Annotated in this window: 37 protein-coding genes and 1 tRNA gene; 21 read left to right on the top strand and 17 right to left on the bottom strand. The window is 63.7% G+C overall.

The annotated features are described in order from the left end of the window. Positions 1-99: 99 nt before the first annotated feature. The gene (locus LB529_RS27835) at positions 100-1,596 is read right to left on the bottom strand and encodes an FAD-linked oxidase C-terminal domain-containing protein (RefSeq protein ID WP_224712876.1); all 1,497 of its coding nucleotides are present in this window, start codon (positions 1,594-1,596) and stop codon (positions 100-102) included. A gap of 158 nt (positions 1,597-1,754) precedes the next feature. After that, positions 1,755-3,077, bottom strand: a complete 1,323-nt coding sequence (locus tag LB529_RS27840; protein ID WP_224544227.1) for a DUF3422 family protein — start codon at positions 3,075-3,077, stop codon at positions 1,755-1,757. 209 nt (positions 3,078-3,286) lie between these two features. Here LB529_RS27840 and LB529_RS27845 point away from each other — a divergent pair, with 209 nt between their 5' ends. From LB529_RS27845 to LB529_RS27855, 3 genes are read left to right on the top strand one after another with little or no spacing between them, the layout of a single operon-like run. Then, entirely contained in the window at positions 3,287-4,090 is an 804-nt protein-coding gene (locus LB529_RS27845; protein WP_224712877.1) for an FCD domain-containing protein, read from the top strand. A 15-nt stretch (positions 4,091-4,105) separates the two neighbouring features. Beyond that, positions 4,106-5,242 (top strand): alpha-hydroxy acid oxidase, encoded by a 1,137-nt coding sequence (locus LB529_RS27850; protein WP_224712878.1) that lies wholly within the window; start codon positions 4,106-4,108, stop codon positions 5,240-5,242. Between the two features lie 60 nt (positions 5,243-5,302). Beyond that, on the top strand, positions 5,303-6,070 hold the full coding sequence (locus tag LB529_RS27855) for a metallophosphoesterase (protein WP_224707211.1): 768 nt from the start codon (positions 5,303-5,305) through the stop codon (positions 6,068-6,070). Between the two features lie 42 nt (positions 6,071-6,112). Here LB529_RS27855 and LB529_RS29105 read toward each other — a convergent pair whose 3' ends face one another. Continuing rightward, positions 6,113-6,244 (bottom strand): hypothetical protein, encoded by a 132-nt coding sequence (locus LB529_RS29105; protein ID WP_263497419.1) that lies wholly within the window; start codon positions 6,242-6,244, stop codon positions 6,113-6,115. A 292-nt stretch (positions 6,245-6,536) separates the two neighbouring features. Beyond that, positions 6,537-7,235, bottom strand: a complete 699-nt coding sequence (locus LB529_RS27860; protein ID WP_224712879.1) for a type 1 glutamine amidotransferase — start codon at positions 7,233-7,235, stop codon at positions 6,537-6,539. Positions 7,236-7,320: 85 nt separating this feature from the next. On the opposite strand from LB529_RS27860, the gene LB529_RS27865 reads away from it, so the two are divergent. The 6 genes from LB529_RS27865 to LB529_RS27890 all read left to right on the top strand — a co-directional run bounded on the left by LB529_RS27865 (position 7,321) and on the right by LB529_RS27890 (position 12,073). Beyond that, positions 7,321-7,968 carry a hypothetical protein gene (locus LB529_RS27865; RefSeq protein ID WP_224712880.1) on the top strand — a complete coding sequence of 216 codons (648 nt, stop codon included), beginning with the start codon at positions 7,321-7,323 and terminating at the stop codon, positions 7,966-7,968. Between the two features lie 133 nt (positions 7,969-8,101). Continuing rightward, a complete protein-coding gene (locus LB529_RS27870) occupies positions 8,102-8,836 on the top strand; it encodes a 16S rRNA (uracil(1498)-N(3))-methyltransferase (RefSeq protein ID WP_224712881.1) in 735 nt (244 codons plus the stop codon). A gap of 274 nt (positions 8,837-9,110) precedes the next feature. Next, positions 9,111-10,484, top strand: coding sequence for a glutamate--cysteine ligase (locus tag LB529_RS27875; RefSeq protein WP_224605846.1), 1,374 nt, complete (start codon positions 9,111-9,113; stop codon positions 10,482-10,484). A gap of 102 nt (positions 10,485-10,586) precedes the next feature. Then, on the top strand, positions 10,587-11,585 hold the full coding sequence (locus LB529_RS27880; protein WP_224712882.1) for a DUF937 domain-containing protein: 999 nt from the start codon (positions 10,587-10,589) through the stop codon (positions 11,583-11,585). A 28-nt stretch (positions 11,586-11,613) separates the two neighbouring features. Next, a complete protein-coding gene (locus LB529_RS27885; protein WP_095769959.1) occupies positions 11,614-11,865 on the top strand; it encodes a hypothetical protein in 252 nt (83 codons plus the stop codon). Continuing rightward, positions 11,849-12,073 (top strand): type II toxin-antitoxin system HicB family antitoxin, encoded by a 225-nt coding sequence (locus LB529_RS27890; protein ID WP_095819825.1) that lies wholly within the window; start codon positions 11,849-11,851, stop codon positions 12,071-12,073. The genes LB529_RS27885 and LB529_RS27890 overlap by 17 nt, the downstream gene beginning before the upstream one ends. Before the next feature lie 148 nt (positions 12,074-12,221). Here LB529_RS27890 and LB529_RS27895 read toward each other — a convergent pair whose 3' ends face one another. Next, complete coding sequence (locus LB529_RS27895) at positions 12,222-12,542, bottom strand: DUF1127 domain-containing protein (RefSeq protein ID WP_224712883.1); 321 nt, start codon at positions 12,540-12,542, stop codon at positions 12,222-12,224. Between the two features lie 182 nt (positions 12,543-12,724). Between LB529_RS27895 and LB529_RS27900 the strand changes: the two genes are divergently transcribed. Beyond that, positions 12,725-13,681, top strand: a complete 957-nt coding sequence (locus LB529_RS27900) for a LysR substrate-binding domain-containing protein (protein WP_140839452.1) — start codon at positions 12,725-12,727, stop codon at positions 13,679-13,681. 2 nt (positions 13,682-13,683) lie between these two features. Here LB529_RS27900 and LB529_RS27905 read toward each other — a convergent pair whose 3' ends face one another. After that, complete coding sequence (locus tag LB529_RS27905) at positions 13,684-15,894, bottom strand: EAL domain-containing protein (RefSeq protein ID WP_224712884.1); 2,211 nt, start codon at positions 15,892-15,894, stop codon at positions 13,684-13,686. A 118-nt stretch (positions 15,895-16,012) separates the two neighbouring features. Between LB529_RS27905 and xseA the strand changes: the two genes are divergently transcribed. Beyond that, positions 16,013-17,578: an exodeoxyribonuclease VII large subunit gene (xseA, locus tag LB529_RS27910; protein WP_224712885.1), complete on the top strand. Its 1,566-nt coding sequence runs from the start codon at positions 16,013-16,015 to the stop codon at positions 17,576-17,578. Positions 17,579-17,585: 7 nt separating this feature from the next. Then, on the top strand, positions 17,586-18,704 hold the full coding sequence (locus tag LB529_RS27915; protein WP_224712886.1) for a P1 family peptidase: 1,119 nt from the start codon (positions 17,586-17,588) through the stop codon (positions 18,702-18,704). Between the two features lie 34 nt (positions 18,705-18,738). On the opposite strand, the gene LB529_RS27920 is transcribed toward LB529_RS27915, so the two are convergent. The 3 genes from LB529_RS27920 to LB529_RS27930 form a co-directional block, all read right to left on the bottom strand. After that, positions 18,739-18,990: a DUF768 domain-containing protein gene (locus LB529_RS27920; RefSeq protein ID WP_095769952.1), complete on the bottom strand. Its 252-nt coding sequence runs from the start codon at positions 18,988-18,990 to the stop codon at positions 18,739-18,741. A 218-nt stretch (positions 18,991-19,208) separates the two neighbouring features. Further along, positions 19,209-19,285: transfer RNA gene (locus LB529_RS27925), tRNA-His, on the bottom strand. A gap of 342 nt (positions 19,286-19,627) precedes the next feature. Beyond that, on the bottom strand, positions 19,628-20,092 hold the full coding sequence (locus LB529_RS27930; RefSeq protein WP_095769951.1) for a phasin: 465 nt from the start codon (positions 20,090-20,092) through the stop codon (positions 19,628-19,630). A gap of 262 nt (positions 20,093-20,354) precedes the next feature. Here LB529_RS27930 and LB529_RS27935 point away from each other — a divergent pair, with 262 nt between their 5' ends. Continuing rightward, positions 20,355-24,377 carry a PAS domain S-box protein gene (locus LB529_RS27935; RefSeq protein ID WP_224712887.1) on the top strand — a complete coding sequence of 1,341 codons (4,023 nt, stop codon included), beginning with the start codon at positions 20,355-20,357 and terminating at the stop codon, positions 24,375-24,377. A 249-nt stretch (positions 24,378-24,626) separates the two neighbouring features. Here the strand turns inward: LB529_RS27935 and LB529_RS27940 are convergent, their stop codons facing one another. Next, the gene (locus tag LB529_RS27940) at positions 24,627-26,585 is read right to left on the bottom strand and encodes an acetoacetate--CoA ligase (protein ID WP_224712888.1); all 1,959 of its coding nucleotides are present in this window, start codon (positions 26,583-26,585) and stop codon (positions 24,627-24,629) included. 262 nt (positions 26,586-26,847) lie between these two features. On the opposite strand from LB529_RS27940, the gene LB529_RS27945 reads away from it, so the two are divergent. Then, positions 26,848-28,728 (top strand): AsmA-like C-terminal region-containing protein, encoded by a 1,881-nt coding sequence (locus LB529_RS27945; protein ID WP_224712889.1) that lies wholly within the window; start codon positions 26,848-26,850, stop codon positions 28,726-28,728. 38 nt (positions 28,729-28,766) lie between these two features. Here the strand turns inward: LB529_RS27945 and LB529_RS27950 are convergent, their stop codons facing one another. From LB529_RS27950 to LB529_RS27975, 6 genes are all read right to left on the bottom strand, one after another. Beyond that, entirely contained in the window at positions 28,767-29,585 is an 819-nt protein-coding gene (locus LB529_RS27950; RefSeq protein WP_140543466.1) for an ABC transporter permease, read from the bottom strand. Beyond that, complete coding sequence (locus LB529_RS27955; RefSeq protein ID WP_224712890.1) at positions 29,582-30,544, bottom strand: ABC transporter permease subunit; 963 nt, start codon at positions 30,542-30,544, stop codon at positions 29,582-29,584. Before LB529_RS27955 ends, LB529_RS27950 begins: the two co-directional genes overlap by 4 nt. A gap of 9 nt (positions 30,545-30,553) precedes the next feature. Further along, positions 30,554-31,693, bottom strand: coding sequence for an ABC transporter ATP-binding protein (locus tag LB529_RS27960; protein ID WP_095769945.1), 1,140 nt, complete (start codon positions 31,691-31,693; stop codon positions 30,554-30,556). A gap of 80 nt (positions 31,694-31,773) precedes the next feature. After that, a complete protein-coding gene (locus LB529_RS27965) occupies positions 31,774-32,871 on the bottom strand; it encodes a polyamine ABC transporter substrate-binding protein (protein WP_224712891.1) in 1,098 nt (365 codons plus the stop codon). 441 nt (positions 32,872-33,312) lie between these two features. After that, a complete protein-coding gene (locus tag LB529_RS27970; RefSeq protein ID WP_224712892.1) occupies positions 33,313-34,278 on the bottom strand; it encodes a DMT family transporter in 966 nt (321 codons plus the stop codon). 137 nt (positions 34,279-34,415) lie between these two features. Then, complete coding sequence (locus LB529_RS27975) at positions 34,416-35,858, bottom strand: short-chain fatty acyl-CoA regulator family protein (RefSeq protein WP_224712893.1); 1,443 nt, start codon at positions 35,856-35,858, stop codon at positions 34,416-34,418. A gap of 251 nt (positions 35,859-36,109) precedes the next feature. Here LB529_RS27975 and aceA point away from each other — a divergent pair, with 251 nt between their 5' ends. The 3 genes from aceA to LB529_RS27990 all read left to right on the top strand — a co-directional run bounded on the left by aceA (position 36,110) and on the right by LB529_RS27990 (position 38,371). Next, entirely contained in the window at positions 36,110-37,399 is a 1,290-nt protein-coding gene (gene aceA, locus LB529_RS27980) for an isocitrate lyase (RefSeq protein WP_224712894.1), read from the top strand. 54 nt (positions 37,400-37,453) lie between these two features. Then, positions 37,454-37,696 (top strand): hypothetical protein, encoded by a 243-nt coding sequence (locus LB529_RS27985; RefSeq protein ID WP_027168360.1) that lies wholly within the window; start codon positions 37,454-37,456, stop codon positions 37,694-37,696. A gap of 225 nt (positions 37,697-37,921) precedes the next feature. After that, positions 37,922-38,371, top strand: coding sequence for a response regulator (locus LB529_RS27990; RefSeq protein WP_140839547.1), 450 nt, complete (start codon positions 37,922-37,924; stop codon positions 38,369-38,371). 11 nt (positions 38,372-38,382) lie between these two features. Here the strand turns inward: LB529_RS27990 and LB529_RS27995 are convergent, their stop codons facing one another. Beyond that, on the bottom strand, positions 38,383-39,090 hold the full coding sequence (locus tag LB529_RS27995) for an HAD family hydrolase (protein WP_176477188.1): 708 nt from the start codon (positions 39,088-39,090) through the stop codon (positions 38,383-38,385). Between the two features lie 87 nt (positions 39,091-39,177). Here LB529_RS27995 and LB529_RS28000 point away from each other — a divergent pair, with 87 nt between their 5' ends. The 4 genes from LB529_RS28000 (at position 39,178) to LB529_RS28015 (ending at position 42,889) form a co-directional block, all read left to right on the top strand. After that, positions 39,178-39,990, top strand: coding sequence for a class I SAM-dependent methyltransferase (locus LB529_RS28000; RefSeq protein WP_224707189.1), 813 nt, complete (start codon positions 39,178-39,180; stop codon positions 39,988-39,990). Beyond that, positions 39,984-40,976, top strand: a complete 993-nt coding sequence (locus tag LB529_RS28005; protein ID WP_224707188.1) for an ATP-grasp fold amidoligase family protein — start codon at positions 39,984-39,986, stop codon at positions 40,974-40,976. The genes LB529_RS28000 and LB529_RS28005 overlap by 7 nt, the downstream gene beginning before the upstream one ends. Before the next feature lie 78 nt (positions 40,977-41,054). Then, positions 41,055-42,491: a glutamine synthetase family protein gene (locus LB529_RS28010; protein WP_411909068.1), complete on the top strand. Its 1,437-nt coding sequence runs from the start codon at positions 41,055-41,057 to the stop codon at positions 42,489-42,491. A gap of 29 nt (positions 42,492-42,520) precedes the next feature. After that, on the top strand, positions 42,521-42,889 hold the full coding sequence (locus LB529_RS28015) for a four helix bundle protein (RefSeq protein ID WP_224544205.1): 369 nt from the start codon (positions 42,521-42,523) through the stop codon (positions 42,887-42,889). The last annotated feature ends 36 nt before the right edge of the window (positions 42,890-42,925 follow it).

The raw sequence follows: 42,925 nt of genomic DNA on the forward strand, positions 1-42,925 counted from the left end.
GGGGCGAGGAAACACCGACCGCCGACGTTGCGACCTTGGAAAGCTTGGGTTCCTCTCCCCCGCTTTGCGGGGGCGAGGAACTTTGATCCTGAGTCTTCATCAAAACCTCGGAATATCCGGAAACGCCACCTGCCCGCGATGCACATGCATCCTCCCAAGCTCCGCGCAGCGGCGCAGCTGCGGAAACACCTTGCCGGGGTTGAGCAGGTGGTTGGGGTCGAAGGCGCATTTCACCCGCATCTGCTGGTCGAGGTCGACCTGGTTGAACATTTCCGGCATCAGGTCGCGCTTCTCGACGCCGACGCCATGCTCGCCGGTCAAGACGCCGCCGACCTGGACGCAAAGGCGCAAAATGTCGGCGCCGAAGCTCTCGGCCTTGTCCAGCTCGCCCGGCACGTTGGCGTCGTAGAGGATCAACGGGTGCAGGTTGCCGTCGCCGGCGTGGAAGACATTGGCGACGCCCAGCCCGTATTTCTGCGAAAGGTTGCGCATGCCGGCGAGCACGCGCGGCAGTTCCTTGCGCGGGATGGTGCCGTCCATGCAGTAATAATCCGGCGAGATACGGCCGACCGCCGGGAAAGCCGCCTTGCGGCCGGCCCAAAAACTCAGCCGCTCCTGCTCCGATTGCGAGATGCGGCAGGTGGTCGAGCCATTCCTGTAGGCGATGGCCTCGACGAGGCCGATCAGGTGGTCGACCTCGACACTCGGCCCGTCGAGCTCGACGATGAGCAGCGCCTCGACATCGAGCGGATAGCCGGCCTGGACAAAATCCTCGGCCGCGTGGATCGCCGGACGGTCCATCATCTCCATGCCGCCGGGGATGATGCCGGCACCGATGATGTCGGCGACGCACTGGCCGCCCTGTTCGCTGGTCGGGAAGCCGATCAAGAGTGCGCGCGCCGTCTCCGGCTTCTTCAGGATGCGCACCGTCACCTCGGTGACGACGCCGAGGAGGCCTTCCGAGCCGGTCATCACGCCGAGCAGATCATAGCCTTCCTGATCGAGATGGCTGCCGCCGAGGCGCACCACCTCGCCGTTCATCAGCACCATCTCGATGCCCAGCACATTGTTGGCGGTGAGCCCGTATTTCAGGCAGTGCACACCGCCGGAATTTTCCGCGACATTGCCGCCGATCGAGCAGGCGATCTGGGAGGATGGATCGGGGGCGTAATAAAAGCCCTCCTGCTCGACGGCGGTGGTGATGCCGAGATTGGTGACGCCCGGTTGGGCCACGACAACGCGATTAGGATAGTCGATTTGAAGAATGCGGTTGAAGCGGCTCATCACCAGCAGCACCGCATCCTCGAGCGGCAGCGCGCCGCCGGACAGCGAGGTGCCGGAGCCGCGCGGCACGACGCGGATGTTGCGCTCGTTGCAGTATTTCAGCACGCGCGAGACCTGGGCGACCGTTTGCGGCAACACCACGACCAGCGGCAGCTGCCGGTAGGCGGTCAGGCCGTCGCTCTCGAAGGCGCGCATTTCATTGGCCGCGTCGACGACGCCCTCGCCCGGCACGATGATGCGCATGTCGGCGACGATCTCGGCGCGCCGGCGCATCGTTTCGGCATCTGGCTTGGGCATGGCTAAGCCGGACATCGGGCAGCCTCCGCTCTTGACTGGTCAAAATCCTTTACCAGCCTGACGGTTTTGTTGCAAATGCTGCTTTGCTTGCATTTGGCGGCGAGCGTGACGCCAAGCTTCCGCAGCGGCAATCTGCCGCTGCGGACAGACTCGCGCATGAAGATGGTTGTCCGCTACTCGCCCGGATGCTTTGCCGGCTCGGAATGCATCTTCCGCACCCGGCGCACGCCCCACCAGACGAGCAGGATGGCGACCGGCACGGAGGCCGCGGTGACCACTTCGGGCGCGAAAGCGTGACCGAAGACCGAGGCGCCCTTGGCCACATAGCCGATAAGGCCGACGACATAATAGGATACGGCGGCGACCGACAGGCCTTCGACGGTCTGCTGCAGGCGCAGTTGCAGCCGGGCGCGGTTGTTCATCGAGGCCAGCAAGTCGCGGTTCTGCTTCTCCACATCGACATCGACCCAGGTGCGCAGCAGCGTCGTGGCGCGGGTGAGTTTTCGCGACAGGTTGGCCTGGCGCTCCTCGACCGAGCGGCAGGTACGCATGGCGGGCGCCATGCGCCGCAAGAGAAAGCCCGCCCAGGTGTCGTAGCCTTGCACCGGCTCTTCATCCAGCGCTTCCAGCCTCGCGGTGACGATGCCGTCATAGGCGCGGCTGGCGCCGAAGCGATAGAGGCTGGACGCGGCGTCGGCCTCGAGCTCGGCGGCGAGTTCGGTGAGGTCGGCGAGCAAGGTCTGGCTGTCGCGGGTCTCGACCGCCTTCATTTCCAGTGTGGTCTGCGCCAGGCGGTCCTCGATGCGACGGGCGCGGCCTGACAGCGTCAATGCCATCGGCAGGCCAAGCATGGCCAGCGTCCGATAGGTCTCGATGTCGATCAGCCGCTGCGACAGGGCGCCGGTGCTGGCCGGCGTCAGGCCGCGATCGAGCACCAGCATGCGGGTCAGGCCGTCGCCGTCCTGGCGGAAATCGGTGACGATGGCGGCAGCGCCCCGCTCGACCAGCGAATAGCACAGGCTGGTCGGGTCGAAGCCGGCGATCAGCCTTTCGCTCGCCTGCGTCCATTTGCGGATTTCCAGACGGATGCCGGAAATCACGGTGCCGGGCGGCGAGAAGCCATTGCCGAAGGGCGAATCCTCTTGCCCCCGGCCGTTTTCGGCCAGCGGCCCTTCCCAGAGATAGGTCGAGAATTCCGTATGGCGCTCCCAGCGCAGCGTGCCCTTGCCCCATTTCATCGCATGATGGCGGGCATTGCGCTCGGGCGCGGCGATGCCCAGCCGCCGCGACAGTTCCGACAGCACGGCATGATCGACCGCGGTGCCGCCCTCGGTCATGAAGGAGAGCTGGACCAGCACGCGTGGTTTCTCGATCAGCGGATGCGGGCGGGCATGGACCTCGCCCAGCGCGCCGGGCCGTCCCTCATGCGCCGGAAAGCCCATCACGCTGCCTTGGGCGCGCGGTTGGAATTCGAGACTGGACATCTCGTCGGACACGGTTGGTCCCCCTGGTTTCGACCTTCGTGCGAACCCTTCCGTCTTGCGTCAATCGGCGGGACGCGTAAACAGCAAATATCTCCGTCCAGGCCGGTTAGCACGCGGCCGGCAATGCGACGGGCTGGACGAATTGGATAAATAATTTGACCAGTTGGCGACAGAGGCTTTAATCTGCACCACATCCGTCCCGCTTCCCAGGCACCCTTCCGTTGAGCGACATCTTCTCCAGGATCGAGCATTCGCGCACCGCCGACGAGGTGGTGCAGCAGATCGAGAGCCTGATCCTCGAAGGCGTGCTGCGCACCGGCGACCGGTTGCCCGGCGAGCGCGAGCTGGCGCGCCAGTTCGACGTGTCGCGGCCGATCCTGCGCGACGCGCTGAAGGCGCTGGAAGGCCGCGGGCTGCTGACGACCAAGGCCGGCGGCGGCACGCATGTCGCCGACGTCATCGGCCAGCTCTTCACCAAGCCGGTGACCGATCTCATTTCCACGCACCGCAAGGCGGTGAGCGACTATCTGGAATACCGGCGCGAGATCGAGGCTGTGGCGGCCGAATACGCGGCGCGCCGCGCCACGCCGGAGGACCTCGCCCTGCTCGACCGCATCATGGCACGCATGGACGAGGCGCACCGGACCGGCGATTTCGACGATGAGGCGGAAATCGACGTCGAGTTCCACCACGCCGTCTGCGAATGCGCGCACAACATCATCCTTTTGCACACGCTGCGTTCCTGCTACCGGCTGCTGTCGGAAGGCGTGTTCCAGAACAGGCTTCTGGTGTTCGGCGTGCCCGGCGCGCGCGAGGCGCTGCTCGAGCAGCACAGGGCGATCCACGCCGCGATCAAAGCGGCAGACCCAATCGCGGCGCGCAAGGCTGCGATGGACCACATCACCTATGTCGAGCGCTCGATGGCTGAAGCCGAGCGCAGTGGCGACTGGCAGCGCGTATCCAGGCTGCGCCTCAGACAGCGCTCGGACGCCGGCGACATCGAACCCACACGAAAACGCTCCTAAGCAGCGGGGACAACCATGAGCGAAATCCTCACCATCGCCGACCTCAAGGACCTGGCACGCCGCAAGGTGCCGAAGATGTTCTTCGACTATGCCGATTCCGGCGCATGGACGGAAAGCACCTACCGGGCCAACGAAGAGGATTTCGGCAAGATAAAGTTCCGCCAGCGCGTGCTGGTCGACATGAGCAACCGTTCGCTGGAATCGACCATGGTCGGTGAAAAGGTGGCGATGCCGGTGGCGCTCGCGCCGACCGGGCTGACCGGCATGCAACATGCCGACGGCGAGATGCTGGCGGCGCAGGCGGCGGAAGCGTTCGGCGTGCCGTTCACGCTGTCCACCATGAGCATCTGCTCGATCGAAGATGTCGCCTCGGTGACCAAAAAGCCGTTCTGGTTCCAGCTCTATGTGCTGCGGGACAAGGACTTCGTGCTTAATCTGATCGACAGGGCCAAGGCGGCGAAATGCTCGGCGCTGGTGCTGACGCTCGATCTGCAGGTCCTGGGTCAGCGCCACAAGGATGTGCGCAACGGTCTCTCGGCGCCACCCAAGATGACGCTCGCCAACATCGTCGACCTTGCACTGAAGCCGCGCTGGTGTCTGGGGATCGCGGGTACCAAGCGCCGCACCTTCCGCAACATCGTCGGCCACGCCAAGGGTGTCGGCGACGTCTCTTCGCTGTCGTCCTGGACGAACGAGCAGTTCGATCCGCATCTGTCGTGGAAGGACGTCGCCTGGATCAAGGAGCGCTGGGGCGGCAAGCTCATCCTGAAAGGCATCCTCGACAAGGAGGACGCGCTGATGGCGGCTGAGACTGGCGCCGATGCGATCGTGGTCTCCAATCACGGCGGACGGCAGCTCGACGGCGCACCGTCCTCGATCTCGGTGCTGGAAGAAATCGCCGATGCGGTCGGCGACAGGATCGAAATCCATATGGATGGCGGCATCCGCTCCGGCCAGGACGTGCTCAAGGCGCTCTGCCTCGGCGCCAAGGGCACCTATATCGGCCGACCCTTCCTCTACGGCCTCGGTGCGATGGGCAAGGACGGCGTCACCAAGGCGCTCGAAATCATCCGCAAGGAAATGGACATCACGCTGGCGCTGTGCGGTAAGCGTTTGGTAACCGACATGGGCAAGGACCAGTTGCGGCGCTAGGCCTTATTCACCGATCCGCCCTAGTTTCCCGTGGTGGACCACACGGGAAAGACGTACGCCTTGACTGAGACCGGCATCCACTATCTCGACGCGCGCGGTCCGGACGGCATGCGTCTCTATGCGATCGGCGACGTGCACGGACGCCACGACCTGCTCGCCGCCATGCATCGCCACATCGAGAGCGAACTGGAATATGCGCCCGGGTCGGACTGGCGCATCATTCATCTCGGCGACTATGTCGACCGCGGACCGGATTCCAGAAGCGTCATCGATTTTCTGATCGAGACGCGCAAGCGCGATCCGCGCAACATCATGCTCGCCGGCAACCACGACATCGGCATGCTCGAATTCCTGGCCGAGGCAGAGCCGGACGGCCTGTTCGTGAATTACGGCGGCGTGCAGACGGCGCAGTCCTATGGCGTCGATCTTCTTGGCGACGGCCACTGGTACGGCAAGGCGCAAGCCATCGCCCGGGGACATATGGCCCTGGTGAAAGCGGTGCCGCACAGCCATATCGATTTCCTGCAATCGCTGACGCTTTCGGCGACCTTCGGCGACTTCTTCTTCTGCCACGCCGGGATAAGACCGGGTGTGCCGCTCGACCGTCAGAACCAGCAGGATCTGATCTGGATCCGTGACGCCTTCCATGACCATCCAGGGCTTTTTTCCAAGGTGATCGTGCACGGGCACACGCCCGTCCCGGAAGCCGAGGTGAAGGCCAACCGCGTCAATGTCGACACGCTCGCCTGGAAATCCGGAACGCTAAGCGCGCTGGCCGTCAATGGCGGCGACAAACGCATCCTCGCCATGCAGGGGAAAGCGTTTTAGGCGCGATCCCGGCGCAGGCCTGCTTGCGATTTTTGACTGGGCCTAGTTCAGCGAGGCGGTGACGCCATAGCCGTCGACGACGCGGTGGTTGGTCGCTGCGTCGGCGGCATAAATGCCCAGGCCGCAGAGCACGATGGCAGACAGCATGACAAAAGACAGGAGAGCTGCTTTCACGGACGTCATCTCTGGTTAAGCTTTCCGCATCTGGGCACGAGGCGGTTACCAATGCGTTGAAACGATAAAATGCGTCTCAATGTTTCGACGATTTCGCGCTTCTAAGCAGATTCTGTTTCGCCGGTGTGTCGGCTGGATCACACAAAAGGTTCATGGCGGTTGCATCGACGATACAAAGCGCGCCCTCTTAGAAGAGCGGCCGGACACAAACCAAGAAAGAAGAATGTTGTCCCCAGACGGAAGCGCTGAGGCGTGCCAATTATGCCACGCTTCGCCCGATCGGGGTGGATGTTCAGATCGTCGCAACCCAGGCGCGGGCTATCGCCAGTCCGGCGCTATCGGCGTCGGCGCCATTGCGGGCCAGTTCGTCGTCGAGACGATCGTTCCAGTCGGGATGACGCTCGGCGATCATAGCGGCGAAGGAGGTGCTCCAGTCGCGCACCATCGGCGTATCCGCCTCGAAGTGGAACTGGAAGCCATAGACGGCGCGGCCGAGGCGGAAGGCCTGGTTTTCGGCGACCGCGCTGCCGGCCAGCCGCACGGCGTTTTCCGGCAGGCCGAACGTGTCGTCATGCCATTCGAAGATCGGGAATTTCTCGGGCAGCGCCGCCATAACCGGATCCGATTTGGCGGCCGGCGTCAGCGACACCCTATGCCAGCCGAACTCGGTGGCGCCGCCGATCTGGTTGGTGCCGCCGAAAGCCCGCGCCAGAAGTTGACCGCCGAGGCAGATGCCGAGAACCGAGCGATCCTTGTCGGCGAAATCGCGTGCCAGGTCGAGCAATGCGGGGAAATAGGGACAGATCTCGTCGTCGAGCGCGTTCTGGGCGCCGCCAAGCACCACGATGGCATCGTGCCCGGTGCTGTCGCCGGGCAGCGTATCGCCGCGATAGGGCTTGCGCAGGTCGATATTGGCGCCGGCTTCCACAAGGGCAGCGCCAATCTGGCCAAGGCCCTCATTGTCGAAATTCTGGACGACCAAAACCCGCATCGAAAACCTGCTGACATGAAAACGCTGGGGCGAGCGATATCATGCGGCTCGTGTTTCAGCCAAGATGCGTGCCGGAGAGAAAGCTATGCCACTGCAGAACCGGGTCGACCCTTTCGGCGCCATTCACGCCGTGCCGGAACGCGGCCTGTTCACCGGCAATCGCGGCATCATCCACGATCCCGAGACGAAGACGCTGCTGAGGAAGCGCTGGGCCTTGCCGGCCTGGATCATCTGCGTTTGCGAATTCGGCTACGTGCGGCGCGAGCCGATGGGCCGCAACAGGCCAGGAGGAAAAGCCGGCTGGACCGAATTGTTCTTCCTCGACGAGGTGACGGCTTTGGCCGCCGGCCACCGGCCCTGCTTCTTCTGCCGGCGTGAACGGGCGACCGACTTCATCAGCCGTTTCGGCAAGGCGTTCGGGATTGAAGAACCGCGCGCGCCGATGGTCGACAAACGGCTGCACAAGGAGCGGCTGGCTTCCGGCGGACGGCCGCCTCTCGTGACCGCGCCGGAGCTTAGCGGCTTGCCGGATGGAACCATGATCGCGTACGGCGACACCGCCTATGCGCTGCGCGGCGGCAAGGCACGCAAATGGTCGTTCGCGGGCTATTCGAGTCCCATCGCCTTCGATCGCCTCACCGGCGGGTCGCTGCGCCTGCTGACGCCGGCGACCACCATCGCGGTGCTGCAGCAAGGCTTTGCACCGGTCTGGCATCCAACCGCCGATGCTTGACGCCGCAGCCGGCCTCGCTCATCGCCAAGCAGATATCCGTGGGATGTCCCACGATTATCTGCTTAGATTCCCTTGTTTTTCGCAGGTTCTGATCGCAAAACCGCGGGACACTTTTGCGGAACCTGTTTGAGCCATGCGCGCCAACTACAAAATGCAGCGGCTGTTCGTGCCTGACGATCTCGGACCCGGCCTCGAATTCGACGCCGGACAGCAGCAGAGCCATTATCTCGCCCATGTGCTGCGGCTCGGCGAAGGCGCCGAAATCCTGCTTTTCAACGGCCGCGACGGCGAATGGTCGGCGTCGATCGCCGCGAGGTCCAAGAAGGCGGTCCGGTTGAAGGTGCTCGCGCTGCAGCGGCCGCAGCCGCCGCTGCCCGATCTCCTCTATTGCTTTGCACCGCTGAAGCAGGGCCGGCTCGACTACCTCGTGCAGAAAGCTGTCGAGATGGGCGCCGGCATACTGCAGCCGGTCATCACCCAGCACACGCAGGTGGCGAAGCCCGGCATCGATCGGCTGCGCGCCAATGTCGTCGAGGCGGCCGAGCAATGCGGCATACTGGCGGTGCCGGAAATGCGCGAAGCGGAGAAGCTGGAGCGGTTGCTCGCCGGTTGGGACAAGGAGCGGCGGCTGATCTTCTGCGACGAGGATGCCTCGACCAACAATCCGCTGCCGGCCCTGCAAGCGGTCAGTGAGAAGAAACTTGCGCTTCTGGTCGGTCCGGAGGGCGGATTTTCCGAGGACGAGCGCAAGATGCTGAGGGCCTTGCCTTTCGTCACCGCCATCCCGCTCGGGCCGCGCATCCTGCGCGCCGACACCGCGGCGGTGGCGGCATTGGCCGTGATCCAGGTGACGATCGGCGACTGGTAGGATTTGCCTTCTTCCCTTTTGCGAGAAAGTGTCGCCGAAGGCGACTGATGAGGGGTGTTCCAGAAGACACCCGCCTCTCACTCCGCTGGAACACCCCTCATCCGTCTCGGCGCTACGCGCCGATCCACCTTCTCCCACAAGGGGGAGAAGGGAAGGTAAGCCATGCAGATCAAATCCAGTTGAGCTGTGGCTCAGGATTTTTCGCTTGATCGGCTACTGACATTTCGTCCATCTAGCGCCCGGCGGCCAGCTGATGGCTGCGGAGGGCTTTCTAATGGCGCGCGACACAACCGATACCCAGCTCATCGAAGGCGTCGACGAACTTGTCGGCTATCTGGCCGACGGCAACAAGCCGCGCGACAAATGGCGCATCGGCACCGAGCATGAGAAGTTCCCCTTCTATGTCGACGGCAACGCGCCGGTGCCCTATGGCGGCGAGCGCGGCATCCGCGCCATCCTCGAGGGAATGCGCGAAAAACTCGGCTGGGATCCGATCATGGATGCCGGCCGTATCATCGGCCTGGTCGAGCCGACCGGCCAGGGCGCGATCTCGCTAGAGCCCGGCGGCCAGTTCGAGCTTTCCGGTGCGCCGTTGGAATCGATCCACCAGACCTGCCGCGAGGGCAATGCGCATCTGGCGCAGGTGCGCGAGATCGCCGAGCCGCTCGGCATCCGCTTCCTCGGCCTCGGCGGCAGCCCGAAATGGTCGCTGGCCGATACGCCGAAAATGCCAAAGTCGCGCTACGAGATCATGACGCGCTACATGCCGAAGGTCGGCACCAAGGGCCTAGACATGATGTACCGCACCTGCACGATCCAGGTGAATCTCGACTTCGAGAGCGAAGCCGACATGCGCCGCAAGATGCAGGTGTCGCTGAAGCTGCAGCCGCTGTCGACAGCGCTGTTTGCCAACTCGCCCTTCACCGAGAGCCGGCCGAACGGCCTGCAGAGCTGGCGCGGCGACATCTGGCGCGACACCGACAACCAGCGCTCCGGCATGCTCGAATTCTGCTTCTCGCCCGATTTCGGCTTCGCCGACTATGTCGAATGGGCACTCGACGTGCCGATGTATTTCGTCATCCGCGACGGCCACTATCACGACATGACGCGCTATACGTTCCGACAGTTCATGGCGGGCGCTGCCCGCAATGAACTCCCTGACGGCCTGCCGACGATGGGCGACTGGGCAAATCATCTCTCGACCCTGTTCCCCGACGTGCGCCTGAAGCGTTTCCTCGAAATGCGCGGCGCCGACGGCGGGCCATGGCGGCGCATCTGCGCCCTGCCCGCCTTCTGGGTCGGGCTGCTTTACGACGAGCAGGCGCTTGACGCCGCCGAGACGCTGACCGCGAGCTGGACCTACGAGGAAGCGCTGGCGATGCGCAACGCCGTGCCGGAGCAAGGCATCGCGGCGCCGTTCCGCAACGCCACCTTGCGCGACGTCGCCCGCGACGTGCTCGCCATCTCGCGCATGGGCCTGAAGAATCGCGGCAAGAAGAACCGCGACGGCTATGACGAGACGTCGTTCCTCAACACGCTCGACGAAGTGGTCGCGCGCGGCACCACCAGCGCCGAGGAGATGCTGTCGGCCTACCACACGCGCTGGGGCGGCTCGATCGAGCCGGTGTTCATGGAATATGCGTATTAACCGTCCGGCATGCGCCGAGCGGTTGGGCGCCAAAAGCCGCTTCAATCGGTGATGGAAACGAACTAGGCTCTCCGATGAGGATATTCTCGGAGGAGAACCCAAATGCCTTCCCTGTTCGACATTTTCGCCCAGGCCCAGAACGGCGCCGGCATGCAGGCGCTGGCACAGCAATATGGGCTTTCGATGCAGCAGGCGCAGGCCGCGGTGCAGGCGCTGCTGCCGGCATTCTCGCAAGGGCTGCAGCGCAACACCGCCGATCCCTACGGGATGGGTGCGTTCATGACCGCGATGGCGAGCGGCCAGCACGCCAAGTATTTCGAGGACGCCACGAGGGCCTTTTCGCCGCAAGGCATCGATGAGGGCAACGGCATACTCGGCCATCTGTTCGGCTCGAAGGATTTGTCGCGCGCCGTGGCAGCCCAAGCCGCGCAGGCGACGGGTTTGAGCCAGCAGGTGCTGCAGCAGATGCTGCCGGCCATGGCCTCGATGATGATGGGCGGGCTGTTCAAGCAAACCAACAATCAATTGAGTGGGGGGCAGATGCAGGCCGCTGGCTTCGGCGGCAGCGGCAATCCGCTCGGCGAGATCATCGAGCAGATGATGCGCCAAGGCGGCCTCGCGCCGGCGCCGCAGCCGGCGCCCTATGGCGAGAACCCGCTCGGCAAGGTGCTGCAGGACATGTTCGGCGGCGGCACGCAGCAGTCGCAAAACCAGCCCCAGCAGGCCCCCAGTCCGTACGGCGAAAACCCGCTCGGGAAGGTGCTGCAGGATATGTTCGGCGGCGGCGCGACGCAGCAGCCGCAGCAGACTCAACCACAGCAGACGCAAAGCCCCTATGGCGATAACCCGCTGGGCAAGATCTTCGAGGAGATGCTGCGCCAGGGCGGCGGCGGTTTCGGCATGCCTGGGGGACAACCGGCGCCGCAGCCGCAGCAGAGCGCGCCGCAACAGCCGCAAACCAATCCGAGCGGCCGGCCGCGAAACCCGTTCGACGATATCTTCGGCAAGATGTTCGAGACCGGTGCCCAGCAGCGCGACGAATATGAGAAGAGCGTCGGGACGATTTTCGATCAGTTCAAGCGCGACATGGACCGGCGGTGAGTTATCGAACGCCCCCGGAACGACTTTCGTGAGCAAGAGACTCGAACAAATGCGCCGCAATCCCCGCGGCGACTGGTCGATGCGAGATGTTAAGGCAGTTTGCGACGAGGCCGGCATTCAATGCGTGCCGCCGAGATCGGGCGGTTCGCATTACAAAATCTACCACACGGCAATGGCTGACATTTTGACGGTGCCTTTCAAACGCCCGATCAAGCCCGTATATATTCGAAAACTCGTGTCCTTTATCGACGAGGCAAAAAAGCATGACGGACAAGCTTGAATATCCTGTCGTCATCGCACCACTCTCGATTGAGGACGGTGGCGGGTTCTCCGCTTATGTCCCGGATCTTCCCGGCTGCATGAGCGATGGCGAAACCCCCGAAGAGGCCATCGCGAATGTTCAGGATGCCATCGCGGCTTGGATAGAAGCTGCGCATGAACTTGGCCGATCAGTGCCAAGACCGTCGAGAAAATTGGCTTTCGCCTGATCCCCTCAGACGCCTTCCAGAAGAGGCGCGGTCAAAAAAATGCCCGGTCCTGGAGGAGAACCGGGCAATGTGCAGGCTGGCCGGCGGGGAACCGGCAGGGAGTGTGGGAGCCTGCATGAAGCTTGGTCGCGCTTGGCCGTGAAAAGGTTCAAGGCGACCGGAAATCCAGGCAATGCGCCCGTCCAGGCACCTGACGAGCGAGATCGATTGTGTCGGCGCGCTCACTGGCGATGGCGCGCAGCTTCACTGTCGGATCGCGGCCGAAGGGCACGGCGACGGCGACATGGAGGTCGGCGCGGGTCAGGCCGATATCGGCAAGCTCGGCGTCCGACATGTCGCCCAGGCGATAGAAGGCGCGGCGGTTTTTCCAGGCGACATAGGCGTTGGCGAGAGCATTGAGCACGCGCGTCGCAACGGCCGGACGCGTGGTGATGCGCGGGGTCTCGGAAGCGAATTCAATCGTGGTCATGTCAGTCTCTCCTTCCAGGAGTCGAGCGGACGAAACCAGGCGATCGGCGCCTTGGGAGAAGCGCCGTTCCGGTTTCCATTCACATGCTGTCATGTGGACAATGCCAATTTGCCATCGCGAGATTGATTAATCCAACGAATGTTTTTAATCTGTAGCATCAACATCAATGATGGGTTTGACCGATGAAAGCGCCGCTCGACCTCGATCAGTTGCAAACCTTCATCTCGATCGCCGACACCGGCAGCTTCACCCGCGCGGCCGAGGAGGTGCACCGGACACAGTCGGCAGTGTCGATGCAGATGCGGCGGCTGGAGGAGCGGATCGGCAAGCCGTTGTTCGAAAAGGACGGCCGCACCAACAAGCTGACCGAGGAGGGCGAAAGGCTGCTTGCCTACGCGCGGCGGCTGATCCATCTCAACCGAGAGACTTTGGCCGCCTTCGACGACCAGCGGCTGGAAGGCACGATCCGCATCGGCACGCCGGACGATTATGCCGACCGCTTCCTGCCCGAGATCATGGCGCGCTTCTCGCGCTCCAACCCGCGCGTCGAACTGACGGTCGTCTGCGAACCGACGCCGGGGCTGGTCGAGCACATCAAGCGCGGCAATCTCGACCTGGCGCTGGTGACGCATAACGATACGCGCGGCCAGTCGGAAGTGGTGCGGCGCGAGCCGCTTTTGTGGGTGACGTCCGCCAACCATGCCACACATGAGCAGGAAACCCTGCCTATGGCGTTCGGCCGGCCGAACTGCATCTGGCGGCGCGCGGCGGTCGACGTGCTCGACCGGCAGAACCGCGAGTATCGCGTGCTGTTCTCCAGCTTCTCGGCCACGGTGATCACCGCGGCCGTGCTTTCCGGCCTGGCGGTCTCGGTGCTGCCGGAATGCGCGCTTCGGCCCGGCATGCGCGTGCTCGGCGAGGCCGACGGCTTCGGCCAGTTGCCGGACTGCCGCATCGGCATCATGCGCGGCCAGACATCGCAACCGGAGATCGTCGACGCTTTGGCCCGTCACATCGCCGAAAGCCTCGACAACATTTCCGTGCCGCTCGGCGAGGAGGCGGGAAGCTTCGACTTCGCCGCCCTCGCCTTCGCCAAGATGAAGCGGGTCAAGGCGAACCAGATCATGCCTGGCTGGTAGAGTCAGGCGCGAGCGGCGGAACGTTCCCGGTCGGCAGGTGAAACACCCGGCAGCGCAAGCAATTGGCCGGGCTCCAGCGGCGGCGACAGCAGATAGCCCTGCAACTGGCGGCAGCCCATGCCGACCAGCAAGGCCTTTTGTGCATCGGTCTCGACGCCTTCGGCGGTCACCTCGACCTTGAGCGCCTGCGCCAGCTCGATCAGTGTCTTGACGATTGCGCGCGCGCTTTCGTCCTCGTCGAGCAGATGCACGAAAGAGCGGTCGATCTTCAACTTGTCGATCGCCTGACGGCGCAGATAGCTCAGCGAGGAATAGCCGGTGCCGAAATCGTCGAGCACGATGCAGATGCCGGATTGGCGCAGCGCGGCAATCACCGTGCCGATCGTATCATTGTGCTCGAGCAGCACGCTTTCGGTGGTCTCAAGCTGCAGGCGACAGGGATCGAGCCCGGTTTCGCTCAGGATATCGGCGACCTGCCCGGCAAAGCCGATGTCACGCAGCTGCATCGGGGAGATGTTGACCGCGATCCAGGGCAATTCCGTCCCGGCGGCAAAGCGGCAGGCTTCGCCCAGCGCCCATTTGCCCAAATCGCCGATGAGGCCGCGCTCTTCGGCGATGGCGATGAATTGCGCCGCCGGCAAAGCGCCGTGCACTTCATGGCCCCAGCGGATCAGCGCTTCGGCCCCCAGTATCGCGCGGCCGTCGGCCGCGAAAACCGGCTGATAGGCGAGCTTGATGCCACCTTCGCCCTCAAGCGCCTTGCGGAGTTCCGATTCGACCTTGCGCTTGCGCAGCAAGAGATCGTCCATGTCGCCGGCAAACAGCTCGTAACGGCCACGACCGTTCTTCTTGGCCTCGTAAAGCGCGATGTCGGCCTTGCGCAACAGCTCGTCCGCGTCGATGTCCGATCCAGACGACAGCGCGATGCCGACGCTCGCGCTGACGAAGACCTGGTCGTCGATCAGCCGGAACGGCTCACGCAGCTTCAAGAGCAGCCTTTCGGCGATGTCCTCGGCGCTTCCGACGTCGGGAACGTCAAGCAGGATGACGGCGAATTCGTCACCGCCGAGCCGCGCGACGGTATCGACTTCGCGGATCGTATGCTTGAGCCGCGCCGCCGTCTGGCGCACGAGCTCGTCACCGGCCGGATGGCCGAGCGTGTCGTTGATATGCTTGAAGCGGTCGAGGTCGAGGTAGAGCAGCGCGACGCGCGTCTTGTCCCTGCTGGCGAACAGCAGCGTGCGCCGCAAGCGGTCCTCGAACAGCGCCCGGTTGGGCAGGCCGGTGAGCGTGTCGTGGAAGGCGAGATATTGCGCCTGGTCCTGGCTGGTCTGCAGCGCCGTCGAGGCCCGACGCAACCTGCTCAACAGGAATACCAGCACGCCGCCCGCCAACAGCAGCGCGATCGCCAAGGCAGGAGCGATCTCGCGCACCAGAGCAAGGCCGGGCCGCAGTTGGTCCCAGCCGATATAGCCGAGGATGACGCCGCGCGAATCAACCAGCGGCACGGCGGCTGGGCCAGCCGGCTGTGACAAAGGCACCAGCCGCGCGCCATCAAGCAGGTACTTTCCGGCGATCTTGCCGATCACCGCGTCATTGATGAATTCGACCGACACATGCAGATATTCGGTGCCTTGCGCCTGGCTGATCCTGTCCGAGCTCGGCAGGAGCGGCGCGACGCTGACGATCGCTGGCGCGCCATCGAGGGACACCAGATCCTCGGCCACCATCTTCGGAGGTTGGCCGTACGCATCGGTCTGCGGCGGCCCAGCCAGCATGCGACGCAGTTTTTCGATGATTGGAAGAAGCGTGCGCTGGTCCTCGCCATAGGCGGAAGCGTCGACCACCTTGCCCTCGCGCATGGCGTGGATCGCATGATTGGCGGCGTCGAGAATATAGACCCGGTTGTGACCATAATAGGTGTACATCCAGACACTGAGATTCTCTTCGATCCAGGTCTGGTTGCCTGCCCTCACATTGATGATCGCGTCATCCCAGACCGAAACGCTTTCCTGCTCCCGCTGAACAGACGCAATCTGGTCCTTCAAACCATCGGCGATGAACATCTTTTGTCGTACGAGCGAGGCATCGTCGGCCTTGCTGGCCGCGTAGAAGCCGAAGCCCACGACAATGGCTAAAGCGAAAGTGGCGAGCGTCAGCACGGTCAGCGTGACCTGACGGGTCAACGGGCTGCTGTTTTGGCGTACGCTCATCGGTCCCCGGCCGGCTCTTCTGGGCCTGTCAAAGCAAATCGGGCTTAAGATCGCGTTATGATATTAGCGCGGTTTCGCCGCGCTTGACGCGGGCCGATAAGCGTTCCCCAATCGCGCAATGAGTGAAACAGCAACCGAATCACGCAGCAACGCCACCGAATATACGGTGAGCGAGATTTCCGGCGCGCTGAAGCGCACTGTCGAGGACGCCTTCGGCAATGTGCGGGTGCGTGGCGAGATTTCCGGCTATCGCGGCCCGCATTCGTCCGGCCACGCTTACTTCGCGTTGAAGGACGACCGCGCGCGGATCGATGCGGTGGTCTGGAAGACCACCATGGCGCGGCTGAAGTTCCGCCCCGAGGAAGGCATGGAGGTGATCGCCAGTGGCAAGCTGACCACCTATCCCGGCAAATCCAACTACCAGATCGTTATCGACAATCTGGAGCCGGCGGGCGCCGGCGCGCTGATGGCGCTGCTCGAAGAGCGCAAGCGCCGGCTGCAGGCCGAAGGCCTGTTCGATGCCGGCCGCAAGCGTCGGCTGCCTTTCATGCCCAAAGTCATCGGCGTCGTCACCTCGCCGACCGGCTCGGTGATCCGCGACATCATCCACCGCATCAAGGACCGGTTTCCGCTTCATGTGCTGGTGTGGCCGGTGAGGGTCCAGGGCGACACGACGGCCAAGGAGGTGACCGCGGCCGTCAACGGCTTCAATGCGCTGACATGGGACGGACCCATCCGCCAACCCGATCTGTTGATCGTGGCACGCGGCGGCGGCAGCCTTGAGGACCTCTGGGGCTTCAACGACGAAGGGCTGGCGCGTGCCGTTGCGGCGTCCTCCATCCCGGTGATCTCGGCCGTCGGCCATGAGACTGATACGACGCTGATCGACTTCGTCGCCGACATGCGCGCGCCGACGCCGACGGGCGCGGCCGAGATCGCCGTGCCGGTCAGGGCGGATCTGGAGGCTACCTTGGCCAGTCTTGCCGCGCGGCTCAACGCCTGCGCCTCGCGGCATTTGGAACGCAAGCGCCAGGCCGTGCGCGCCGCGGCGCGCGCGCTCCCCTCGCCCGACCAGTTGCTAGCGCTGCCGCGCCGCCGTTTCGACGATGCGACCAGCCGCCTCGGTCGCGGGCTGACGGTGAATATCGAACGCAAGCGGGCGACGCTGGAGCGGCAAAGGCTGACGCCGGCAACCCTGTCGCGGCGCCTCAATGAAGCGCGCACGCTGACCGGCCGCGATATTGCGCGGGCGCGAGCCGCGTTCTTCGCCATCGTGCGCGAAAGGCGCACGCGGTTCAAACGCACGGCGGCAAGGCTGTCGCCGGCGCCGATCGTGCGGCGCCAGAAGCAACAGGCCGACACGCTGGCAGCGCTGTCGCGCAGGCAAGATCAGGCGACGGCGCGGCGCCTCGACCGGCTGCGCGCGGCTCTTACCCAGGCGGACCGGCTGCTTTCAACATTGTCGCACAAGGCCGTGCTGGCGCGCGGCTTCGCGCTGGTCAAGGATGCCGAAGGCGCCGTCATCAAGCGGGTCGCGGAGCTGGCGCCGGGCGCGGCGCTGCAGCTGGAATTCGCCGACGGCACTGCCGAGGCCATCGCAACCTCCGGCGGGGCGCGGCCGAAGCTGGCCGGAAAATCGCCCGCCAAGGCCAAGGAGCCGGGCAATCAGGGTTCGTTGTTCTGAGGTCTGAATGAGCGACCACGACCCGCATCTTCGCACCCCGTCGGGCAAGCCGCGCCTGCGCTCGTTCGGTATCGCGCTCGATGGCACGCCGGGCCTTTTCAACGCCATCACCGACGTGCCGGGCGTGTCGGTGGGCTACACGACGCTCATTTCAGGCGACGGCCCGCTGCAGGTCGGAAACGGTCCGGTGCGCACCGGCGTGACCGCGATCCTGCCAAGGCCAGCTCAGGAACTCGCGACGCCGGTGTTCGCCGGCGTGTTCAGCCAGAACGGTAATGGCGAGTTGACCGGAACGCATATCATCGAGGAAACCGGCGCCTTCAATTTCCCGGTCACCATCACCAACACGCATTCCTGCGGCGTGACCCGCGATGCCACCTTGCGCTGGATGCATCGCGTCTTGCCGGCTGCGCTCGATAGCGGCTGGGGCCTGCCGGTGGCGGCAGAGACCTATGACGGCTTCCTCAACGACATCAACGGCCATCATGTGAGCGTCGACCATGTGACCGCAGCACTCGACAGCGCCAGCGGCGGCGCCATCGAGGAAGGCAGCGTCGGTGGCGGAACCGGCATGATAAGCTTCGGCTTCAAGGCCGGATCCGGCACCGCCTCGCGCATCGTCGGATGGCGGGACCGGCGCTACACGCTTGGTGTCTTCGTGCAGGCGAATTTCGGCAAAAGGCACAATTTCACCATTCGCGGCCGGCGTGTCGGCCCGGAATTGGCCCAGCCGGCCATCCGCGAGGGCGCGCCGCGCGCCGAAAAGGGTTCCATCATTGCCGTCATTGCCACCGACGCGCCGTTGCTGCCGCATCAGATGAAGCGGCTCGCCCGGCGCGTGCCGCTCGGCATTGCCGTGACCGGGGGCTATGGCTATCACAGTTCTGGCGATATTTTTCTCGCCTTCTCGACCGCCAATGCCGAGGCCGCGCTGGCGCCTTCAGGCCGCATCGCCCGCGCGGAATTCATCCCGGACGTCGACATCGACCCGTTCTTCGACGCGGTCGTGCAAGGCGTGGAGGAAGCGATCCTCAACGCATTGGTTGCCAATGCGGATATGACGGGGCGCGACGGCAATTTCGTGCCGGCGCTGCCGAAGGAATGGCTGGAGGAAAAATTCGGCTGAGAAACGGCGCCGCCGGCCCGTGGCAGGCCGGGGTTTATTCCGGTTTGTCCGGGTTGACTTCGCTGCTGCCCTCTTCAACGGCTTCCTCGAGGCGCGACGCGATCAATTCCTGGATGTCGCCGACCTCTTCCTGGATGTCCTCCAGCAGAATGCCTGCCTCGGCGGCCTTGGCGCAGCATTCCTTGGCAAGGGTCTCGGCCTGCTTGTCGATCTTGATCGGCAAATGTTGGCATTGGACTTTCTCGCCAATCCATCCGCGCAAGAACTCGATCGCATGTTCACTCATACTGCTTTTTCCCTAGCGGCAAAGCCGGTTGGTCGTCATGAACGTCCGCACCCCTGCAAAGGATGCATGCTCCATTCGAGCCGAGTCGGCCTCGACCGGCAAGACACCTTGTCCGTGGGACAATATATCTCGCCCTAGAGACAAGAGAGCTTGCCCATGGTCCGCGGAGCCGAAGGAATGGAAGGGTTCAAGGTGCACGTTCAGATCATCGAGAGTGATGGTACCGTTGGCTGGGATCGAACCAGCGACCTCCGGATCCACAATCCGGCGCTCTAACCAGCTGAGCTACAACGGCCTGCCTGCCTGAGCTGGATCGAGGTGAAAGCTTCATTCTCCGTGATCCGCTCTGTCGTTCGGCGATGCGTCAAATACGGGCTATCGGATTCTAATTCAAGGGCCTTGATAAGGTAAACGATTGGTTTCCTCATTCGCCTTTCGTCAAGGCAAAAGAAAAGGCCGGCGGGAGGAGGTGCCGGCCTTTTCCTGTTACGAGCCAGCGGGAGGAGGTGCTGGCTGGTCACCCCGGAAACGGAGGGAGGAGGTTCCATTTCCGGGTATCTGGTTGCTCAACCTATCGCACGACTATTTGTCTGACGAAATGCGACGTTTTGATGCATCGCAGGGTTGTGCGCTGAAATCAGGCGGCCTTGACGTCCTTCATCGCCTTCTCGAAGGCGCTCTTGACCGGCTTGGAGACGTCCTCGACCGCCTTGGTGGCAACGGTCTGGAACTCCTTGGCCTGCTCAACGGCCATTTCGACGCGCTTGCGCAGGAAGGAGGTCTGCAGCTCGACGACTTCCGAAAGGGTCTTCGCGCCGACAAGGGCTTCGAGGTGCGAGAAGCTGGCCTCGGCATTGGCGCGCAGCGCGGCGATGGTCTTCAGCGAAACGTCGCTGGAAACGGTCTTGGCGGTCTCGTAGGTCGACTCCAGAACCTTCTGGGTCTCCTCGGCGCCGGTCTTCAGCTTGGCATAGGCTTCCTTCGACTGCTCGACGCCCTTCTCGGCGAAGGCGCGGATCTGGTCGGTGGCCTTGGAAGCATCAAAGCTCGGGAATTCGACGTTTTCGATGGTCTCGGCGGATTTGGCAGTGGTCTTGGACATTTTCCAACCTTTCGCGGCAGCGGCTTTGACAGAAAGCCGTCTCGTTCATGTATGATGGCAATATAAAGGACTTTTTTGTGCATTGCAATATCTTTGCTGCACCGCACCATAAAATCTTTCCCCTGCGTCAGCCACGAGAGCCGTTAACCAAGAGCCCAGAGATTTCGACCGATGCAAGCTTAGGCTTGTGGACCTCCGGGCCGCGGGCTTTTATTAACAAAGCGTTAACTGAAAATGCCCGCTCCGGAGGGTTGGCCAGCGCATGCCGCCTGAAAACTACTCCTTCCTCGACGTTGCCGTGCTCGACGCGGTGCGCCAACGCTTTGCCGCGGGCGATGCTTTGGCCATTTTGTCGGTCGACCTCGAACAGGTGATCTGGGCGAACGGTCCGGGGGCGTCGGCCTTCGGCTATCCGGATATCGAGGCCATCATCGGCGCCTCGGCGCGGCTGCCGCTGATCGCCCGCCGGCAGATCATGGCGACCAGCGGTTTTCCCGACATCGGCAGCGACCGCGCCGTCACGGTGAGGCTGGCCACCGGCATGGAAAGCCGCGCCGTCGGCTTTCTGGCCAGCGCAGTGACGATGCCGGACGGCGAGGCGGCAATCATGCTGGCGGTGCCGGCGGCGCAGACCACTTCGCGCAGCGCCGGCGAGATCGCCAGCCGCGCCATCGGTGGCTTTACCGAGGCCGGGCATTTCATTGCCTTTGTCGACGCGAAAGGCGAGGTCGAGGCAGCCTCGGACGGCTTTGCGGCGCTCGGCATCGAGCCGCGGACGTTGGCTGCCCTGGTTGCGGATGTGGCGAGCAGCGGCGACCGCATCGTCAAACGCCTCGTGCCGGGCACCGACACCGCCTACCCGGCCGGTTTTGCGCGGCTCACCGATACGCGGCATCTGCTGGTGGTGATCGACGAGGCGCAGCTCGAGGACTCCGATAGCGGCCAGGACGATCGGGCGACCGCCGGCCAAGACGATCGGACCGGCGATCAGGGAGTTGCGGCGCCAGAGGCGGTCAGCGCCCCGCCGCAAGGTGAAAGCGCGGCAATCGAGCCGGAGTCTCAGCCTGCCCAGGACAACCCAGTGCCTACCGTGGCGGCTGGCAAAGAGGACGAGCCGGCGCCAGAGGCTCCCGACGGCGACGCACAGCCCGACGCGGAGAGCCGGACCTTGGCCGGCCAGCGGCCTACCCGGACAGACCATCAGGCCGATGCCGCCGGCGCCGGCCAGCACGACCATTGGTATTTCAACGCCGGCGACGATGGCGCCGGGCATGCTCAACCGGCAGCGCCGGCGAAGGACGAGCCGGAAGGTGCCGCCGCAGCCGAAGGCCAAGATGATGGCGAAGCCGCTGCACGCGAAACTACCAAATCAGCCCAGCCCGGCCCCCCGCGCGACATCGACCGGTCGGCGCCCCCATTGCGCTTCGTCTGGCGCACCGACGCCGAAGGTCGGTTCAGCGCGCTGTCGCCCGAATTCGCCGACATCGTCGGCCAGCCTGCCGCCGATGTGATCGGCCGCCGCTTCAAGGATGTCGCCGCCACTTTCGGCCTCGACGCCTCGGGCGAGATCGCCGGCCTGCTCGACCGGCGCGATACCTGGTCCGGCCGCTCGGTGCTGTGGCCGGTGGCCGGAACGGGTCTGAAGATCCCCGTCGATCTGGCGGCCCTGCCCGTCTATGGCCGCAGCCGCGCCTTCGAGGGTTTTCGCGGCTTTGGCGTCGCGCGCAGCGCCGACGCCGTGGTCGATCCGGAAGCGCTTGGCATGGCTCTGGTGCCGAATGCCGCTCCTGCCGGGGCCACCCCCGGCGGGCCCGACGCGTCGGGCGATCAGCCGGCAGAGCAGACGCCTCTGGAAAAGCCAAGGCCCGAAGACCCCTTCCGGGGCGAAGTGCCGGCGCTGACCATCGTGCCGAAGCCGGAGCGACGCTTTGCCGACAAGGTGATAAGGCTGGCCGAGCATCGCCAACCGGCCAACGACAAGCAACCGGGAAGCGACACGCCGGCAAATCACAAGGGCCTGTCGATCCTCGAGCGCAGCGCCTTCCGCGAGATCGGCGAGCGGCTGCGCAAGGACAGTTCCGCCCCTGCCGAGGAACGCGCCCCCGAAGCCGACAAGCGGCCCGATGCCGCTGTTGCCGGCGAGGACGCGGCAAAGGTGAAGGAAGCGGCCAGCGAAACAAGGGCCGACGCAAGCCAGCCGCTTCCACCCGATGCGGCGGAGCACGACGATTCCGCTCAGGGCGCGACCTTGTCCACGCCCTCGGAAGCCGACGACGTGAAGGCCGCGGAAGCGGAGACCGAGGCGGAAGACCAGGACGATCTGGCGCGGCTCGACGGCATCGATGGCGCCGCCGAGATCAACGACGCCGGCCTGGCCGAGACCTCGGCTGTTTCCGGCTCGCTGCTCAACTTTGCCGATGGCGGGAAACCCACGGAAGACGCCGGCGTCGCGCCGGTTTCCCAGAACGAGCAAGCAGAGGGCGCCCGGGAGGCCGCCGAACCTGCTGCCGCGAAGCCGCAGCGGCCCGTCGAAGAGCCTGCGGCGCTGCCGGTCGCGGCCGGGCAGCCCGCCTCCGATGCGACGGCCGACGATAGCATGACCGCCGACGACTTCCGCGATGCGCAGGACAATGAGGACTGGGCAGGCTCCGACACAGATGCCGCCAAGGCCGCGGAAGAACAGCCGGAAGAACCGGAAGCGACAGCCGCGGCGCGGCGACGCCTCGACGTGCCGCCGCTTAAACTTTCCGGCTTTGTGCCGTCCGCGTTTTCGACCGGAGAGGACGCCAAGGCACCCGACACATCCATCCTCGCACGGCTGCCGGTGCCGCTGCTCCTCCATTCGGGCGACATGCTGCATTATGCCAATGACGCCTTCCTCGAACTCACCGGCTATGATGCGCTGGACGACCTCGCGGATGCAGGCGGCCTGGGCGCGCTCTTCGCCGACCCTTACGCCGAGGACGCCGCTACGGACGAAAGCGACCACTCGCTGAAGCTCAAGACCCGCCAGGGCCAGGAATTCCCGATCGACGCGCTGCTGCGCTCGGTGCCGTGGCGCGGCGGCAAGGCGCTGATGCTGGTGGTGCGGCGTTCCGGCGAGGACGATGCGGCGCACTTCACCGCCGCGAATGACGAGCCGGCGCTGCAGCCGGACGTGCCGGAACTGAAATCGCGCATTGCGGAGATGCGCACCATCATCGATACCGCTACGGACGGCGTCGTGCTGATCGGCCGCGACGGCAACATCCGCTCGATCAGCCGCCCGGCGGAAGCGCTGTTCGGTTTCGACAGTGACGAGGTCGCGGGCAAGCCCTTTGCCTCGCTGTTTGCCATAGAAAGCCAGCGCGCGGCGCGCGACTATCTGGCCGGGCTTTCGGAGCCGGGTGTCGCGAGCGTCTTGAATGACGGCCGCGAGGTCATCGGCCGCGAGGCGCAAGGGCGCTTCATCCCGCTGTTCATGACCATCGGCAGGCTGCCCAACGACAGCGGCTTCTGCGCCGTCGTGCGCGACATCACGCAATGGAAGCGGGCCGAGGAAGACCTGACGCAGGCACGCGCAGTGGCCGAGCGCGCCTCCTCGCAGAAGACGGATTTCCTGGCCCGCATCAGCCACGAGATCCGCACTCCGCTCAATGCCATCATCGGCTTTTCCGAACTGATGGTAGACGAGAAATTCGGTCCGATCACCAACGACCGCTATCGCGACTACCTGCGCGACATCAACCGCTCGGGCAACCATGTGCTCGACCTCGTCAACGACCTGCTCGACATCTCCAAGATCGAGGCAGGCCAGCAGGAGATGGATTACGAGGCGGTGTCGCTCAACGACACGCTGGCCGAGACGGTGGCGATGATGCAGCCGCAGGCCAATCGCGAACGGGTCATCATCCGCTCCAGCTTCGCCTCGCGGCTGCCGGAAGTGGTGGCGGATCTGAGAAGCGTACGCCAGATCGCCCTCAACATCCTGTCCAACGCCATTCGCTACACCCAGGCCGGCGGCCAGGTGATCGTCTCGACCGCCTACGAAGCCTCGGGCGACGTCGTCATGCGCGTGCGCGACACCGGCATCGGCATGACCCAGGCCGAGATCGAGCAGGCGCTGAAACCCTTCAAGCAGATCAATGCGCTGAAGCGCGGACGCGGTGACGGCACCGGCCTCGGCCTGCCCCTCACCAAGGCCATGGTGGAGGCGAACCGCGCCCGTTTCGCCATCACCTCGACGCCAGGTGAAGGAACCCTGGTCGAGGTCGGCTTCCCCTCGACGCGCGTGCTCGCCGAATAACATTGCACGCGACAGCGACGGTCAAAGAAAAAGGCGTCCAAGAGGACGCCTTGAGAAATGGGATGCTGTCACAACGGGGGCTTGAGCAGAACCTCAGGGGACGAGGAACGGGATTTCTCCCTCAAGTTACACGCGACTATCAGCGTCGTCTCTTAACAAGTCCTTACCGGGCCGCGAAAAAATTTACGAATGTGTACCACCCGTGAAATCTAGGTAAATTCGCCGGACAGATTTCGTTAACCACATCGGTCAGCTTGCCAGCTGCGGCAGGTCGCGGAACAGCTCCAGCGCCTCGGGATTGGCGAGCGCTTCCTTGTTCTTCACGGCACGGCCGTGGACCACGTCGCGTACGGCGAGCTCGGTGATCTTGCCGGACTTGGTGCGCGGGATGTCGGCGACGGCGACGATCCTGGCCGGCACGTGGCGCGGGCTGGCGCCGGTGCGGATCCTGGCGCGAATGCGCTTTTCCAGATCCTCGTCCAGGGTCACGCCAGGGGCGAGCCGCACGAACAGCACGACACGGACATCATTGTCGAAATCCTGGCCAATGCAGAGCGCCTCGAGGATTTCCGGCATCTGCTCGACCTGGTTGTAGATCTCGGCCGTGCCGATCCGGACCCCGCCCGGATTGAGCGTGGCATCGGAGCGGCCGTGGATGATCATGCCGCCATGTTCCGTCCATTCGGCGAAGTCGCCATGGCACCAGACATTATCGAAACGCTCGAAATAGGCCGCGTGATATTTCATGCCTTCGGGGTCGTTCCAGAAGCCGATCGGCATCGACGGGAAGGCCTTGGTGCAGACAAGCTCGCCCTTCTCCTGCCTCACAGGCTTGCCGTCATCGTTCCAGACGTCGACCGCCAGGCCAAGGCCGGGGCCTTGGATCTCGCCAGTCCAGACCGGCTCGGTCGGCACGCCGAGCACGAAGCAGGAAACGATGTCGGTGCCGCCCGAGATCGAGGCCAGGTGCACGTCCTTCTTGATGCCGTCATAGACGAAGCGGAAATCCTCCGGCGACAGCGGCGAGCCGGTCGAGGAGATGGTGCGCACGCGCGACAGATCGTGGCTCGCGATCGGCTTCAGACCGGCCTTGCGAACCGAATCGATGAATTTGGCCGAGGTGCCGAAATAGGTCATCTTCTCGGCATCGGCGAAATCGAACAGCACATTGCCGTCGGGGTAGAAAGGCGAGCCGTCATAAAGCAGCAGCGTCGCGCCGGAGGCGAGGCCCGAGACCAGCCAGTTCCACATCATCCAGCCGCAGGTGGTGAAATAGAACAGGTGATCCCCGTCGAGCAGGCCGGCATGCAGCCGATGCTCCTTGACATGCTGGATCAGCGTGCCGCCGGCCGAATGAACGATGCATTTCGGGATGCCGGTCGTGCCCGAGGAAAACAGGATGTAGAGCGGATGCGCGAAGGGCAGCCGCTCGAAGCTGACGGTCTTCACCGCAAAGGGCGAGAGCGCATCTTCGAGCGCGGTCGCCTTGTCGATGGTGGCGGCGACGTCGCTCGAGGTGCCGAGATAGTCGACGACTAGCACCTTGCGCAGCGTGGCAAGCTTCGCCGCGACCGTGTGGACCTTGTCGGCCACCTCGATCGCCTTGCCATTGTACCAATAGCCGTCGGGCACAATGAAGACGACCGGCTCGATCTGGCCGAAGCGGTCGAGCACGCCCTGCTCGCCGAAATCGGGAGAGCATGACGACCAGACCGCGCCGATCGAGCTTGCCGCCAGCATCGCGGCGATGGCTTCGGGCATATTCGGCATCATGGCGGCGACGCGGTCGCCGGCCTTGACGCCGAGCGACAGGAAGAGCTGCTGCAGCCGTGACGTCAGCCCATGGAGCTCGTTCCAGGAGAGTCGCCGCTCGACCTTGTCCTCGCCGCGAAAGACGATCGCCTCGCCGGCGCCGGTCTTCTGCAACAGGTTCTCAGCGAAATTGAGCCTGGCGTCGGGGAAGAAGGAGGCGCCGGGCATCCGTTCGCCGTCGACGAGGCGCCGCTCGCCCTTGTCGCCGACAAGCGCGCAGAAATCCCAGATCAGGTCCCAGAAGGCTTCGCGGTTGTCGATCGACCAGCGATGCAGTTCGGCATAGCCGGAGAAAGAAAGCGCTGTCTTTGCCTCCGCGGCCTTCATGAACGCGGTCATCGGCGCTGCGTCGATCCGCTCCTGCGTCGGGGTCCACAAAGGTGTGTCGGCGGCCATGATCGCTCCTCCCAAAGCGTCGCGTTCGAGCCAGTTAAGCCCAACGTCGCATATGCCATCGTCCCAGAAACGGCGTGCGATTGCGGATCGGGATCGTGCAGACCGCTTATGCATATTGCGGCGCAGCAGAGCAAGATTTTGTTCGGGCGACCCATGGCGGCCGCTGTGCAAATGCCATCGCAAGGCCATAAAGACTTGAAAAGCGTCGGCGCTCGGTTACACCCGTCGGGCGATTTGTCGGCAACGAAGCATACGGGGCGAAATGCGATCATCTCTGATCCGGCGCGGGGTGTGGGCGATCGGCGTTGCCGTGCTCGTCATCGCGCTCGCGGTCGCGGCGCTGCCGCTGATTGCCTCGACCCGCATCGTGCGCGACCGCATCGCCTGGGAATTGAGTGCCTGGAGCGGCTTCAGGGTCACGATCGACGGGTCGCCGCGCATCGAAGTCTGGCCGAAATTCCGGGCCATCCTCAGTGACGTGACGCTGTCGCAATGGACCGAGACCGAAGCGCCGCCGGTGGTCGAGGCCGATCGCGTGGAAGTCGATCTCTCCGCCATGGCGGCCTTGCAGGGCAACGTCGCCTTCTCGACCGCCAGGCTGGTGCGCCCGACGATCAGGGTGCAGCGCACGACGAGCGGCTTCTATCTGCCGCCGCTTCCGACCGGGGGGCGCATCACGCGCTCGATCGACACCGCGCGCGGTGTGGTCACCGCCAACCCGCAGAAGCCGGATCTCGGCAAATTGCCATCCGATCCGTTCGGCACGGTCGAATTCCGCGATGGCCGCGTGGTGACTTCAGTTGACGGCAAGGACATCGAAATCCTGAGCAGCCTGAGCGGCCAGGTGAACTGGGAAGCGATGAACAGCGAGGCGTCGCTGACCGCGAGCGGAATCTGGCGCGGCGAAAGCATGCAGCTCGATTTCTCCTCGGCGAAACCGCTGGTGCTGTTTGGCGGAGGGGCGGCACCCGTCACCCTCTCCTTCAAGGCCGCGCCCGCGACATTCTCCTTCGACGGAACGGCCTCGATGTCCGACAACGCCTATCTGGACGGCCAGGCGAAGTTCGCCGCCCCGTCGCTGCGGCGCGTGCTGGAGTGGTCGCAGGCAGGGATCGCGCCGGGGGCCGCAATCGGCGCCGTCTCGGTCAGCAGTAAGGTGAACGCCTCGGCGGGGCGCGCGAAATTCGAGAACACCACGGTCACGCTCAACAACAACCCGGGCATGGGCGCGCTGGATTTCTCCGTCGCCGAGGGGAGCCCGGTGATTGCCGGCACGCTCGCCTTCGACACGCTGGATCTCAGATCTTTCCTGTCGGCTTTCACGCCTATCGCGCCGACCGGCGAGGCCGGCCCAGGCGCTATCGACACCAGTTTCGCCGACCGCATCAATCTCGACCTCAGGCTGTCGGCGGCGCATGCCATGGCGGGGCCGGTCCAGCTCGCCGACGTGGCGGCGACCGCGCAGGTCAAGAACGGTCTTGCCGTCTTCGACATATCCGACGCGTCGGCCTTCAACGGCAATATCCAGAGCAGCCTGCGCTTCGACCGCAAGCCGGAAGGCACGCAGGTCGAGATGCGGCTCCTGGCATCGGACGTAGATACGGGAGCCTTTGCCACGGCGGCGGGAATGACGCGGCTGGTGCCGGCCAGCACCGGGACCGTATCCGTCATCCTCAAGGGACCGGGCAAGGCCTGGAATTCCATCTTCGAGAATGCCGACGGATCGTTCTCGGCGACGTTCGGTCCGGGCACTATCAACGGGCTCGACCTGCCGGCCTTCCTCAAACGCAACCAGCAGGGCGGCTTCTTCGCGCTCGACGACGTCGCCAATGGATCGCTGCCGATCGACGGCGCCGAGATCAAGGCAAGCATTTCGAAGGGCGTGGCGCGCCTGGACAAGGCCGAGATCAATTCGCAGAAATACAAGATCTGGCTGTCCGGCATCGCCTCCTATGTCGGCCGCGGGCTGGCGCTCTCGGGCGGAGTGGTGCCCAACGGGCAGCCCGCGCAGCAACCCCAGCAGGCCAACAGTCAGGCGGCCAGCCCGGCTCCCGCGCCGCCGAGCCAGCCGCTGTTCTTCGTCGGCGGCAACTGGAGCGCGCCGTTCATATCGCCGATCGCTCCCGGCGTTTCAGGCCAGTAAATGCGAGGGACGCAAGGCGTCCCCGCTTCTCGTCACGCTCAACCGCGCTGCGCGGCCTGCTCGTCGAGCTGGCGCTGGATCTCGCGCCGCTTGTTGGCGATCGAGGCGATGATGACGCCGACCGCCACCACCGCGATCAGGATGGTGCACGCGGCGTTGATCTCGGGCGTCACGCCGAGGCGCACCTGGCTGTAGATCTTCATCGGCAGCGTGGTGGCGCCGGGACCCGAGGTGAAGCTCGCGATGACCAGATCGTCCAGCGAGAGCGTGAACGCCAACATCCAGCCGGAGATGATCGCCGGCAGGATGACCGGCAAGGTGATCTGGAAGAAGGTCTTTACCGGCGGCGCGCCGAGATCCATCGCCGCCTCCTCCAGCGAACGGTCGAACGTGACCAGCCGCGACTGCACGACGACGGCGACGAAGCACATGGTGAAGGTGATGTGGGCGAGCGTCACCGTGACGAAACCGCGGTCGAGCCCGACGGCGACGAAGAGCAAGAGCAGCGAGAGGCCGGTTATGACTTCCGGCATGACCAGCGGCGCGAAGACCATGCCCGAGAAGAGCACACGTCCCTTGAAGCGCGTGTAGCGCGTGAGAGTGATGGCGGCGAGCGTGCCCAGCACGGTGGCGACCGTTGCCGAGATGACGCCGACGCGCGCGGTCACCCAGGTCGCGTCCATCAGGCCCTGATTGTGGAACAGCGACACGTACCATTTGGTCGAAAAGCCGCCCCAGACGGTGACGAGCTTGGATTCGTTGAAGGAAAAGACGATCAGAAGCACGATCGGCAGATAGAGGAAGGCAAAGCCCAGCACGATCGAGGTGATGTTGAAGCGGCTCCAGGTGGAGTTCATCTGCCCTGCTCCTGTGCCTTGGCCTGAGCCTGCTGGAAGAACATGATCGGGATGGTCAGCACCAGCAGCAGGATGACGGCCACCGCCGACGAGACCGGCCAGTCGCGGTTGGAGAAGAACTCGTTCCAGAGCGTCTTGCCGATCATCAGCGTCTGCGAGCCGCCGAGAAGATCGGGGATGACGAACTCGCCGACGGCCGGGATGAACACCAGCAGGCAGCCGGCGACAACGCCTGGCAGCGACAGCGGGAAGGTGATCTTCCAGAAGGCGCCGGTCGGCGGACAGCCGAGGTCCTGCGCGGCCTCGATCAGCGAATAGTCCATCTTCTCCAGCGAGGAATAGAGCGGCAGCACCATGAAGGGCAGGTAGGAATAGACGATGCCGATGAAGATAGCGGTGTAGGTGTTGAGGATCACCAGCGGCTGGCTGATCAGGCCGGTGGCGAGCAGAACCTGATTGAGCAGGCCCTCGGGTTTCAGGATGCCGATCCAGGCATAGACGCGGATCAGGAATGAGGTCCAGAAGGGCAGGATCACCAGCATCAGCAAGGTCGGGCGGATCGTGGCTGGCGCCCGCGCCATGCCATAGGCGATCGGATAGCCGACGATCAGGGTGAGTATCGTCGAGATTCCCGCGATGACCAGGCTCGTCACGTAGGCGTTGAAATAGAGCGCGTCCTGGGTGAGCCAGGTGTAGTTATTGAAGTTGAGCTCGCGGACGGCGGCGAAAAATCCCGAAAAGCCGTCCTTGAAGCCGAGCACCGGCGTATAAGGGGGCATTGAAATCGCCGTTTGAGACAGCGAGATCTTGAACACGATGACGAAGGGTACAAGGAAGAAGAACAGCAGCCAGAGATAGGGGACGATGATGACCAGGCGGTTGATGAAGCCTGTCGCCAGCCTCGCCGGCAGTGTTGCGGTTTCGGTCGATGGGGCGGCGGTCGCTGCGATGTCCGTCATCTCAGCCTCCTACCTGGTCAACACGACGCCGGCATCGGGCCGGAAGGAGACCCAGGCGCGATCGTTCCAGGTGAGCGGATCCTCGGTGATACGCGAAGCGTTCAACGCGCTTGCCCGCACCATCTGGCCGTCGTCAAGCTTGATATGATAGACGGTCATGTCGCCGAGATAGGCGACGTCGTAGACCTCGCCTTCGAGCGCGTTGACGGCATCGGCCGGCTTTTTTGAGGAGACCTTGATCTTCTCCGGCCGGATCGCAAAGACGATGTCGGAGCCGGCAGCGGCGTTGCTGCCATTGTCGACGACGATCTGCGCTCCTGTCGCGCCGGTAATGCGCGTGGTGCTTGTCATATGTTCGGCAACCTTGCCTTCGAACATGTTCACATTGCCGACGAAATGCGCAACGAAGCGCGAGGCTGGCGCCTCGTAGATCTCGGCAGGCGTCGCGACCTGCATCACCTCGCCCTTGTCCATGATGGCGATGCGGTCGGCCATGGTCATGGCCTCTTCCTGGTCGTGGGTGACGACGACGAAGGTGAGGCCGAGCTCCTGCTGCAGGTCCATCAGCTCGAACTGCGTTTCCTCGCGCAGCTTCTTGTCCAAAGCGCCGAGCGGCTCGTCGAGCAGCAGAACCTTCGGCCGCTTGGCGACCGAGCGGGCAAGCGCCACGCGCTGGCGCTGGCCGCCCGAGAGCTGGTGCGGCTTGCGCTTGGCGAACTGCTCGAGCTTGACGAGCTTCAGCATCTCGGCCACGCGCTTTTCGATATCGGGTCCAGGCATGCCCTCCTGCTTGAGGCCGAAGGCGATGTTCTTTTCCACCGTCATATGCGGGAACAGCGCGTAGGACTGGAACATCATGTTGACCGGCCGCTTGTAGGGCGGGATGCCGCGCAAATCCTGTCCGTCGAGGAGGATGCGGCCCGCCGACGGCTCCTCGAAGCCGGCGAGCATCCTGAGCAGGGTCGACTTGCCGCAGCCCGAAGCGCCGAGCAGGGCGAAGAATTCGCGCTCGAAGATGGTCAGCGACAGGTTGTTGACGGCGGTGAAATCGCCGAACTTCTTGGTCACCTTGTCAAACTGGATATAAGGCTTGGCGTTCGGGTCGTTCCAAGGCGAGAAATCCCTGCGGATGCTGCCAAGCGATTTCATGGTCCCCACTCCGTTACTTTCTTAAATTCCCCAAAAGAATACGACCCCGGCAGTTGGCTGCCGGGGTCGTGTCTCTATGCTTACTGGCCGGTGACGATCTTGGTCCAGGTGCGCGTGATGATGCGCTGTGTCTTGGGATCGTATGGCGCAACCGTGTACAGCTTCTTCATCGTCTCTTCGTCCGGATAGACCGCAGGATCCTCCAGAATCGCCTTGTCGATGAACTGCTGCGAAGCCTTGTTGCCGTTGGCGTAGAGCACGTAATTCGACGATTTGGCGATGACTTCGGGCGTCATCATGTAGTTGATGAACTCGAGCCCCTCGGCGACATGCGGGGCGTCAGCGGGGATCGCCATCTGGTCGAACCACATCTGGGCGCCTTCCTTGGGCACAGAATAGGCAATTTCGACGCCCTGCTTGGCTTCCTCGGCGCGGTTGCGCGCCTGGAAGACGTCGCCCGACCAGCCGATCGCCAGGCAGATGTCGCCATTGGCCAAGGCGTTGATGTATTCGGACGAATGGAACTTGCGGACATAGGGCCGGACCTTCAGCAAGGCCTCCTCGGCCTTGGCAATGTCATCGGGCGAGGTGCTGTTGGGGTCGAGGCCGAGATATTTCAGCGCCGCCGGAATGACGTCGGTGGGAGAGTCCAGCACATAGACGCCGCAATCCTTCAGCTTGGCCAGCTTGTCCGGATTGAAAAAGACGTCCCAGCTGTCGATCTTGTCGGTGCCGAGCGCGGCCTCAACCTTCTTGACGTTGTAGCCGAGGCCGACTGTGCCCCACATGTAGTTGACCGAATATTCGTTGCCCGGATCGTATTTGGCGGTACGCTCGGAAACGACATCCCACATGTTGGAGATGTTGGGCAGCTTCGACTTGTCGAGCTTCTGGAACACGCCTGCCTGGATCTGACGCGCCAGGAAATGAGCGCTCGGCACGACGACGTCATAACCGCTGCCGCCGGCAAGCAGTTTCGTCTCCAGGATCTCGTTGGAATCGAAGGTGTCGTAGACGACTTTGATGCCGGTCTTCTTGGTGAAGTCGTCGATGATCGAGCTGTCGATATAGTCCGACCAGTTGTAGACGTTGACGACGCGGTCTTCGGCGTGGCCGCTTATTGTGAAAAGCGTCAGAAATGCCGACGTCGCCGAAAGCCAAAGCGCTTTGCGGATCATGGTGTTCTCCTTTGGTGGGTGTTCCCTTGCCGGCTCGTCGCGATATGGCGGGGCGGCTTTCGTTTGAGAGTATTGAGCTTTCCGGAGAGCGACAAGCGTGAACTCTCCACGCAAGGCTCGGTAACGGCATCAGGGTTCGAGACATTTTGGCCTCCCCGGCGAGGCACCCGGGCGGCGTCAACGGCATTCACCGTGGCGTATTGAGAGCTATGACGATGCAGTCCGGTCCTGAGCGGGCCGGCGGAGACACTTGGCAAGATACGCCTGTCTTGTTGTTGCCGTAGTTGCAGCCTGCCCGCCCGGCAACTGGGTTGTCAATGGGGGAGGCTGCCTAAAGCGCGTCACGCTGAAAGGGATTTAGGCGAAGCGCTTTAAGTCTTTGTTTTGATGCATGTCGCTCTCCCAAAACCGCTGCGCACTTTTGGGCGACATGCATTAACGTCAATTGGGCGACGGCAGGCCGGTTACGCCGGGACGTGCAGGCCGCGCCTGTCGCTTGAACTCCAGACCGATGTGGACGAGCAGTGCCGTGACGACGACCGCACCGCCGATGATGGTGCGCACCGACGGCACTTCGGAATGGACAAGCCAGACCCAGATCGGCCCAAGGATCGGCTCGAAGGTGCCGAGCAGCGCCGCGATCGCCGCTGGCACCAGCCGCGCGCCCATGGCGAAAAAGGCGAGGCCGACGCCAAGGTTGATGACACCAAAGGCAAAGAGGAAGCCCATGTCGCGCCCCGACACCGCGAATGCCGAGGCCTGGGAAGCGGCGAACGCACCGGCGAGCAGCGCACCGAGACAGGTGGCCGGCACCATGCGCACATGGGCAAAGCGCCGGGTGATCACGGTCGCGAGCGAAAACATCACCGCGATCAGCAGCGCCAGGCCGTCGCCGATCGGCGAGACGGCGCCGCCCAGGGATTCGGAAACCATGATGGCGACGCCGGCGATGACGGCGGCGATCGCGATGCAGGTGGCCGGGGCGACCCGTTCGCGAAACAGCAGCCAGGCAAGGAGCGCCGCAAGCAGCGGCACGCCGGCCTGCATCAGGAGGATGTTGGCGACCGTGGTGTAGGCAAGCGCCACCACGAAGCTGGTCGAGGCGGTGGCGAAGCAGAAGGCGACGCCAAGGCCGGGCAGTCCCATGTGCCGAAAGAGCTTCAGGGTGCCGCGCCAGCCGTCGCGCCACAGCATGAAGGCGATCAAAAAGGCCACGGCCCATAGCGAACGCCAAAACACCACGGTCCAGCTGTCGCCGACATGGATGAAACGGGCGATGGCGCCACCGAAGCTCCACATAAGCGCCGAAAGGAAGACCAGGAGCATACCGATCCGCTCCTCGCGCGGCGAGACGGCTGGCAAGGCGGTGGAGGACGGGGCGACGGCGGACGGGGCGGTATCGGTCATGGCGGATGACTGTCAGCGAGTTGCGTTCGACACGATGCACCAGGGACGACAAAGAACTGCGTCTCAATCGCGTAGCGCAAAGGCGCAAAACCGGCGTGATCCAGCGTCCGGCGAAGCTTGGGGCACATAAGGCGCTGTCATCCCTGGAAATCGAAAGCGCTGAGGCCCGTCACCATCTCGTCGAGGCCGAGCGGGCGCGTCACCGGCGGCTCGGCGCGCGCAAGGCAGCCGACCCGCTCGCAGAGCCTGCAGGCGGGGCCTACCGGCGTGGCGAAGCCTTGCCCGGGCTTGCCGGCGGCTCCGACCGGCAGCGCCGCGCCATAGACGATCTCGTCGCGGAAGCCGATGTCACAGCCGAGCAGGAGCGCGGTGCGACGCGGCCGTTCGGAGAAAGCGCCTTGCGGGCCTTCCAGCGTGCGGGCGATGCAAAGGAACTCGGCGCCGTCGGGCATTTCCACCGCCTCGACCAGGATCTGACCCGGCTGCGAGAAGGCCGCGTGGATGGGAAGCTTGGGGCAGCCGCCCCCGAAGCGGCTCTGCGGATAGCCGTGGCTGCCGGCTTTGCGGAAGCGGTTTCCGGCATTGTCGACTTCCAGCATGAAGAACGGCACGCCCGACGCACCCTGCCGCTGCAGCATAGTCAGCCGGTTGGCCGCCTGCTCGAAAGAGACGCCGAAGCGGGAGCGCAAGACGTCGATGTCGTAGCGGGCGCGAACGGCGGCGGCATGGAAAGCCTGATAGGGCATCATCAGCGCATGCGCGGCGTAGCGGCCGAGCTCGAAGCGGGCGAGCCGGCGGGCCTCGTCGGTACCGAGCTTCAGCGCCTGGATCTCAGCCGCGATGGCTACCGACATGCGTATCAGGCTCGCCTCCATCGCGACTTCGCGCAATTGGTCGAAAGGCGACAGCCGCTCGGACAGGAAGAGACGCTGCGAATGGCGATCGTAGCGGCGGCGCCAGTTGGGCATGGTGGCGACCGGCAGCACCTTGACGACGATGCCGTGCTCGCGCCTCAGCCACACTTTGAGCGCGCCGAACAGATCATCACCGGGGTCGAGGACCGATGTGAAAGCCTCCGCCTCCTCTTCCAGCGAAGCGAAGTGGTTCGGCCGGCGCTCAAACACGTCATGGACTTCGTCGGAAGGCATGCGGGTGCCGGACAGCGCGGTTGCCCTGCCCTCCTTCGCCAGAAGCTGGTTGAGATCGGACAGGCGCTCGGCCTGCTCGCGGTAGGCGCGAAAGAGTTTCACCATCGCCGCCGAAGCGTTCGGCGCTGTTTCGGCGAGATCGATCAGTTCCTGATCGCCGGGCAGTTCGCCGGCAAGAAGCGGATCGCTGAAGGCTTCGCGCAAGGCCGCGATCGAGCCTTTTGTCTCGCCCTGCAATTCATGCGGATCGACCTTGTAGACGGAGGCCAGCTTGAGGATGAGCTGCACCGTCAGCGGCCGCTGGTTGCGCTCGATCAGGTTGAGATAGGAAGGCGAGATGCCCAGCCCTTCGGCCATCGCCGTCTGGGTCAGGCTCCTGGCGTTGCGCAGCCGGCGCAACCGCGGCCCGGCGAAGATCTTCTGGTCGGCCATGCCTGCCATCCTTGACAAGAATTTACATGAACGTCGAGTGCGGTGCCCGCTTCGCCGCTTTTACAATCGTGACAGATTTACAGAGGTGGATTGTCAATGGCAACACAGCTTTTCCTCTATTTTTCGCGGATTTGCCGGTTTTTCTCGGTGCCTTTCGCGCTGCAATGTAAACGATGTCATACCCAGACGTCGCAAGATATGCCTTTGCGACGCAGCGCTTGACACAGTTGCCAAATGACTCGGAGTAACCAATGACCGATTTTTACAACCTCGTCCCCTCCGCGCCGGAAGGCCGTTTCGACGGCATCGAGCGCCCCTATTCGCCGGAGGATGTGAAGCGGTTGCGGGGCTCCGTGCAAATTCGCCAGACGCTGGCCGAAATGGGCGCGAACCGGCTGTGGAAGCTCATCCACGAGGAGGATTTCGTCAACGCGCTGGGCGCCATGTCGGGCAACCAGGCCATGCAGCAGGTTCGGGCCGGGCTGAAGGCGATCTATCTCTCCGGCTGGCAGGTCGCCGCGGATGCCAACACCGCCTCGGCGATGTATCCGGACCAGTCGCTTTACCCGGCCAATGCCGCACCGGAACTCGTCAAGCGCATCAATCGCACCTTGCAGCGCGCTGACCAGATCGAGACATCGGAAGGCGGCGGGCTGTCGGTCGAGACCTGGTTCGCGCCGATCGTGGCAGATGCCGAAGCCGGCTTTGGCGGTCCGCTCAACGCCTTCGAGATCATGAAGGCCTTCATCGAGGCCGGCGCCGCCGGCGTCCACTATGAGGACCAGTTGGCTTCGGAAAAGAAGTGCGGCCATCTCGGCGGCAAGGTGCTGATCCCGACGGCGGCGCATATCCGCAACCTCAACGCGGCGCGCCTTGCGGCCGACGTCATGGGTACGCCGACGCTGGTCGTGGCGCGCACGGACGCCGAGGCGGCAAAGCTGTTGACCTCCGATATCGACGAGCGCGACCGGCCCTTCGTCGACTACGACTCGGGCCGCACGGTCGAGGGCTTCTACAATGTCAGGAACGGCATCGAGCCTTGCATCGCGCGCGCCGTGGCCTATGCGCCGCATGCCGACCTGATCTGGTGCGAGACCTCGAAGCCAGATCTGGCGCAAGCCAGGAAATTCGCCGAGGGCGTGCATAGGCACCATCCGGGCAAGCTGCTCGCCTATAATTGTTCGCCGTCCTTCAACTGGAAGAAGAACCTCGACGACGCGACGATCGCGAAATTCCAGAAGGAGCTCGGCGCGATGGGCTACAAGTTCCAGTTCATAACGCTCGCCGGCTTCCACCAGTTGAACTTCGGCATGTTCGAGCTGGCGCGCGGCTACAAGGATCGCCAGATGGCCGCCTATTCGGAACTCCAGGAGGCCGAGTTCGAGGCCGAGGCCCACGGCTATACGGCGACCAAGCACCAGCGCGAGGTCGGTACCGGCTATTTCGACGCCGTGTCGATGGCGATCACCGGCGGCCAGTCGTCGACCACCGCCATGCATGAATCGACCGAGCACGCCCAATTCAGGCCGGCGGCCGAGTAACGGATAACAACCAGAGGAAACGCCCGCAGGGCATCTACATCGAGGAGAAGAGCGATGGCATCGATAAGCCGCGTCAAGGAAAGGGCAGAAGAGCAATCGAGCGCGATGAGCGTCGACCAGCAGGCGACGATCCGCATGCTCGCCAACGATCTGCACAGGCTAAACCAGTCGGTCATGAAGGCAGTCGAGGCCGGCGTCTCGGTGGAGCTGGTGCGTTCGGCCAGGCACCATGGCGGCGACGGCAACTGGGGAGACCTTTTGATCCCGGTGATCGTTACCCAGCAGAGTCATACTTGACGTAACGTCAACAGTCTCGGCGATAGTCTTCCGCGCGCTATACGTCCGGGAGACTATCGCATTTTTTCGATTTGCCTTCGTCGCCAGGAGGTACGACTTGCGCTGAATTCCGGAATTTCTTGCTATATTTTCGACCTCGATCGTTTCAGCTTGACACCGGCCGCGATCTCACCCAATTGTGCCTCAGGTTTCAACCCTGCATTGAACCAGAGTGCCTGCCCGCCGATGTGTCCCGCCAACCGTGACGACCACTCCGAAAAACATCCGAAACCGGCAGCCTGGACCGGCGCGATCGAGGCGAATTTTTCCAAGGTGCTCGTTGTCGGAAAATCGTCGATCAACCGAGTCGTGGTATCGAAAATCGTCGAGAAATCGGGATTGAAACCGATCTCGGAAACGCCCGAAACCGCCGAGAAGACGCTCACCGGCCAGTTGCCCTGCGCCGTCATCCTGGACGGCGGCCCAGACAACAAGGATTGCGACCGGCTGATGTCGGCAATCGACGCGCTGCGGCGCGCCTCCGGCAAGCCGCTGCCGGCGGTGATACTGCTTTCAACCAGGAATGGCACGCCGGAGAGCCTTGGCCTGTCGAGCGTGGTCGATGCGGTGGTCGCCAAGCCGATCACGCCCGAGAGACTGCAACCGGTGGTGGATCGCCTGGTCGGGCGCGGCTAAGGCTCGAGCGTTCACTCGGCCTTTGCGATAGCCTCGACAAGGCTCGGCAACTCGCCAAGATCTGCAATCTGACGGAAGCGCGGCGCCGCGACAGGCGCCTCGGCCTGTTCGATCGCCCAGGTCAATTCGTGCGGCACATGGATGCCCCAACTGCCGGCCTCGATGGCGGGAATCACGTCGGACTTGAGGGAATTGCCAACCATCATGCTGTTCTGCGGACCACGGCCATAGCGGCTGAAGATGCGGGCATAGGTGGCGGTGCTCTTGTCGCTGACGATCTCAACTGCGTCGAAAAGGTCACCCATTCCCGACTGCGCAAGCTTGCGCTCCTGATCGAAGAGGTCGCCCTTGGTGATCAGCACCAGATGGTAGGAACCCGCCAGCTTCTCGATCGTCTCGCGCGCGTGCGGCAGCGGCTCGATCGGGTGGCTGAGCATCTCGCGGCCGGCAGCCAGTATCTCGCCGATGATCGAACCAGGCACCTCCCCGCCGGTAACCTCGACCGCTGTCTCGATCATCGACAAGGTAAAGCCCTTGATGCCGAAGCCGTAGAGGGCGAGATTGCGCCTTTCCGCCTCGAGCAGTCTTGCCGCGATTTGGTCGTGGTCTCCGTGCTCCGCCAGCATTGCGGCAAAGCGCTTCTCAGTCATGCGGAAGAACTGCTCGTTCTGCCACAACGTGTCGTCGGCATCGAAACCGATCGTGGTAAGAGCGGATATTGTCACGTCATCCTCCTTCGGAACGCGGTGTAGACGCGTTCGCCGGGCACTGCTAGCTCTAGCCGGAGATCGGCAAAGCGGGGGTGCATGCTGAATTCGTGGAAAGACGAGCTGGAAGGCTTCATGGCAAGCGCTCGTGAGCGCACGCCAACGGAACTGATCAACGGAATCCGCGATATTGGCGTCGCCATGGGCCATGATACCGGCGAAGCGCTGCTCGACAGCCACCCGGAACTGTTTGCCTACCGGCCCATGCTTACGCGAGCCTTCATCGAAATGGTTCATGCGCAAGACGTCGCCGAAATAAGGCAGATGCTGGAGCTGAAGCATCCAACCTCGTTCGGGCAGATAGCGGCGGAGGAAACGACCATCGGCGTCATGTCCTCGAAAGACGCCTACAAGCGCCTGGATGAGGTCTTCGAGCATGTCGACTTCAGCCGGTGCACACGTGCCGTGATGGTCGGCTGCGGCGGCCGCCCGTTCACGATGTTCCGTATCTGCGACCAGACACCGGTTCCCGAGATCGTCGGGCTGGATATTGTGCCGGAAGCGGTCGAGACAGCGAATATTCTAGCAGCCAAACTCGGCTACATCCGAATGCGCGCCGAATTCCGCAACGGGCGCGACTATGACTATCGCGGCGCCCAGCTTGTCTATATCGCCAGCATGGTCTCGCCCAAAGCAGCTGTCGTGTCGCGCGTCGCAGACACGGCCCCACCCGATCTCCAGCTCGTTCTATGGGAACCGTATTCGTTGGCCCGCTTGTGGTCGGAGCGCGCGGAAGAGACGCTCGACCCGCGGCTGGAAGTGGTCGGCCGCACCCGCGTATCGCGCAACATGACCCGCGATGTGTTCGTCCGCTTCCGGCCTGGCGCCGCCGGGCGCGGAAGCGCATGCTGATGGCAGCGGGCATGGCCGATCGCGCGGTCCTGGCCGCAACCTTGGCATGGTGCCTGCTCCGCCATCCGCTGATCTGGAAAAGAACCTATGATCACAGCGGCGTCTTTCCCGACCCGGCCAGGCCGAGGTCTTACGTCGACAAGTTCTTGTGGCGGAAGATCTTCGACCATAATCCCGTCTATGCCACGGCATGCGACAAGCTGGCGTCCAAGGACTACGCCCTGTCAACATGCCCGGAACTCAAAACCGCGAAAGTGTTGTGGAACGGCCGCGACGCCACGCAGATCCCACCGGCGCTGCTTACCGGAAATGTCGTGGTGAAGGCCAACCATGGCTGCCGCTGGAACATGATGATCCGCAACGGCGAGGTGGACAGGGCGAAGCTGCGGCGGCGAACGGCGCGCTGGATGCGCAATCGCTACGGCAGGAAATTCGGTGAATGGGCCTACAAGGGCGCGAGACGGCTCATCTTCGTTGAGGAGATGCTTCTCGAGGACGATGTGCCGGTCCCGCTGGAGTATAAATTTCATATCTCGAACGGGAAGACGGCTTACGTCTACGCCGCACGGCGGGACAGATGGGGCAACGAGCTGAAAAGTCATTTCGACCGCGACGGCAATCACGCACCCGTGCCGCCGGGCAGCGGCAGCCAATGGGTGAAGATCGATCTGCCGCCATCGTTTCTGCGGATGCGCGAGATAGCGGAGCGGCTGACGGCACCGTTCGATCATATGCGCTGCGACTTCTACGAGATCGACGGCGAAATCTATTTTTCCGAGTTCTCGGTCTACCCGCTGTCAGGAAAAGGCATCATCAACACCAAGCTGCGCGATCTGGCCGGCGATAGCTGGGACATACGCCAGGCCTGGTTCCTGTCGACGCCCCAGCGAGGTTGGCGCAAAGTCTATGCGGCGGCGCTGTTGCGATGGCTCGACGCAAACGACCGGCAGAGGCTGCAGCCCGGTTCGCAAAGAGCGGCTCCCTGAGCAAGCCGCCCGGCGCCTCCCCTTCCCTTTCCCCGTTGCGCCCGGCTATAGTTCGAAATCCGCAACACAATCTGGTGAATGATGCCGCCTGAAAAAAAGGAAGTCCGTCCGTCAAGCCGGGGGGGACGCGCCCGCACGCCTGCATTCCTGAAAAACGAACGCGGCGTGAAGAACTGGAAGGAAGCCAGCGCCTGGCTCGAATGGCGCGGCATCGAGGACATCGAGTGCATCACTCCCGACCAGGCGGGCGTCGCGCGCGGCAAGATGATGCCGTCGAAGAAATTCACCTCCAACACCTCGCTGGCGCTGCCTTCGGCCGTGTTCATGACGACGATCTCGGGCGGCTATCCCGAGGACGGCAACGGCTTCCACTATCCCGAGGACGATGGCGACCTGAAGCTTTTGCCCGATCTCTCAACGCTGACGGCTGTGCCTTGGGAAGAAGATCCGACGGCAGCAGTGATTTGCGACCTCGTCCACCAGGACGGCCGCTCGGTCGAATTCACGCCGCGCAACGTGCTGAAGCGCGTGCTTGCCGCCTATGACGAGCGCGGCTTGAGACCGGTGGTGGCGCCCGAGATCGAATTCTATCTGGTGCGCAAGAATCCCGACCCGGACTATCCGCTGACGCCGCCGGTCGGGCGCTCGGGCCGGCCGATCGGCGGCGGCGCCGGCTATTCGATCGCCGGCGTCAACGAGTTCGACGAACTGATCGACGACATCTACCATTTCTCGGAACGTCAGGGTCTGGAGATCGATACGCTGATCCATGAGGAAGGCGCCGGCCAGCTCGAGATCAATCTGCGCCACGGCAACCCGATCGAGCTTGCCGACCAGGTCTTCATGTTCAAGCGCACCATTCGCGAGGCGGCGCTTAAGCACGAGATCTACGCCACCTTCATGGCCAAGCCGATCCAGGGGCAGCCGGGCTCGGCCATGCACATCCACCAGTCGGTCATCGACAAGAAGACCGGCAAGAACATCTTCTCGGCCGAGGACGGCTCCGAGACGGACGCCTTCTTCCATTTCATCGGCGGCATGCAGAAGCACGTACCGAACGCGCTGGTGATGTTCGCGCCCTACGTCAATTCCTACCGCCGGCTGACGCAGCAGGCCTCGGCTCCGGTCAACAACAAATGGGGCTACGACAACCGAACCACCGCCTTCCGCGTGCCGCGCTCCGATCCGGCAGCGCGGCGCGTCGAAAACCGGATCCCGTCTTCCGACGCCAACCCTTATCTGGCGCTTGCCGCATCGCTTGCCTGCGGGCTGATCGGCATGACCAGAAAGATCAAAGCTGAACCGCCGGTTCTGACCACGGCCAATGCCGACGAGATCGACCTGCCGCGCAGCTTGCTGGAAGCGGTCGATTTGTTCGAGGCCGACAAGGAGCTCGGCATTATCCTCGGTACATCCTTCGCCGCCACTTACGCAGCGATCAAGCGGGCCGAGTTCGAAACCTTCATGGAAGTGATCAGCCCGTGGGAGCGGGAGTATTTGTTGCTGAATGTTTAGGGGAGTAGGGGAGTAGGGGAGTAGGGACGGTGGCTGAAAAAACAGGCTCCTACAAGGATTTAGTGGTTTGGCAGCAGGCGATGGATTTGGCTGTGTCGGTCTACAGCGCGACGAGATCCTGGCCGAAGGACGAGCTCTATGGACTTACCAGCCAAGTGCGTCGTTCCGCAACTTCAGTGCCCTCAAATATAGCGGAGGGTTACGGCAGAGAGATTCGAGGTTCCTATCAGCAATTTCTCCGCATTGCTCAAGGATCGCTGAAGGAATTGGAAACTCAGCTTCTGATCGCGGAACGTACCGGTATCGCGTCACAACAAACGACGGCCACACTGCTGGCCAGCACCGAAAGTGTCGGCAAGCTTCTTCGACTTTTGATTCGAAAATTGGCAGCCGACTAGCTATCCCTACTCCCCTACTCCCCTACTCCCCTACTC

This window comes from Mesorhizobium sp. CA5, assembly GCF_020165105.1.
Lineage (GTDB): Bacteria > Pseudomonadota > Alphaproteobacteria > Rhizobiales > Rhizobiaceae > Mesorhizobium.

Bases quoted from the DNA above. Each gene is read 5' to 3' on its own strand.
- LB529_RS27915 (WP_224712886.1), top strand. From the start codon at position 17,586: ATGAGCGACCACGACCCGCATCTTCGCACCCCGTCGGGCAAGCCGCGC.
- LB529_RS27860 (WP_224712879.1), bottom strand. From the start codon at position 7,235: ATGCGGGTTTTGGTCGTCCAGAATTTCGACAATGAGGGCCTTGGCCAG.
- LB529_RS27970 (WP_224712892.1), bottom strand. From the start codon at position 34,278: ATGACCGATACCGCCCCGTCCGCCGTCGCCCCGTCCTCCACCGCCTTG.
- LB529_RS27985 (WP_027168360.1), top strand. From the start codon at position 37,454: ATGGCATCGATAAGCCGCGTCAAGGAAAGGGCAGAAGAGCAATCGAGC.
- LB529_RS27935 (WP_224712887.1), top strand. From the start codon at position 20,355: ATGCCGCCTGAAAACTACTCCTTCCTCGACGTTGCCGTGCTCGACGCG.
- LB529_RS27990 (WP_140839547.1), top strand. From the start codon at position 37,922: ATGTGTCCCGCCAACCGTGACGACCACTCCGAAAAACATCCGAAACCG.
- LB529_RS27950 (WP_140543466.1), bottom strand. From the start codon at position 29,585: ATGAACTCCACCTGGAGCCGCTTCAACATCACCTCGATCGTGCTGGGC.
- xseA (WP_224712885.1), top strand. From the start codon at position 16,013: ATGAGTGAAACAGCAACCGAATCACGCAGCAACGCCACCGAATATACG.
- LB529_RS27900 (WP_140839452.1), top strand. From the start codon at position 12,725: ATGAAAGCGCCGCTCGACCTCGATCAGTTGCAAACCTTCATCTCGATC.
- LB529_RS27960 (WP_095769945.1), bottom strand. From the start codon at position 31,693: ATGAAATCGCTTGGCAGCATCCGCAGGGATTTCTCGCCTTGGAACGAC.
- LB529_RS27890 (WP_095819825.1), top strand. From the start codon at position 11,849: ATGACGGACAAGCTTGAATATCCTGTCGTCATCGCACCACTCTCGATT.
- LB529_RS27875 (WP_224605846.1), top strand. From the start codon at position 9,111: ATGGCGCGCGACACAACCGATACCCAGCTCATCGAAGGCGTCGACGAA.
- LB529_RS27965 (WP_224712891.1), bottom strand. From the start codon at position 32,871: ATGATCCGCAAAGCGCTTTGGCTTTCGGCGACGTCGGCATTTCTGACG.
- aceA (WP_224712894.1), top strand. From the start codon at position 36,110: ATGACCGATTTTTACAACCTCGTCCCCTCCGCGCCGGAAGGCCGTTTC.
- LB529_RS28005 (WP_224707188.1), top strand. From the start codon at position 39,984: ATGCTGATGGCAGCGGGCATGGCCGATCGCGCGGTCCTGGCCGCAACC.
- LB529_RS28010 (WP_411909068.1), top strand. From the start codon at position 41,055: ATGATGCCGCCTGAAAAAAAGGAAGTCCGTCCGTCAAGCCGGGGGGGA.
- LB529_RS27850 (WP_224712878.1), top strand. From the start codon at position 4,106: ATGAGCGAAATCCTCACCATCGCCGACCTCAAGGACCTGGCACGCCGC.
- LB529_RS27940 (WP_224712888.1), bottom strand. From the start codon at position 26,585: ATGGCCGCCGACACACCTTTGTGGACCCCGACGCAGGAGCGGATCGAC.
- LB529_RS27880 (WP_224712882.1), top strand. From the start codon at position 10,587: ATGCCTTCCCTGTTCGACATTTTCGCCCAGGCCCAGAACGGCGCCGGC.
- LB529_RS27930 (WP_095769951.1), bottom strand. From the start codon at position 20,092: ATGTCCAAGACCACTGCCAAATCCGCCGAGACCATCGAAAACGTCGAA.
- LB529_RS27870 (WP_224712881.1), top strand. From the start codon at position 8,102: ATGCGCGCCAACTACAAAATGCAGCGGCTGTTCGTGCCTGACGATCTC.
- LB529_RS27955 (WP_224712890.1), bottom strand. From the start codon at position 30,544: ATGACGGACATCGCAGCGACCGCCGCCCCATCGACCGAAACCGCAACA.
- LB529_RS27945 (WP_224712889.1), top strand. From the start codon at position 26,848: ATGCGATCATCTCTGATCCGGCGCGGGGTGTGGGCGATCGGCGTTGCC.
- LB529_RS27920 (WP_095769952.1), bottom strand. From the start codon at position 18,990: ATGAGTGAACATGCGATCGAGTTCTTGCGCGGATGGATTGGCGAGAAA.
- LB529_RS27865 (WP_224712880.1), top strand. From the start codon at position 7,321: ATGCCACTGCAGAACCGGGTCGACCCTTTCGGCGCCATTCACGCCGTG.
- LB529_RS27975 (WP_224712893.1), bottom strand. From the start codon at position 35,858: ATGGCCGACCAGAAGATCTTCGCCGGGCCGCGGTTGCGCCGGCTGCGC.
- LB529_RS27895 (WP_224712883.1), bottom strand. From the start codon at position 12,542: ATGACCACGATTGAATTCGCTTCCGAGACCCCGCGCATCACCACGCGT.
- LB529_RS28000 (WP_224707189.1), top strand. From the start codon at position 39,178: ATGCTGAATTCGTGGAAAGACGAGCTGGAAGGCTTCATGGCAAGCGCT.
- LB529_RS27905 (WP_224712884.1), bottom strand. From the start codon at position 15,894: ATGAGCGTACGCCAAAACAGCAGCCCGTTGACCCGTCAGGTCACGCTG.
- LB529_RS27835 (WP_224712876.1), bottom strand. From the start codon at position 1,596: ATGTCCGGCTTAGCCATGCCCAAGCCAGATGCCGAAACGATGCGCCGG.